Raw genomic sequence first — 57671 nt, forward strand, 5'->3', positions numbered from 1 at the left:
GCGTGGTTGTGATGTCTTATCTGTCTCACTCATCCCGTAGGAGTCGCCGTCTGGCACTCCAATCAATAAATGGAACAGCTTTATCATCGATTAATCGCTAAAAATTTACTAGCATAAACAAAGCTTCAAAATGGTCACCAACCCCAATTTCATCATCTATTTATATTTAACAGACATTTGAAAGTACCTTTGTTTATGTTTACAGTCACTATAAAAAAGAATGGTTAGTCAAAATAAACCCATATCTTTAACAAAGCTAAATAAATTATAATGAAAAGAACTAACAAAAGGAGGAGGTTATGGAATGGAAATTCAAACGATTTACGGGGACTTGCCACAATTGGAAACAGAAAGACTCCTACTGCGGAAAATTACGTTAGGTGATGCAGAGGATATGTATACATATGGATCCGATCCAGAAGTATCTAAGTATGTTACTTGGGATCAGCACAATACAATAGAGGACACGAAGGTATTCATTCATTTTATCCTAAAGCAGTACGAGAAAAAAGATATTGCACCGTGGGGGATTGAATACAAGGAAACAGGTCAGTTGATCGGAACTATCGACTTCGTCCAATGGCAAATTAAACATGATAGTGCTGAAATCGGATACGTTCTTTCCCCTGAATACTGGGGACAAGGGTTAACTACTGAGGCTGCCGAAGCATTAATCCATTTTGGCTTTAACCACATGGATTTAATACGCATACAGGCTAGATGCTTTGTCGAGAATGTCGGCTCCTCGCGTGTAATGGAAAAAGTGGGGATGTCCTATGAGGGTACTATGAGAAAAGGGATGAAAGTAAAAGGGAAACATGTAGATTTGAAAATTTACTCCATTTTAAAAGAGGATTTCTCTTAAAATATCACATAACTATTTAAGGAGAGGCATGAAATTACGGTGCCTCTCCTTTATTTATTAATTATAGCTATGTTAAAGTGATTGGTTGATTTTGATAAAAGTTGCTCACAAATTAACCATAGCCTTAGTTAAATGCTTTTAAGCTTTCTAGTGTTGCTCCTAGAAATTTAGCAAGCTCTAGCATGCCATATTTTCCAGCCTTTTCCTCAGCGTCCGCATTATAATTCGTATTCGTGTTTACATCATAGGTGTAGACTTCACCATTACTATCCCGTATGAATTCAATACCTGCAACATCTATTTTGTTTTGTTGAAGGAAGGCTTCATATTTTGCAATCCATCCTTCTTCTAAATCTTCTTGGATTTCAAACTTTGGTTTAACAGTTGGCTCCTCTCCCACTGGACAGAAGGCATCACCAATTTGACACGAGTCAGCCGGGCAGAGTTCAAATCCCTCAGAGGTATCGACTCTAACAGCATATAAGTATTTTCCTCCGACAAACTCTGCTCTTGTAATATACGATTCTGGAGATTGAATATACTCTTGAATTAATGTAATGCCATCCACAGGTTCATCAAACATTGGGCCATTAATATATTCCTTTAATGCATCGACTGTTTGGAATAATTGAACCCCTAGTCCTTTCCCTGCTCTATTATGTTTGGTTATAAAAGGGACAACCCCTAATTTCTCGGCAGCAGAAACGATGTGTTCCTTACCAACGGCAGCTATTGTTTTAGGTGTTCGAATACCGCTTGCTTCTAATGCTGCATACTGATTGATTTTACTCAGTTCCAAGCTTAATGCTTTTGTTCCATTAAACACTGTTCTTCCATGATGTTCTAACCATGTAAGCATACCTCCAGCCAATTCTGGTGCATACCTATGCCCCCTAGTATGAGAAGATGCGCTCATGCGGTTATAAAATACACCGTTTGGTGGTTCGACCGTTAAGTCTACAATTCCTTGGTCTAAATGCCAACTTTCATAAGGCAGATTAAGTTCCTCTAATCTTTTAGTTAAATGAATTGTCCACTCATCATTTTCATGAATAATATAAATTTTTGACATATCCTACATCTCCTCATTATTAATCTATTTAAAGTCTAAGAACAACAAAATTATTATATTATCATTAGTATATAGGAACTCTATTCCCTAGTACAACAATAGGTTTTAAAAGTAAGAAAAATAAGAAAAGCTCTCTGAATTTTTAAATCCTTAATCTCCTTAGGCCTTGTCATTTCCCCCGTAGCTCTATAGTTACCAACTGAGAAAAAATAAAAACGTGAAATCAAGGAACGATTTCACGTTTGTTTATATTAGAGTATTAAATTTTTATATCAATAAGGATCAGCTTCATGACTATTTTCTACCGCTTGCTGTGGAGCTTTTTCTCCATTTACGTCCCCAAGTGGATGTTGACTAGAGCCACCTTTAGGTGCATTTTTTAAGCCTTCCTTAAGAAGTCTTCCGTACTCTTCATCCGCTTCCTCTGCTAGAGCAATCATCTTATCCTGAATTCTTGGGTCACACTTAGAGAGATCATTCACTAGGTTAGACAGTAGCTCTGTCTTCTCCCACTGTTCAAAATTACGATAGGTTTCCCCTGCTTGCTTCGTATTACTTTGGCGATCTATCGATTCTCTAACTAAGTTTCCTTTAATCATTGGGGTGTATTCCTTGCCAGTTTGTTCAGCCTCATGTAATCCATCTAAAATAGATGGCTCGTAGTTAATATGAGGGTTTTGGAAAGGGCCTCTATCTAATCGGTATGCCATTTGGCCGCCTGTTTGATTGGTTGCCACACGCTTTTTCGGTGCATTAATAGGCAGCTGTAAATAGTTAGCTCCTACTCGATGACGTTGAGTATCAGAATAGGAGAAGGTCCGTCCCTGAAGCATTTTGTCATCTGAGAAATCTAATCCATCTACTAATACCCCTGTACCAAATGCTGCTTGCTCCACTTCCATGAAATAATCCTGAGGATTACGATTTAACACCATTTTCCCAACTGGCATCCATGGAAATTGATCATTCGGCCATAACTTTGTATCGTCTAACGGATCGAAATCTAACTCAGGGTGTTCACCATCACTCATAATTTGAACGTTTAACTCCCACTCAGGGAAATCTCCCTTTTCAATAGCATCATATAAGTCTTGAGTAGCATGATTGAAATTCTTCGCTTGAATTTCTTCAGCTTCTGATTGAGTTAAATTACGAATTCCTTGTTTAGGCTCCCAATGATACTTGATCAGGACTCCCTCACCGTCTTTATTTACCCATTTATACGTATTTACCCCTGAGCCTTGCATCATGCGATAATTCGCTGGAATTCCCCAAGGCGAATAAATGAATGTAACCATATGAAAGGACTCCGGAGAGCTTGCACAAAAATCAAAAAATCGTTCTGCATCTTGAATATTTGTAACAGGATCTGGCTTAAATGCATGAATCATATCAGGAAATTTCATCGCATCACGAATAAAGAAAATCTTTAAGTTGTTTCCTACTAAATCCCAGTTGCCATCCTCCGTATAAAATTTCACAGCAAATCCTCTAGGATCACGTAGCGTTTCAGGTGAATGTCCTCCATGAATAACGGAAGAAAAACGAGCAAAAACCGGTGTTCTTTTTCCTTTTTCCTGGAATAGCTTAGCTCTAGTATATTTCGATATACTTTCATTACCAACTGCTCCGTACGCTTCAAAATACCCATGTGCTCCAGCCCCGCGTGCATGAACTACACGTTCTGGAATTCGCTCTCTGTCAAAATGACTTATTTTTTCTATGAAGTCATAATTTTCAAGCGTTGCAGGACCACGGTTTCCAACTGTTCTTATATTTTGGTTGTTCGTAATTGGATGTCCCTGTCTATTTGTCAGCGTATCCTCGGTCTCACGATTAGTCTCGTTGTTAGAATGATCTTTTTCCAATTTTTATCCTCCTAGCTTTAACTTTACTTCTATTCCATTCTGTCCAAATGTATAAGTAAATATTCCAGCATAGGAAAAAGGAAGGAGTTATAATACGAACTCTTTTCCTATTAAAATAATCGATTCTTCCACTAAAAAGTGCATTAGCTTACCTTCATAAATTAGTTCGATGTCAGGATATTCAGCAAATTGATGCGGCTGAACAGAAGATGGTTTAGCTATATCTATAGTTGACTCGTTCAATATAGTAGCAACAAACTGCGAACAAAAGAAGGCATTCTCCCTTTGAATATTTAACTGAAGAGCAATTCCAAACAAACCAAGCAAGTTATACTTATACTTCTTTTGCTTTGCTTTAAAAGTAAGCACCTTGTCACGCATCCGATCATATTCATCCAAAGATACTTTGTATTTTAAAATGGAACAATTAGCATGATACAGTAATCCACCACGAGCATCTTCCTGCACAAATCCTCCGTTAATAGGATTGTATCGTTGCTTTCTTCCAAAGCTATACATTTCCTTCAATTGCTCATCAAAGGCAATCGATGCGTGATTTTTGTTTTTGCCTGTATACAATCCTATTACCTTAGAAAACCACGTACCCGAGTCACTCAATATAATATAAACTGCCTTCTCCATCTTCCCACCCCACGAACAATACTTCTTTTTCCTTTATCATCTCTTAACAAGAAAATATTTAGAAGAGACTGCAGATTGAAAAGAACTAAGACCTGAGACGTATTCATTAAAATGATGGTTAGCAATAAAAGGTATACATAACCCCTTATACAATACCTATTAATTACAATAATTGGATAAAGACATTACCAAACACCATTTATTATTGTAATAAATTATGTAATTCACTCTCTTAAATAGACACTTCTAATGATTCTGTTGCGTAGGTAGTCGATTCTCACATTATTAATGATTGAAGATAAAAATTTAAACTGATAAAATTCTTTCGTTACATAGTTCTATATGAAATAGTATCAAAAGAAACTTTTACCTTATAAAGGAGGATAATAATGACTAATTACAATAGAGAAGAACTAGTTCTATTAAATCAAATCCTACTAGCTCTATTTCTAGTAGCAGATTTTGCCCTATTTCTTCATTTCTCCAACAGTTCTTTCCCTTGGTTTGCATTACTTGGTGCGGGCATTGGTTTAGCTATTATTGTTCTTTGCTGGGCAGAGAAAGTACAAATCTATTTTATTGCCAGTTTGCTATTTTTTACAGGCTTCTTTTTACTAATCTACAATTGGCATTCGATATTCCATTAAGCAAATCATAATAGGGGGTTAACAAAAATGTCAGAACAAGATAACAAACAAACTTTTTTAGATAAACGTTCTTCAAGACGGAAGTTCATCAAAAACTCTGGACTTACAGTTGGAGGTTTAGTACTAGGTGGTGCACTTGGTAGTTTAGTCGGCGGCAAGACGGAAGCTACACCTACTGCATCCACCGCGCATAAAACTGTAGATTATAGTGAGACTCGTCAGTTTTTTGTTCGTCAAAAGGACTTTGATGCATTAGCTGCTGCCACTGAGCTAATCTATCCAGAGGATGAACATGGACCTGGAGCAATTGCTTTAGGAGTACCATATTTTATCGACAAGGCATTAGCTAGCCCATGGGGAACTAATGCGGATGATTACCGCAAGGGACCATTTAAGGCTGGTGAGATTCCTTTGGACAACAGTGAAATTATACTTCAAGGTGTCCGTAAGCTAAACGAGGTTTCTGAGAAACAGCATGATGGAACTTTATTTAAAGATTTATCAGAGGAACAACAAATTGCGATTTTAACTGCATTCCAAATGGGTGAGGTAGAAATGCAATTCATGAACTCTGCAGTATTCTTCACTAATTTAAGAACTCTAACACTTCAAGGGTGCTTTGCTGACCCACTATATGGTGGAAACAAAGACATGGCTGGCTGGAAGATGAAAGAATTCCCTGGAGCTCAAATGTCTTACACTGCCTATTTAGATGAAGAAGAATTCGTTTCAATAGCACCTGTTAGTCTAGGTGGACATCAACACTAAGCAATTTAAAAATGGAGGTTACTAAGTTATGGTTACAAAATTACCAAAAGTAGATGTTGTAACAACTGGTATGGGTTGGACTGGCGGAATAGTTGCTGCTGAGCTGACTAAAGCTGGTTATCAAGTAGTTGGTCTTGAACGTGGAGTTGAAAGATCTATTGAAGATTATCTTCATGGACACGATGAACTAAAATACAATGTACGTAAAGAACTAATGCAAAAACTAAATAAAGATACAATTACTTTCAGAAACACATTAAATGATGAGGCAACTCCAGTCCGCAGTGAAAATGCGCTAGTTGTAGGTACAGGTACTGGCGGCGGTGGTGCTCACTGGGGCGGTCAAACGTATCGTTACTTCCCATATGACTTTGAAATTCGCAGTAAGACAATTGAAAAGTACGGCGAAGGTAAAATCGGGAAAGATGTAACTATCCAAGATTGGGGTCTTACTTACGATGAAATAGAGCCATACTACTCTAAGTTTGAACAAATGGCTGGTATTTCTGGGGAAGTGGATCCTATGGCAGGTCCACGATCTATTGATTACCCTACTCCACCTTTAAAGAAACTTAAGCAAATGAAAATGTTCCATGAAGCAGCAGAAAAGCTTGGTTGCCATCCTTTTGTAGTTCCTACAGCAAATGTATCCGAGACATATGTAAATCCAGATGGAGAACAACTAAACGCTTGTCAATATTGCGCATTCTGTGGTAACTATGGTTGTGAATACGGGGCTAAAGCAGATCCGATTGTTACTGTAATCCCTACAGCTAAGAAGACAGGTAACTTTGAATTACGCACTCACTCTTTAGTTACTCGTGTACTATATGAAAATGGAAAAGCAACAGGCGTGTTGTACAAAGATATTAGAACTGGTGAAGTATTTGAGCAACCAGCTGATATCGTTGCTTTAACAAGCTATACATTTAATAACGTTCGTCTACTTCTTTTATCAGGAATAGGACAACCTTATGATCCTAAAACAGGTACTGGCGTAATCGGAAAAAACTACACAGATCATCATACAATTACAGGAGCAATCGGTTACTTTGAAAAAGAAAAATTCAATAGTTTCATTGGAACAGGTTCATTAGGTTCAGCGTTTAACGATTTCAATGCCGATAACTTCGATCATAATGATGTCGATTTTATCCATGGTGGTCAAGTAGAGATGCACTTATTTGGAAACGAACCAATTGCGAACAATCCAGCTCCTTTTGGAACACCAACTTGGGGTAAAGAATTCAAGAAAAACTCATTACATTACTACCATAGAAATGTAAGTGTTGTTTCACAAAGAGCTATCTTACCGCATAAAGAACATTATTTAGATTTAGATCCTGTATATAAAGATGATAATGGAGATCCATTGATCCGTGTTACATTCGACTATACAGCAGAAGACCATAAGCGTAATGAATTCCTTGTAGAAAAATGTGCCGAGGTAGTAAAAGAAATGGGTGCTGACATAATAGACGTAATCCCAATGGCAGAACATTTCGGTGGAAGATTCACATTCCAACATGATGCTGGTGGAGCAATTATGGGTGAGAATCCTGAAACGTCTGCAGTAAATAATTATCTTCAAATGTGGGACGCAGAAAACTTATTTGTATGTGGAGCATCTGCTTTCCCTCACTTTGGACCAACTAATCCAACACCAACAGCTGCTGCCCTTACTTACAGAGCAACAGAAGGTATGATTAAATATCTAAAAAATGGTGGCGGACAATTAGTAGCAGCAAAAAAAGAAAAAGAATTAGTGTAATCTCTATATAGATTAGTCAACGAATCTAAGCTAGGGAAGACCATTTTTCTGTAATGATATGTTATAGTAAACGTGCACGGTCATTCAAATTACAGACAAGGAGGAAACAATATGCCAAATATAGGTATCCCGGGTCTAATACTAGTTTTAATTATTGCTCTAGTAATCTTTGGTCCTTCCAAACTACCTCAACTAGGTAAAGCGGTAGGTCAAACCTTAAAAGAATTTAAAACTTCTACGAGAGATATTATCAATGATGAAGAAAAAGATGATAAAAAACTTGTAGACTCTGAAAAAGAAAAACAAATATAATATATATTTACAAGAAAGTGGGCTAGTAGCTGTAAATACTAGCCCACTCTTTTTGTGAGATTTATTAAGTGTGAGGTTAAAAACCGATAAAAAAAGGCACTTTCTGTTCAAGGAGAACAGAAGTGCTTTTTCTTATAAATTGCCTATGGGAAGTTTTGTTTTCCTAGCATCTCAATTTCTATTAGAAGGTTTATCTAGCTTAAAGGCACTTTCTGAAGTTTTAAAGATTTCTAAAAGTGTATCTGCAATTTCTTCTGGCGATTCTATACAGCCCTCTTGTAGCCATTCTATAATCACTCCGTATGACCCATACATTTTATAAGTATTGAAGTGTTTAATCCCAATGACTTCATTGGACTCATTTAGATAGGTTATTCCGTAGAATATTTCCTTGAATTTATTTAAAAAACACTCTTGAAAGCCAGGGATTGAATCTTTTACATATAAAAGACTATAAACACTTCTATGATCATATAAATGTTTGAAGAAAGCATTTGATGTAGAAATAATTTTGCGATAATCTACAACTTCAGTGCCTAAAAAGGGACTGTGAAAGGCATATTCTAAATCCTTTAAAGTTTCTAGCACTAGCTCCTCCGCAAGATCCTCTTTATCTTTATAATATATATAAAACGTACTTCGATTGTAGTCTGCTCTTTCTACTACATCCGTAACGGTAACGTTTTTATAGCCTTTTTCTTTCACCAATTCTATAAAATGAGACTTGAATATTTTCTTTGTTCTTCTCACTCTTCTATCAACCGTACTATTTTCAGCGTTCACATACATTCTCCTTCGTTAAATTTACCCCTTATTACGGACATTTAATATATCTCTGATTCACGAGGAATATTATATCCTATTAAGCGTAATTAAGGTAGGAATATTTTCTAAACATTTATCGAAACCAATAGTCCTTATAGACTATCTAAGTTCAGAAACTTCTTCTTTTTCTATTCGTCCCCTTTTATATGTATTTGTTTAAATCAAAAAGACCATCAGTTAGGAGGTAAACCATGACGTGAAGAACTTTATTTATTTTGGTTACCTGCAAGCCATTTCATGCATTTTTCCTGTAATTATTTTTGGAGCTTTAGCGCTTTCCAAGATATTTTCTATACCTTATTTGCCTCGCTATGACTTCATCCTCATTATTTGTATTCTTGGCCAGGTCTTTATGCTAGCATCTAAATTAGAAACTTGGGATGAATTTAAGGTTATTTGTTTATTTCATGTGATTGGCTTAGCATTAGAACTATATAAAGTACATATGGGTTCATGGGCTTATCCAGAGGGTGCACACAGTAAAATTTTTGGTGTCCCGCTTTATAGCGGATTTATGTATGCAAGTGTAGCAAGCTACATTTGTCAGGCATGGCGAAGATTTGACCTGCATATTTATCGATGGCCCGCATCCATCTTTGCAGTGCTGATAGGTGCTTTAATATATATGAACTTTTTTACACACCATTACTTTTACGATATACGCTGGATTTTAAAGGCACTCTTATTCCTCATATTCTTCCGGACTATCGTCAGTTTTCGTGTAAATGAAAAGATTTATAAAATGCCTATTATTCTATCCTTCTTATTAATTGGTTTCTTTATTTGCGTTGCTGAGAACATAACTACTTTTTTAGGAGCTTGGCAATATCCTAACCAAGAGCAAGTATGGTCCATCGTTCATATTGGAAAGATTAGTTCTTGGTTTCTTCTAGTAATTATAAGCATAATAATAGTTGTCCAGCTAAAAAGAGTGAAGAGTGGCACAGAAGTTGTACGTTAAATCTATTTTCTCTAAATCAATATTGACCTATGTAAATACGAGGGTGATTATGAAAAATCACAATCATCCTCGTTTTTTAAACTTTTATTTGGGCACTTCAGTTAAGAACAAATGTTTAGAAGATGTAAGAAGATTAGTTTAAATAATTTGGTTTATATCCTATATAATTTTCTTCATATATTCCTCTATTTGATCTACTACATGCTCGTATCGAAAGCTTAATGCAGTTTGCCTTCCATTTTCGGCTAACATTTTCCTTAGTTCCATATCATTCAGAAGTTTCTCCAAATGCCCTGCTAATTGATGAGTATCTCCAGGATCCGCCAATAAGCAATTATAGCCATCAATCACAAACTCCCTTACTCCTCCACAATCTGTTGTTACTACAGGCAACCCACAAGCCATTGCTTCTAAAGGAGGCATTCCAAAGCCTTCGTAAAGCGAGGTAAATAAAAAGAGATCAGCTTCTTGGTAGCTTTGCACTAAAACGTCTTGAGGAGGATGGACAATTAATTCCATAGGAAAATTCGTAGTGTAACCAGGATGCGATTGACATACCCATTTCACCTTAAACTTATAACCTTTATTCCATAACAAATCCAATGTACTTATCGCATCGCCAAATGCTTTAAATCCATGATTTGGGTTGCCGACTAATAGAATAGTTGGTATTTCATTAACTTCTATCTTGCTTATCGGTCTATAAACTTCAGTATCTATCCCATTAGGAATAATCTCGGTATCTAAGCCATATTTAGTTTTCAATATATGAGCAATACAGTTAGATACACTTACAACAGGCAATCCCGTTTTATAGCAATTTTGTAAAGTATTTCTTATTTCTTCATAATTACTACCGGGGATATCGCCAAATAACCACTCATGCCCTTGTTCCCAATAGAAAACTGCAGGCGATACATCCTGTAGCTCCGCCATTTGATATACCCATCCTACGACAACTATGTCGCACTCCTCTACATAGCTATTTGTTGGTACACCATAAGGGATAATAACCTCCTTATCCACCTCAAGATCTGACCAATAAGGGATGACCTTCTCCTGTTCCAAATTACCTCTTAAAAACGCAGTTATGTGGTGCCCTTTTTTGCGAAGCATTTCCATTTGTGATAACAGCATCTTTACTCCTCCAGTTAAGCCCTGGTGAGGTAAAAGATAACCAATCTTTAAATGGTCTTTTAAAGAAGAAGATTTCTTCCGAGGGGACGGATATATTTTAAATAAACTTGCGCCATTATCATGAATTTTTACCAGACTATATCTAAAATCATAATCAATGAAGTCAATGATGTTCCACCGACTTTTATGGGTTTCTAGATCATTCCCTAAGTATTCCCCTTGCACTGCCGGATATAGCGGGGTCGATATAATAATAGATTTATTCGTGATTTTTAATAAATCGTCTATTAGTCGCAACCCGTCTTTTTTATCGAAATGCTCCAGTACATCTATCAATAAGAGAGTGTCATATCTCTTCGTTAAAGTAGGAAGCACCTCGAAAATATTCCCATAATAAATATTATTATATACATAGTCATGTACTGGATTATTATATTCCTTAAAACCTTCTATACCATCCAATTGAAGATGCCAGGAATCCTTTTCATAACGTTCATAAGGGATATCAAAAACTTCCCTTAGTAATAATCCATATTTCCCAAATCCAACACCTATATCTAAAATCGATCCTGGAGCGTCTTTTACTACTAAGTTCACTATTTCAGGGATCGCTTGATACCAGCTTGTAGGCATAATTTGTGCTCCTTACTGTTTTTTTATAACAAACCTAACCTCATACTTTCTATATGTATGATTTAGTTACTCGCTTAGTTACTCGCTTAGTTACTCGCTTGATCCAAACAATAGACCCATTCACTTGAGCAGAAAGACAGAAAAGGACATCCCAAAGATTTTCTTCCTTGGGATGTCCTCTGTAATATTGTCTTGCATTACTTTATATTATCTATAATTCGTTCCGCTGTTTCTTTACCATTTTTGATACAAGGTCCAATCCCTACTCCATAATATGAGCAGCCAGCCAATATGATTTGAGGGAATAGGTCATTCATTTTTTTCTCAAGGGATTTGATCGCTTCTGCATGCTGCAAATGATAATTTGGCATCATATCGTTCCATTTTGTTACCTCAACTACCTGAGGAACGCCATCTAGCTTAAGACTATTTCTTATATCCTTCATCGCAACCTCAATTAGTTCTTCCTCAGTCATATGCTTCATCTGTGTAAATTCTGGGTTTGTACTCTTATAAAACATACGAACCAATAACTTACTGTTTTTTGAAGTATGCGTCCATTTACGGCTAGTCCATGTACAAGCATTACATTTCACATCTGAGTTTTCCGATACAATATAACCCGTACCCTCTGCAGGTAGCTTCTCGTCAGGTATATCAAAACCAAGATAAATACTAATGAGAGACGAATTTTTAAGTTTATTGAAGTCAGTATCTAATTCCTTATGCTTCAGTACTTTTTGTGCTACGTCATGAGGTGTTGCTAAAATAACATAATCTGCTTCTACTACTTGATGATCCGATAATGACACATAATACATACTATCCTTTTGCTCTATATTAGTGACATAAGCGCCTTTAATAATAGTAGAGTCTATAAGCTCTTTTTCTATACCGTCAATTAGTGTAGACAAGCCATCCTTAAAGGAAATAAACTTCTTATTAGCAGATTTTTGAAATTGTTCCTTGTTAGCCCCAAGTCCTTTGATAATACTACCGTATTGATTTTTATAATCGACCAAATAGGGCAACGTTGTTTCCATAGTCAGCTTGTCCAAGTCTCCGGAATATACGCCAGAAAGAACAGGAGCAACCTGTTTCTCCACAAGCTCCTCCCCTAAAAAATGCTTTAAAAAAGAGCCAATAGAGCTTTCCTTCGTAAACCCTTCGTTCGGCATATCTAAATCCTTTAAGGCTTCCTCTTTCCCTTCATCTGACACAAGGGTACTACTTTCAAGCGATTCTACACTTGTAGGAATCCCAAACACAGAATCAGCTGGAATGGCATGCAGTTCATTATTCGTATATAAATAAGAAATTCCTGTTGCATTATATACTAGCTCATCCCCTAATCCTAGCTCCTCCACTAAAGGTAATACTGATTCATGACGCGCGACTATAGAATCTGCGCCTACCTCCATAATAAAGTCATCCTTATGTACGGAATGAATCTTGCCTCCTAAGTATTCATTTGATTCGATCAAGGTCATTTCAAATTGTAAGGATTTTTCATTTTTGAGCTGGTGCAAATAATGCATGACTGAAAGTCCTGTTATTCCCCCACCTACGACAACTACCTTTTTCAAAGTAATCACTCCTCCTGTGCTTCATACATACCATGTTATCTTAAGTATAAACATGTATAAAAGGATATAGTATGATTTCTCTCACTCTCCAGGATGATTTTGAAGGAACGTTTACAGGATTGTCAAATTTAATCTAATAGGAGGCAGCCGCTATAGTAATTTTTGGTGTTATTTTAAAAAGCTTTGTTAAAGTTATAGGTTGATTTTGACTAACAATTCTTTTTATATATAGACTGTAAACATTATATAAGTGACCTTCAAATGACAAATAAATTATGAAATTGGGGTTGGTGACAGTTTTTCGGCTTTGTTTAAGCGAGTAAATTTATAAGCAATTTATCGATGCATCAAAGAGGTTCCTATTTATTGATTGGAGCGCCAGACGGCGACTCCTACGGGATGAGTGAGACAGATAAGACATCACAACCACGCGCGTAAGCGATGGGTGATGGCTTATCGCTCACCCCGAGGAAAGCGTCCGGCTGGGGCGGAAATCAATTCTACTCTCTGATCTAAGATTTAAAGTGCTCTTAGAACAGCTCTGACCGGACTTCCATCTGCTCCAACTATTTTTAAGGGCAACGCGATTAACTCATACTCCCCTTCCGCAACATCTTGCAAGTATAGGTTTTCGATAATATTTACTCCATGCTGATATAAAGTATGGTGTATCGGAAGTTCCTTACTTTCAATATCATCTACAGAAGGAATATCCAAGCCCAATAAAAATATCCCCTTTTCTTGTAAAAACTCACCTATATTCTCTCTTAACAAAGGTATGGAGCTAGGAAACTGTTCAACATTCGTCACTTTTTTCGTTTTCAATAACAATCGTTTTGTACCATCTAAATGAAAGCCTTCTAATTCCTCACGACCAATCAAGTCCAAGCCTGTTACATCAACGACTTTAGCTGTTCCAATATAATTATTAATATTTAACTTTTCTATCGTATCGGCACTATTATTAAAGTGAAATGGTGCATCTGCATGAGTTCCGGTATGCACACTTGCTGTAATCTGTCCTATATTCACGGAACCTGTTTGTTGCTTAGTATGCACCACTTCAAAGCTAAATGGTGTGTCTCCTGGCCAAACCGCAATTTCTTTAGATAATGGTAGCGTAATATCTATCCACCTATTAGACATATTCCCTCACCCCTATAGATTAGTTCGCAAATCCCATAACTCTGGAAAAAAACGATGATCTAGAACCTTTCGTAAATAATTTACTCCAGAGGAGCCCCCTGTCCCTACTTTAAAGCCAATAATTCGTTCCACTGTTTTCATGTGACGGAATCTCCACTGTTGTAGCCAATCCTCAATGTCTATTAACTTTTCTGCCAGCTGATAAAGCTCCCAATGCTGATCAACATTTTTGTATACTGTCTTCCACGCCTCAGCGACACTGTCGTCACCGGAATATGTGATTGAGTAATCCCTTTTCAATAAATCAGGATTAATAGGAAATCCTCTTCTAGCCAAACAGTCAATGGACACATCATAAATACTTGGTGATTCAAACGCCAACTTCAGCTCTTCGTGTAGTGCCGTATCCTTTTCGTAAATTTTTAATATATGGGCTGTTTTGTACCCTAGAGCAAACTCAATTTTACGATATTGATAAGACTGAAAACCGGATGACTTCCCTAAATGATCTCTAAACTCTAAATATTCTGCAGGAGTTAAAGTAGACAATACATCCCAGGCTTGAATTAACTGTGATTGTATTTTTGTTACTCTCGCTAACATTTTAAATGCTGTTTGTAAATGATCCTCTTGAATAGCTTGAATAGCACTAGTCAATTCGTGAAGAATAAGCTTCATCCATAATTCATTCACTTGATGAATAATTATAAAAAGCATCTCATCGTGATGAGTAGATAACGTATTTTGACTAGCTAAAATGGTATCCAGTTTAAGGTAATCTCCATAGGTCATATCCTGTACAAAATTCGTATGAATCCCGTTTTCGTTAGATTCTCTCTCTTCAGAATTAGCAATTGGATTAGACAAAAGCTTTCCCCTTTCTAGGCTATTACTTCTCTTTCATTATCATATTGGGAGTATTCCTTCTTTTCCATAATTTCTTTTAATATATTTACAGTTTTCCAAACCTCTTCAAACGTGTTATATAGAGCTACAGGTGCCAAGCGTATACCATTAGGAGGGCGGTAATCAGGAATTATATTCCTAGATTTTAACGCTTTGCATATTCTTGCTGCCTCCTTATGCATTAGAAACAGATGACCACCTCTTTGTTCTCTTTCACTTGGTGTAATAATTGTAAATTCAAAGTTACTTAGCTCGTTCTCTATTAGAATTCTCATAAATTCTGTTAGTTGCTTTGACTTTGACCTTATTTTGTGTATGCCCACCTCCCCAAACATTTCGAGAGAGCCTAACAAAGGGGCAGCACTTAATATATGAGGGGTTCCTATTTGAAAAGAACCAGCTTGGCCAGCAGGTGTCATGAAGATTTCTAAATCAAATTGCTTCTCTTTTTGAGAGCCAAACCAGCCTGCAAGTCCTGGCCTCTTGCCAAGATGCTTTTGATTTGTATAAAGACCACCTACAGATCCCGGACCTCCATTTAAATGCTTATAAGTACACCAAAACGCAAAATCCACTCCCCATTCATCTAAAGAATGAGGAATTGCACCAATCGAGTGGCAAAGGTCAAAGCCAATTAAAATATCTCTTTTATGTGCTTCATCTGTCAGCTTTTTTATATTTAAAATTTGGCCACTTCTATATAGAACACTAGGTAATACAATCATGGCTACTTCTTCAGTCATTGCTTCTATTATATCTTCCTCGAGTAAAAGCCCATCCTTCCCCTTCACCATTACAATATCCTCTTCTGGTGATTTCGCATGTAAGGATAGCTGACTGCTAACAGCATACAGATCAGATGGGAAGTTCAGTTCATCTACTACAATTTTCGTTTTCTTGCCTTGAGGCTTATAAAAGGTAGCGATTAACTGATGTAGATTAGTTGTCGTGGAACCTGTAATTATTACTTCCTCTGGCATAGCTCCTATCAATGGGGCACACATTTCCCCAAGCTTTTCAGAAAGATGAAACCAGGGATGCTCACCTTTTGTCCAACCATCAATTCCAAAATTTTTCCATGAATCCAATAAATTTAAAACGGCTAATTCAGCTCGTCTAGATAAAAGTCCTAGCGAATTGCCGTCCATGTATATAGTATTTGCTGGGATATAGAACTCTTGACGATAATGATTTATATCATCCTCTTGATCAAGCTTTCTAGCGAATTCGATAGTACATTCCATTCATGCATCATCCTTTTACCGAATTTTCTTTCTATTATACCAAAAACATGCATACATATGTATGCGATATAAAAGAACCGGCGACTTACATTTTACATATAAATATAAGGAGCAAAGGGGGATTGAATATGATTACTATAAGTTTATGTATGATAGTAAAAAATGAAGAAGAAGTTATTGGGAGATGTCTTGCATCAGTTAAAGACATAGTTGATGAAATTAATATAGTCGATACTGGCTCAACTGATCAAACAAAAGAAATAGTTAAACAATATACAAATCGCATATTTGATTTTAAGTGGATAGATGATTTTGCTGCGGCTCGAAATTATTCTTTTGAGCAAGCAACCAAAGAATATATATTGTGGCTAGATGCAGATGATGTTTTTACAGAGGACGATCGAAATAAGCTAAAACAACTAAAAACGTCTCTTGATCATTCCTATGACGCTATTTCTATGAAGTACCATTTAGCCTTCGATGAAAATGGGAATGTAACCTATCTATTACGTAGGTATAGACTTGTTAATAGAAAAAAGCAATTTAAATGGATAGGTCAGGTCCACGAATATTTAGCAGTAGAAGGTAACCTTTTAGATAGTGATGTTGCAGTGAGTCATCTGCCTTTGAGTCATGATTCCAATAGAAATTTAAGTATCTACCAAAAAATGATAGATGACGGCAAACAATTAACTCCACGTGATACGTTTTATTTTGCAAACGAATTAATGGATCATGCTAAGTATGATGATGCAATTACTTACTATGAATTATTTCTACAGTCCAATCAGGGATGGATTGAAGATAATATAAGAGCATGCTTCAAGCTTGCTGACTGCTACTATGAATTAGGCAACCATCATCAAACATTATTATCAACGCTAAGAACTCTTTCCTATGATATACCACGCCCAGAGGCTTGTTGCAGAATAGGATACCATTTTATGGAACAAAATAAAAATCATGAGGCTATTTATTGGTATAAGAAAGCTCTTAACTATAAGAATAAAGAGTTACTCAGTTTCCAAAACACTAATTTCTCTACCTGGTTACCTCACCTGCAACTTTGCGTTCTTTATGATCGAATTCAAGAACATAGAATTGCTCACTCTCATAACGAGGAAGCAAGAAAATATAGACCTACCGATGAACGAATAATAGGTAATAAAAAATACTTTGAGCAAATATTGAAAGATAGTCTAGAAGAATAGAACCTAGTATATTAATCATTTTACCTATTTAAAGCCACTTTCCTCAAAAAAAGTGGCTTTTTTTTGAAATTTAATTAGACAAGTAGTCCTTTGACCTCCTCCAATCTATTTTCAACGAATAGGATGTGACAGAGAGGAGGTGAAACAATGGATTTAAATAATTACTTTAGCAGAAATGATGATTGTAATAAATGTAGAAATTGTCCTACTGGACCTACTGGGCCTACGGGACCTGCAGGAGGACCTGTTGGACCTACTGGGGCTACTGGGGCTACTGGGGCTACCGGGGTATCTGGAGCTACGGGTGTAACTGGGGCTACGGGTGTAACTGGAGCTACTGGAGCTACTGGGGCTACTGGGGCTACCGGGGTATCTGGAGCTACGGGTGTAACTGGAGCTACTGGAGCTACTGGAGCTACTGGGGCTACTGGCGCTACTGGGGCTACTGGGGCTACTGGGGCTACTGGCGCTACTGGGGCTACTGGGGCTACTGGCGCTACTGGGGCTACTGGGGCTACTGGGGCTACTGGCGCTACTGGGGCTACTGGGGCTACTGGAGCCACGGGGGCTACTGGGGCTACCGGGGCTACTGGCGCTACTGGCGCTACTGGAGCTACTGGAGCTACCGGTGTGGCCGGAGCTACTGGGGCTACGGGTGCAGATGGAACACCAGCTATTACTGAATTTGCACATGTATACAATAGATCTACACAAACAGTACCTGTTGGAGGTTCAGTAACTTTCGATACTAATGGACCTATAGTTGGTGACATTACTCATGCACCAGGTACAGCAACTGTGACTATAGGTAATACAGGATATTATCTAATCACCTATTCCGTTACAGGAATCGAGAATAACCAATTTGCAATATTCGTTAATGAAACTCCACTACCGGAAACACTTTACGGTACACGCGCTGGTACTCAACAAAATAATGGGCAAGCAATCGTGTTCTTAAATGCAGGAAATGTTATTACTGTAAGAAACCATTCATCTGATCTTCCAATTTTCCTATCAATCGAAGACGGTGGTAATGAAACAAACGTAAATGCATCGCTTATTTTGCAAAGATTGACTTAGTTTTAAAAAGAGATTCTATTTTTCTACAAAAACCTAGAGAAAGGAGCAATTCCCTATAAAGGGATTGCTCCTTTAATACTTATTTTTTAATTGACTCGGCAGGCAGAGACATACTTTGAGATTAGTGAGAGAAATAAAACACCGCAACCGCACCCAAAAGCGTATGTCAAATCATCCCTAACTTACCCTTATAAAACAATCACTACTTTCTATTCATTTTCACCTGAAAATAGGAATTATGAAACCTTAATACCAAAATGACAACCATCTATAAGAGAGATTGTCATTTTGGTTTTCCTATTTAAATAGTCGCCGAATGATCTGTGGTAATACTTGGATCACTAAAGTAAGCATTATAGGCAATTAAAGTCACACCTAGTTTTTCTTCTAACTCGTGCAATTCCTGCAACTGTTCTTGATCTAACTCTGCAAATTTATAATCTTCCACATTGAATCATCCTTTCTCTCCTTTATAATCTCCGTCCCCCGATATTTTATACATACCATAACTATGAATCAGCTAAAAAAGCACGAGAAATTTTACGGTTGGTAAAATTTCTCGTGCTTTTCGATTCTAAGGTAGATTATAGCCTTAGATAATTTTCTATGTTATTCAGCTTCTGCAGCCATAAAAGCAGCAGATACTTTATCAAATTCTTCATCACTTTCGATATTAGCTAGTTCATCTTCGCCTTCTATACGTAAAAAGAACACATCGAAATCTTCCTCTGTTTCTTTTTGAATTTCATCAGCAAAGCCAACAGCTGCATAGGTTTCACCTTCGACTTCTAGTAAACCTAAAACCTCAATATCCTGTTCTTCATCGTTTTCATCAATTACAGTAAAAATGTCGCCAATTTCTACTTTTCCAGTATTTTCTTCCATTCCAATCTCCTCCTAACAAAGTTCTATTCAAGTACCCTTTTTACTTTCACTTGATATTTCATCATTACACATTTACTAGCAAAAAGAAAGAAGTAAGATCACAGAAGATATTCTTTTACATATTGTGATACTTCTTTGTCGGTAGCCAACGTTAATATGTGCTTAAGGTGTTCGCTTAATTCTTCTTTGTTTAATTTAGTAATTTGAGATCTAGCCCTTAAAATAGCAGAAGGATTCATCGAGAACTCATCTATTCCAAGTCCTAATAAAAGCGGGATAGCTATTTGGTCTCCTGCCATCTCTCCACAAATCCCAACCCATTTGCCATTCTTATGTGCTGCTTCTACCACAATCTGAATTGCTCTTAAAATAGCAGGATGGTAGGGCTGATATAGATAGGAAACCTGCTCGTTCATGCGATCAGCTGCAAACATATACTGTATTAAATCATTTGTGCCAATGGAAAAAAAATCAGCTTCCTGTACAAAAAAGTCGGCAATCATTGCAGCAGCAGGCGTTTCCACCATCATGCCTATCTCAATTTTCTCTGAGACAGGAATTCCTGCATTTAAAAGCTTTTGTTTTTCTTCTAACAGAATAGATTTGGCAAGTCGAAACTCCTCAAGTATTGAAATCATCGGAAACATAATTTTTAAATTACCGTGAATACTAGCCTTTAATAGCGCACGTAGCTGTGTCCGAAAAATGTGCTGTCTATCAAGACTGATACGAATTGCCCGATACCCTAGAAACGGGTTACTCTCTTTAGGAAGACCTAAATATGATAAACCCTTATCTCCACCAATATCCATTGTACGAACAACAGTAGGCTTATTCTGCATTTTTAACAACACTGTTCGGTAGACATCAAATTGTTCCTCTTCAGTTGGCAGCTCACTTCTGTTCATATAGAGAAATTCTGTACGAAATAAACCAATACCCTCTCCTCCATGAGCGAGTACGGCATCTATATCATGAGTATTACCGATATTTCCAACGATATGAACGGTATGACCATCGGCAGTAGTGCTAGGAACAGAAAGGTAATGACTTAAAGACTTGCCTCCTTCTACTAATACCTTTTGTTTATTCAAATAAAACCTTTTTATATCATCTACAGGATCAATAATTACTCTTCCCATTTCTCCATCTACTATGAGAGGGATACCATGCTTTATATCTAATGTTCCCTTTTTTGTACCGACTACCGCTGGAATATCAAGTGAACGCGCCAATATAGCCGAATGAGAGGTTTTTCCACCAATGTTCGTGACAATTCCTTTTATATATTGCTTATTCAATTGGATTGTAAGAGAGGGAACTAAATCATCTGCAACTAGTATTACCTCTGATTGAATTAAACTAAGGTCGGGTAAATTTACGCCTAACAAATTGGACAGCATACGTTTGGCCACATCTCGAATGTCAGCTACCCGCTCTTTCATATAGTCATTTTCCATTTCAGCGAATGTCGTTGCATATACATCGGCAACTTTAGTTAGGGCCATCTCTGCATTGTTGCCTTGTTTGATTTGATCTGAAATTGCAGTTAACCAGGCAGGATCTTCTAACACTAATTCCTGAGCAGCAATAATGGTTGCCTTCTGTTCCCCCATATATTGCTTGGTAGAATCATATATAAGCTTTAACTGTTTCTTAGTATTAGAGATGCTCTGTTTCAATCGTTCCATTTCAATCTCAGTATTCTGGACTTCCTTTGGGTCAAAGATGAGATTGGGCTCAATTAAACAATATGCAGGAGCAATAGCCAATCCACTTGAAGCGCCAATTCCCTCTAGTTCTCGCATCCTTCACCAATTCCTTGTGAAAATATCACTTCAGATAATTTATCCAACAGCTCTTTGGAATCGTCTCCCTCGGCAACAATCGTAATCATTGCGTGTACTGGAACGCAAAGAGTCATCACAGAAAGTATGGATCGTAAGTTTGCAGATTGGCCATTATATTTCAGCTCAACCGCTGAAATAAATGGTTTTATCGCTGAAACTAGTATAGCTGCTGGTCTTGCATGTATACCCTCTGTAGCGGTAACTTTAAAATGTCTTTCCATCGCTTCTCCTCCATAATCCTTAATAGAAAAAAGAGGCAGACTCCTCCCAGAGTCGGCCTATGTTAAGTTAGTTTAATTACTCATATAATCTTTTACTTTCTCAATTTATCTACCTCATCAGCAACAAATTGAACGTTTGTGCCAACAATGACTTGAATACTTTTAGGCCCTACTACATTAATGCCATGAATCCCGGATGATTTGATTTTCATTTGGTCTACTAGATCCATATTTTTAACTTCTACACGTAAACGAGTAGCACAATGCTCTGCAGACGTTACATTTTCCTTGCCACCAAGTCCAGCAAAAATTTTAGTAGCCATTACTGCAAACTTATTATCAGCAGAAGTTGCCTCTGTTACCACCTCTACCTCATCCTCATCTTCTCTTCCAGGTGTTTTTAAATTGAATTTTATAATTAGGAAACGGAATAAGAAATAGTAAATAACTGCAAATACCAATCCTTGCACTATGAGCATATAAGGCTGGTTGGCAATTGGAATACTCAAGCTTAAGAAATAATCTATAAAACCTGCACTAAAACCAAATCCGGCTGTCCACTGAAAGGATGCAGCAATAAATAAGGATAGACCTGTTAGAGCAGCGTGAACCACATATAAAGCAGGTGCTAAGAACATGAAGGCAAATTCAAGAGGCTCTGTTACACCAGTGAAGAAGGATGCAAAACCAGCCGCAAGCATTAAGGATGCCGCTTGTTTTTTCCGCTTCGTTTTAGCTGTATGGTACATAGCTAACGCTGCTGCTGGTAAACCAAACATCATGATTGGGAAAAAACCTGCTTGATACATACCTGTTATCCCTTTTTCCCCTGTGCTTGACCAAAAATTCTTAATATCACTGATCCCGATCGTATCAAACCAAAAAACTGCGTTTAAAGCATGATGAAGACCTGTTGGGATTAAAAGACGGTTGAAGAAGCCATAAAGCCCTGCTCCCGCTGCTCCTAGTCCACTGATTGTTTCTCCAAATGAAACCAACCCTCCGTAAACAATCGGCCAAATGAAGAATAGGGCTACGGAAATAGCCAGCATCACAAAAGAAGTAACAATTGGTACCATTCGTTTTCCACTGAAAAAAGCAAGGAAGTCTGGAAGCTTTACATGACTGAAGCGATTGAACATTGCAGCCGCTATCATTCCTGAAAGGATTCCGACAAAGGCATTATTTACTTTTCCAAATGCTGCATCTACCTCGCCCACATCAATTCCTTGAAGCAAGGAAACGGTAGCTGGAGAAAGCATAGTAGTTACGACTAAAAATGCAACTAGCCCACTAAGTGCTGCCGCACCATCTCTTTCCTTCGAAAGTCCAATCGCCACACCAACCGCAAAAAGGACCGCTAGATTATCTAATATTGCCCCGCCTGCTTTAATAAGAAAAGCGGCAACTACATTGTCAGTTCCCCAGCCTGTCGGGTCGAGCCAATACCCCACTCCCAGCAGTATTGCTGCAGCAGGTAGTACTGCAACCGGAAGCATTAATGAACGACCAAGCCTTTGAATATAGCTCTTCATTGTTTGCATCTCCTATTCTTTTCATAGATTCATGGGATAAAAGATAATGATTGCCTTAACTAATTCCACAAACTCTTATACTACTTTCACCTCTATTCGTTTATTTCGAAGAAACCGTCATAAGAATTGTTTTTCCTTCTTCAGCTTGTGGAGTGTCTATTAAATTGACCTTCTTCTCGTTACTATTAGTCACTACAATAGGAGTTACTAGATTTATGGCTTTTTCACGTAAAAAATCCCAATCTACCTGGATTAGTAATTGTCCTTTTTTTACTATGTCGCCTTGTTCTACACATGCAGTAAAGCCTTGTCCACCCAAGGACACGGTCTCTAAACCGATATGAATGAGTATCTCCGTCCCATCTCCTGCTCGAAGACCGATCGCATGCTTTGTGGTCGCAAGATGAATAATAGAACCATCACAAGGAGCGAAAACATCTCCGCTAACTGGCAGGATAGCTACCCCCTCACCTAGCATCCTTTCACTAAATACTGGATCTGGAACTTGATCTAGAGGGTTTACAATGCCGCTAAACGGTGCGTAGATATTCAGCTTTTGCTTAGAGAAGAATTTAGAAAGCATACTTTTGGTCCCCTTTATCCGTCTTTTAACACGCTTACATATCCCTATACACCAATATATTGTCTAGTCCCACATTAAAGAACAGAAAAAGAAGCAGGCATAAAATTAATGCCTGCTTCTTTAATAAGTTGTTTGATTGAACTATTTTAGGAATCTTCAAAGGGGGTGTATATAAAATATGCTCATTGATTGATTTGCTTCTATCAATGAGCATTTATGAATTATTTTACATTGCTAAAAAACTCTGTCAGCTTAGTAGAATCTGTTATATTTTCATTGCATTTTATGCTATCCATGCAGATCGTATTTCCTTGCTTCGTGAATGTCCCCTCACTACCTTTTTTGGAATTCATCATAAACAAGGTTACTTCTTCTAAGTGGTTACAGATGGCGCAAATGCCTTTTTTCACTTGGTTTCCGTATGTTCCCCGTCTTCCAAAAAGCTCACCAGCATTTTCATAAATAATATATTTACGGTTAGTACCTATGTCAGTTATACAAAAATATACTATGCTGCTTCTTTCTTCAACTGTTAGCTTAGGTGCCTTGAGTTTCTTATCTTTTGGAAAAAACTTTTTAATGGTTTGTCCCGTAATCTCTGGGAAAGGAATAACGTAGTTCTTAGCTTCTGCCAAATACACTTCGAGTTGCTCTTTATTTTCTAGCTCCAACACTCTATCGATTAACATTTGCTGTTCTTCATTTAAACCTATAAAAACCTCAGCACTTTTTTCCTGAACAAGCTCTTTTAATGCTTTTATAACAGATCTATCCCTAGTAACACCGAGACCTTTTACTAACTTTTTGGCTTGTTCCTTTAATATATTATATTGAATTGGTACCATGAACTGCTCCATTGCTCTTACTCCCTACTTTAACTTTGATACTACTTAAATTACCAACCTTTGTAAGTAAGTGCAAGTGAGGTTACAAAAAAATATCCAATAGCTCCTCCAATTTATAAATTACAGAATAAGGTATAGCTTCTCTTGGAATAGTTCTTAAATTAACCTGTGATTCTCTAATCAGTTTAGCTAGGATAATATCCCTGAGCATTTCATGTTGGGTTCTTAACTCTAGCTTGATAGACTTAAGTTGCTCCGGTAAGCTTCTGTTAATCCAGATTGCCTTAGCACCCCAAGTATTTGCAGGTATGATATCGTGATCAATTCGGTCTCCTATATGAGCTACAACTTCGCCTAACTCCATAAATACTCCCTCATCTGGCTTTGCATAGCCAATCATGTCAGGTGTAATTATTCTTTCAAAATACGGGGTCAGTCCTAAAGCATTCATTACTGGCATCTGAAATTTAGAGTAGCCATTTGTTATGACCCCAAGAGTATAGCCCCTTAGCTTTAGCTCCTGCAGTACTTCTAAAATTCCTTCTTCTAAAAGATAGATGGCACCTGGAACACAGTGTTTTTTTACTATCTCTTCCACGTTAATCAACAAATTTAACTCATGTAACTGGGTATAGGAAGTAATGATTTCTTCCCAATCATATGCCTCCACGTATTGTCGTTGATTCAGGCGATTTCTATGCTCTGCAACAAATGATTCTACACAATTTGTTAAGTTTCTATTCTCCTCGCAAATGGCATTGCGTATTTCAGGAAATACATAATCAATAAAAGGATTTTGCATAATCGTTCCATCTAAATCAAAAGTGATCCATCTGTTTACCATTTTACACCCCACTAACCAAATGATAGAAGTAGAAAAGCCCTCGCTTCAACGAGGGCTCCTAGCTTAATGATTAATAATTATTGTATCTTCCCTTTTTAGCAATTTCATGGGCTAAGCGTATAGTAGAAACCGACATTTCCGCATAAGTAACTTCCTGTTGCGGATTAAATTGATTTTTTTCAGTGGCAAATAATCCATACTTATTCGCTAACGCTACATAACCAATATAGTCGGATTTAATTTTATTTGTATCCTCAAAGTTAACCTTGTATATATCATAATGCTTAGCCGCATGCTCTAGCCCTAGCACACGGATATACCAAGCAGAAAGTTCTTCTCTTGTTACTGGTGAATCAACATCAAACTTCTTATCCCCCGCCTTTATAATTTCAGCACTTACAGCACGCTCAATCAACTGAAATAATGGATGTTTTGGATCTATATTATCGAATGTTTGCTCCACCGTTTCATTGCCATAATAATACCTTCCCTCATAGAAGTAGGTTAAGGAATTCATTAATATTTTTAAGGCCTCGCCCTTCGTAATAGCTGCATCTCCATTGAAAGCCTTAGCATCTTTTACATCTAAAATTTTTGTGCTTATTAGATAGTTTAGCTCTTCCTGTGCAGTTGGATGAGAAACAACCACAGAGCTTTGCTCTCCACCAAACAGACTGCTCCATTTACCAGTCGTAGCATCTAGGGTACTATAAGAGCTGTCGTTATATACAGGCACATACAGTAAGTCATAGTGTTTATTATCTTTCTTTTGCATTTGCTTTGAATAATTCAGTTTAACTTTTAAAGAATTATTTAAAAGTGTCTTTGCCTCTTTTGCGGAAATCACTTCCTTAAGAGAAGGCCACTCTTCCACCTTTTGTTCATTTACATATAAGCTGCTCAAGGAACCATCTGCTGAAACTCCAACGTTTATGGAATCTCCACTTACTATTATGCCATTAACAACTCGTGGGAAGGAGAAGTTATATGCGCCCATATTTTCCTCATAATAAGGCTCATCGACAGGCATACTAAAGTTGTGTAAGTAAGAAGGAATCCATTCTTTAATATAGCTTGTTGCTTTCGCTAAAGCATCCTTCTGAGAAATTGGCTTGGCAACTTCCTGTTTCTCTCCAAGTTCATTCATTAAATACCCTAACATATTGTGATATTGAATGACTTCCCCAGTAGCCTTGTTAATTTCAATACTAGCACCGCTACCACCGTTTCTATGGTTATACATATACTGAATACTGTAAACCGTCTGACCATTATAGTTCTCAATCTCATCAATAGATTGAATGCTTAATTTAAGCTTGTCAGATTTATTTTCTAACAGCTTTTCAGCTGCTTTCTTCGCTTGTTCCATAGTGATCCCCTTCTGCTTTGCAGGCAGAGGCTTCTCTACAATCTTTTTAAGCTTTGCTTTGGATGGAAATTGATCCGTATATCCATTTGGAGTTAACCACTTACCTGTAGCAGCACTCAATCCAAGAAAATTACCTGTCGGTTGATAGACTAGCTTAACCGTACGCTCTCCCGATTGATAGTCAATATTTACCTGATATTGAAGCTCTACTCCTAGATTCTCTTTTAATTTGTTTAATATATCTTTTTCAGACTTAATATTTTTTACCTCATCAAATGTATTCTTTTCTTGTGTAGAGGGATATTTATAAAAACTAGTAATTTGACCGTTTCCAAGAACATTTATATCTACACGGTTATCGGATATAGATATATCATTTTTAGTTTTAGTGAATGAAAAAGAGTAGTTAATTGGTTCTGTTAAAATTCTTGTTGGATAATAGTAATTATTATCGCTTTCGAGCTGATAGGAATCCTCCTTCAACAAGCTTTTCACAAAGTCTACGGCTAATTTTCTAGCTTCGTCCTTAGATACCTTTGCCGGGAATAAGGCATCTGATCCAATTGGTGGAGAATATGAAAAATGCTCAATATCTAAATTATCTCCAACAAACCCAACACTTCCATAAACTCGTTTACCTTCTATTGTCTGGGTAAAGCTAAGACTATACCGGGATGTCTCATCCTCTGGAGTATAATAATTGCCACTACTCATCTGAAAATCACTGCTTTTCAATGAATCAAACTGCTTTGGAAAATACGAGCGAAACTTTTTAATTAAATCGTCCTTTGTATAAACAACGTTTGAAGCAGCTACCTGTACAATCGGTTTACTAGTCTGATTCGTCCCATTTGGAGCAGCGCTTACAGTAGTAGAAAATAACCCAACGGTCAATGCCGATGAAGTTAAAATAATCCCAAGCTTATTTAATCTCACCTAAATAGTCCCCCAATTTATTACTATATTTTCATATCTATATCTTCCTATGCTTGTCTATTAACTTATCTATGGAATAGGTTGCTTGAACATAATCTGTTTCCTAACTCTCCTCCCTTTTAAACACAAACTTATTTATATATATGCTCCATAAAATTAGAATATTCCAATTAAAATAAGTTTTTTTGACTTGAGAGGTAAAAGAGTATTTAGAGTGGGTGACAAAGAACTATTTGGGTGAGTGTCGTGAAGTGAAAAAGGGATTGTAGTAAATTATGTGGGCATTGTCGTAATCCATTGCTCGATTGTTGTAAAGTTTGAGTTGATTGTAGTAATCTAGCCGGTCATTATCGTAATCCATTTGGATCGTAGTAATTCGTGGTGGCATTGTCGTAATCCATTGCTCGATTGTCGTAAATTTTTAGTTGATTGTAGTAATCTATCCGGTCATTATCGTAATCCATTTGGATTGTAGTAATTCGTGGTGGCACTGTCGTAATCCATTGCTCGATTGTCGTAAAGTTTGAGTTGATTGTAGTAATCTAGCCAGACATTGTAGGAGTCCGAGCTGACATGATTAAAAACAAAAAATGGCCGCGATTTTCATCGCGACCATTTTATAATTATTATGGATTAGTTGACCATAGTCCTGCAGATTTAAGCAGAATTCTTGGGTTCATTTTCAGCTGAGCTACCATAAAGTCAGCGATGTCTTCTGGTTGCATTACTTTTTCTGGATTTCCGTCTGTCAGGTTTAATTCGATTGCCATGTCTGTAGCAATAGTGCTTGGTGTTAATGTAACAACACGGATATTTTGCTTTCTTACTTCTAGCATTAGAGATTCACTTAGTGCGATTACCGCAGCTTTAGATGCACTATAAGCACTTGTAACTGGAGCTCCCTTTTGTCCTGCAGTAGAAGAGATATTAATAATGTCCCCTGCATTTTTTTCGATCATGTCTGGTAGTACTGCTCTAGTTACGTAGTACACGCCCATCACATTTACTTGAATGATCTTAGCCCAGTCCTCTGGATCTACTTCAAGGAATTTACCGAATTTAGAGATGCCGGCATTGTTTACCAAGATTTCGATTGGGCCAAGCTCCCCACGAATTTTTTCAACTGCACTGTTCACAGATTCCATGTTGGATACATCAGCAGCAGCTATGGAAACTTTTACACCATATGTTTGTAGCTCACTTGCAACTGCCTCTAAGTTTTCGATTGTTCTTCCTAAAAGTCCAAGGTTAATACCCTCTTTAGCAAAGGCTATAGCTGTTGCGCGACCAATGCCTCGACCTGCACCAGTGATTAATGCTGTTTTCCCTGTAATTGCTTGCATGCAAATCTCTCCTTATGTATAAGTTTTTCTCACACATTTAGAGTACCCTCATTTGGAGAAAAAATATATTATTTTGCTTTAAAGGACATTTGCTTAGCTGGAGGTTTTATTTCCTTCACGCTTTCAAGCACGGCAAAAATAATCCCCAGCATTAACTGGACAAATCCGAAGGTTCTTAAATCTTCATTTGGTAATCCCAAAAATGTAGTGATAACCATCACCATTCCAAATGTAATCATATATATGCATATTACTATTGGCTTTACATTTAACTGAACTTCTTCAAGCTTAGTTAGCATAAAAATAACACCAGCTATTAATAGGATAGAGCCAAGGTAGACTAGAGGTATATTCTTCTGAATGTAACTTCCAAATAATAAAATGAGCCCTAAAACAGCTAAGGAAATACCTGTTCGTTTGATGTTCATAGGCTTTCTTACTCGTTTCTTTTTTCTCGAGCCAAGCACCAATGCACCAAGCAAAAATAAACCTATCCCATAGATCAATAAAAATAAGTTACCAATCGAACCTAGCTCATCAACTGTCAATGACATAAAAAGAGAACCAAACAACATAGATAATAATCCTAGAAAAAGTGCCATAGTACCTCCCACGTTTTTCCTAATTATCCCACAACAAGAAACTAAATGGTATTAAATTTCTTTTTTTAATGACTGTGTTTTAAGCACTCCCTATTTAACCTTAATGCGTGTATCGTTCTTCAAATAGTTAGGATATCCCTGCAGTACAAAGGTTACTGGATTATTCTTGGTTCCTTGCTCTAAAGTAAATACTTGAGAATTAGTGGTGTCAGAAAGTCTATGAGATATAGCTAGCGGCACTTTACGGCCATTTCTATCCTCGCCGTTAGTGAAAATGGTTTGATTAAAGCCTAAATTATTGTCAAAATCCACCTTGAAGCTAGACTCATCTATTATTTCTAGCTGCAAAGGATATTGTTTAGATATAGAAGCCACTTCTTTTTTATCAAAGTCTATAACGATCTCTCGTTCATCCCTTGGCATAGCCAAAATATCACCGATAACTAAATATAATTCTTCTGATTCCTGAAAATAATTGCTTTCTAAATAAATCGTTCTTTTCGTAGTATCAGCACTTCCAAAGCTACTAATGGATGTGGATCCACTTCCCCATACGTTTCCTCTTTCATTCTGCAATTTAATAGAAGAAAAATTAAAAATAACCATATCATTTTGTGGATCCGTTTTTATATCAATCGCGACATGCAAAGGAGATATTTTTACTTGTTCTACAGTAAATTTTTGTCCTTCTACTACCACCTCACGATTTAGCTTGTAATGCTTTGGCTTGGCAACTTTATTTTTCAACTCAAATGGTATGACAAATTTTAAATCCTCTTCTCCACGTATTGAAAACTTTAATGTAAAGTCTGGATTATTATAATCAATCACACCACTAGGGTCAGAGATCCTAATGGTGCTCTCCATTTTTTGAATCACATCTTCTTGAGTATGCTCGGAAGTTACGTAAGCAAGACCAAGCTCTTCCTCATTTTGGAGCAGGACTGTGTCTCCTAGATGATAATCATTTACGGGATTAGGAGACTCGAGGGTATACGAGAGTAGCATACCAGTAGCATCCGCTATCACCGCATCTAACGTAAAAGTAACATCATTTTCTTTTACAGAAACACCAATTGCCTCAAAATAGTTGTTTACGACACTATCTTCTACCCCCCTGTCATATTCTACGATCGCTACAATAGCCCCCAAGCCCGGTACATCCTCAAAAATCTGGGCAAAGGCTGGAGAAATGCGTGTCATAAAGGCGAAGCCAAGGAAAAGCACGGCTATAGCTGAGAGGCTAAATCCTATCTTAGACCTGCGCTGTTTTTTTCTTTGTGCTATCTTAATACCGTTTAATATGGCGCCTCCAGTAGCTGAACTAACCTGGATAGCTTCCATTTGTTCATTTACTAAATGCTTAATTTGTTTTACGTTGGTCATTAAACATCGCCCCCTCTCTCTCCCATAAAAACACGAATTTTCTTTAGCGTATGATGTAATCTTGACTTAACTGTCCCCTCTGGAATTTTTAGCCTTCTTGCAATTTCGCTCACCTTTAAATCATTAAAGTATTTTAAATGAATGAGCTCTCGTTGTGCACTCGGCAACTCTCTAAGTGCAAGCATAAGATCCTGGTTAGAGGAATGTTGTTCTTTTTCTACATCTTCATTTAACGAAAATAAATTGCCCTGCTTCTTCAATGTGTCCATACAATAATTCAACAGGATTCTCACTAGCCAAGTTTGAAAGAAGGACGGTTCCTTTACTTGGTGACGCTTGGTATAGGCTCGAAACGTCACTTCCTGAAGAGCCTCCAACACATCATGTTCATTTTTTAAATATATAAAGGCAGTTTTATATAGAACATCACGATGTATTTGCATTAGCTGTAAGAAAGCATCGTCATCTCCTGTGATTGCTTTCCTAACTAGGTGCTCCATTTTTGTTCCCCCTCTTTTGTAACTGTTAGACGTTAATTTACATAAAAACGTTCAATGTAAATGAAAAATATTAAAATGGAAAATGACTACATCTTACGTACTGAATTCTTCTATTTCTCTTTCACTCTCTTTTACTTGTATGTTAAGATAGTGACCGATTGAAAGAGAGAGGTATGAAACATGAAAAAATGGATTATGTATATTTTATCCTTAACCATCTTACTAGGAGCATGCAGCAGTATAGATCAGTTAGTGGTGGAGGACAAAAATCCAATCACTGAGCAGCAAACTTCGGAGACAGCTGAGACTGCTCCAAAAAAAGAATCATCTGAAGCTACGTCGAGCACTACTCATGACGTCTCTAAGCTTGAAGAATTTCCATTGGTCAGCGTGATCGACGGGGATACGATTAAAATAAAATACAATGGTGCAAATGAAAACGTGCGCTTTTTATTGGTAGACACTCCCGAAACTAACCATCCTAAGCTAGGAGAACAGCCTTTTGGACAGGATGCAAAGGATTTTACGAAACAATTACTGAAGGGGCAGGATACTGTCTTTTTAGAGTTCGATGTCTCCTATAGAGATAAATATAATCGACTTCTTGCTTATATCTATACTTCTGATGGAAAGAGTCTGCAAGAAGAACTGTTAAAACAAGGTCTTGCCCGAGTTGCTTACATTTACGCACCTAATACTAAGCATGTAGACTGGTTTGAAGCCATTCAGAAAAAAGCTCAACAGCAAGCAATCGGGATATGGTCAGTGGAGAATTATGTTACGAATCGTGGCTACGATAAAGATGCGGTTGAAGAAGTGAAAGCAGTTAAAAAAGCTAATGAGGAAAAGAAACCGGATAGTATTACTGATTGTACAATAAAAGGTAATATCAATTCTAAGGGTGAGAAAATCTATCATGTCCCTGGTCAGCAATATTATGAAATGACAGTTGCCGAAGAAATGTTTTGCAGTAAGGAAGAAGCTGAAGCAGCAGGGTTCCGAGCAACACAAAGATAATAATATCATCAGCTCCATCACCCGGTGATGGGGCTTTCTTTTATTTCTAACTTATTAAAAAGCCCCCACTCAACCTGCTCCATTTAGAAAAATGTACAAAAACTTCTCAAAAAAATGTTAATAATACACAAAAAGAGGGTATCTAGTTACCACTAATATATTTTCTGAATAATATAACAACATAGTATTAGCTTCAATTCTTGATTTTATATCTAATAAAAGGAGTGATTAAATGGAAAAAACAATAAAAAAACCATCTTTATCCTATTCATTATTCATCCTCATTTTAATGGTTGCGGTTATATCCACTGGATTGATACTATTGGAAGCCCCTATTCAAATTATGCTGTTCACTGCGATCGTTGTTCTCATCCCTTTTGTTTTGCGTCTTGGCTATTCTTATGAAGAAATTGAAAAAGCAATGTTTGCTTCCATGCTTAAAGCCCTCAAGCCTTCCCTAATATTAATGTCAGTAGGAATATTAATCGGTACATGGATAGCATCTGGTACAGTTCCTACTTTAATCTATTATGGAATTCAATCTATTTCTCCTCAATTTTTCTTGGTAACTACTCTTTTATTTTGTTCTGTGGTCTCAATGGCTACAGGCTCTTCTTGGGCAACTTTAGGCACAGCAGGGATTGCTATGATTGGGGTAGGTCAAAGCTTAGATGTTTCTCTGGCGATGACAGCTGGAGCGATCGTAAGTGGGGCTTACTTTGGAGACAAGCTTTCTCCCTTATCCGATACAACAAACCTTGCTGCCGCAGTAGTAGGCATTGATGTCTTTACACATGTGAAGCACATGCTTTGGACAACCGTTCCCGCCTACGTTTTATCAGCAATTATATTTACCCTTATCGGTTTAAATACTGAAGTGGCAGCTGTTAATTCAGCTGAAGTTAATAGCTTGACAGGATATTTAGCAGCAAACTTTAATTTAGGTATTATCTCTATTATTCCAGCACTATTTCTCTTTGTACTACTAATTACAAAACAACCCGCTATTATCTCCGTTTTTTTAGGCGGGGTCGCAGGTGCCCTTGTCGCTATTTTTTACCAAGGTATAGATATGACAAGTATTTTGGGAGTAGCTTATAATGGATTTTTTGTAGAATCAGGTATTGAAGCGATCGATTCCTTGCTACAGCGAGGGGGATTAGTAAGCATGCTGCCAATGGTAGCAATCTTTATTTTCGCCCTTGGCTTAGGGGGTTTATTGAATATCTCGGGAGTGCTAGTAACCATCATTGATTCTATAATTAAAATGATTAAGAGTAGAGCATTACTCGTTTTTGTAACGATGATCATGTCCTATTTTACACTCGGTCTTGGGGGAAGCTTCTCGTTTGCAGGAGTTATGACTGGAACATTCATGAAACCACTGTTTGATAAGTTTAATTTACGGCCTGAAAATCTTTCAAGGGCTATGGAAGATACCGCAACACAGGGCTGTGCTTTGCTACCTTGGACAGCAAGTGGCGTCTTCACTGCAACTACGCTAGGAGTACCGACATTGACTTATCTTCCATTCTGCTTTTTAGCATTGCTAACTCCAATTTTTACGTTTGTTTACGGACTCACTGGTTTTTCAATGAAAGAGAAAAATCTTACTAGTCGCTCGCCAAAAGAAGTTCCAACAACCTGATTAGCTTGTAATTCTTTGCAACATCGTATGAATGCAAAAATCCACTCTTCTTATACAGTAGAGTGGATTTTTGTAATTGTAAGCTATTACGAGGAGCTGCCTCCTCGCATTTTCCCATTTGCCTGTCGGGACAGGGATAGGCGCTTTCGCTTTTCTTGGTGTCTAGCTACTGTGCCTTGCCCCTCGGGTCAAATGGGATAATACTGCTCCTGTGCAAGCTCGTCGAAAACAAGAGCGTTTGCGGTGGCTGAAGAGCTGCCTCCTCGCATTTTCCCATTTGCCTGTCGGGGCAGGGATAGGCGCTTTCGCTTTTCTTGTTACCTAATGGTTTTTAGTGCTGTTGCCCATGGGATGACTTGGTCTAGCATTTGGTTTACTGAGTCTGTTTGAACGGCAGCTGGTTTGAAGTCTGTACCGTTTTCAAAGTCGGTAAATAATGATAGGGCAGGATGTACGCGTACGTCTGCTACTAATAGCTCTCCTAGAATACCTCTTAAGTGCTCGGCTGCACGAGCTCCACCTACTGATCCGTAAGATACGATTCCTGCTGCTTTATTGTTCCACTCCACACGTAGATAATCTAGCGCATTTTTTAATGCACCTGTAATGGAATGGTTGTATTCTTGTACGATAAATACGAATCCATCACAATTAGCAACTCTTGAAGACCAGGCTGCGGCACCAGAAGCATCTACACCAGCTTCTCCAAGTAATGGGAGCTTGAATTCAGCAATATCAATAATTTCATATTGAGCATCTCCACGCTTGTCTGCTATTTCTTTCACCCAGTTACCCACTTGTGGGCTTAATCTACCTTCACGGGTAGACCCTAAAATAATACCTATTTTCAACATATCTTTTCCTCCTACCTTTGCTCTTATTTATTTTGCCCAAACATTTTAAATACAAAACTTGCTCTTTCAGGTAAAGCTATAAACTAACGACTTACCTCAGTTCAATATATCTCTAATTCGAGGTAATAATATCATATTAAAACGTAGAAAGCTAATAATTAGATTCTAAATTTTCCGATTTTTGTATTTTGTGTCTGGTTTAGGTGTTAAAATGTATATAACTAAATTTTCTAATCATAAAGGGCTGTTTAAAATGGTTAACTATTCTATTGTAGAAAAAATACTCTTCCCTTCTATTCATTTGGATGAAAGAAAGCTAGAAGATAAACTTGATGCTAAAACAGTTCTTATTACTGGAGCTAGCTCTGGAATAGGTAGAGAACTTGCGTTTGTTTTAAAGAATATAAACGTACACCTTGTATTGGTAGCAAGACGCGAAAAAGAACTATTGCTAATAAAAGAAGATATAGAATCCTACAAAGCTAAGGTAAGCATTATTTCGGCAGATATGAGAGAAGATAAAGATCTGGAAAGATTACTACGCTTTTTGCATCAGCTCCCCAATGGACTGGATATTATCGTTAGTAATGCAGGCTTGTCCATTAATCGTTCGATTGACAAGTCATTAAATCGTTATCATGATTTCACTAGGACGATGGCCATTAATTACTTCGCTCCCGTGCAACTGCTATTGTCCACCATACCTTTAATAGAAAAAAATAAAGGGCATATTGTAAATGTGTCGACAGTTAATGCCTTGCTTCTTCCTATACCTTTTTGGGCCGCTTATCAGGCGTCTAAATCTGCATTTGATACATGGTTCCGCTCCGTGTCTCCCGAAATAAATGGAAAGGGTATTTTAACTACCACGGTATACCTACCATTAGTTAGGACTCCAATGATTGAGCCTACCCTTGCCTATCGTAATACACCTGCCATGAGTCCTTTACATGTTGCAAAGATTATAGCAAATTTCCTTTATACAAAAAGAAAAACTTTTCAACCTTGGTGGCTGATTTTCGGTCAAATAGGTTCATTAGTCGGCCGAAGAGGATGGGATTATGTATTGCCTAAACTCCTTCAGAAAAGAGGGCTTAACAAATGATTATTTCCTTACTGCAAGTAATATGGAAGATAGGGCTCCTCTCTCCTTCTGGCTTGTTTCGTTTAATCTTTACGATTTATAAAGAAGGTATTAACTTAATGGTTTTAGTACGGCTTGCGGAAAAAAGATTTGGCAATCAGATAGCCATAGTAACCGACACCGAAAGTATTACATATAACCAATTAGCAAGGAACTGTGAGGTTGCTTCTATTTACTTGAAAGACAACCGGCATTTAAGTTCAGGTAAAAATGTAGCTATTTTAAGCAAAAATCATCATCATTTTGTTCATTCTATTTTTGCTGCTTCCCGCTTAGGAACTAATGTTTATTTGATGAATCCAACGATGAGTACCATTCAATTTAAGCAATTAGTAGACACCTATCATTTCGATTTATACATATATGATGAAGAAGCCAGATCAATATTAAAAGATCTTCAACTACTCCACTTGGCAATTGAAAGTAGTTACATTAACCATTTCATTCATGAAGATATCAGACTAAAAGCTACATCGATGAAAAGATCGTCAAAAGGTAGGCTCATATTGCTAACAGGCGGGACAACTGGGACACCTAAAAAAGCAGTCCATAAACCTTCTTTAATCAACTACTTACATCCCTTTTTAACTGTGTTAGAACGATTGAGGCTAATGCAATATCGTACGGCATATATTGCAACGCCTCTCTATCATGGGTATGGTATCGCAATTTTGCTTACCTTTATCGCTCTAGGGAAAAAAGTAATCCTTTCAGAGTACTTTCAAGCAGAAAAGGCTAGTCAAATCATTAGAAGACATAAAGTCGAAATAATAACAGTTGTACCTCTTATGATTCATAAATTGGTTAAGCATAAACCTGATTATTTAACCTCTCTACAATGTATTGCTTCAGGGGGAGCACACCTTAATGCCAAGCTAGTAGAAGAGGTCAACAATAAGCTAGGACCCATTCTCTACAACCTTTATGGCACTTCCGAAGCTGGTCTAAATACGATTGCTACACCGAAAGACTTGCAATACTCTCCTGACACAATTGGCCGATTAGTTAAAGGGGGGAAACTAGAAGTGATTGGAAATGGGAATCAACTAAAAGAAGGACAGATTGGACAGCTATGTACAAAGAACAGATGGTCTATAAAAAACAAAGAAGCTTCCTGGATGGAGACTGGAGATATGGGATATAGGGATACAAACGGATATTACTACTTGTGTGGGAGAACAGACGATCTTATAGTTTCTGCAGGGGTCAACATATACCCTAAAGAAGTAGAACAAGTATTAATACATCATCCTTTGATAAAAGAAGTGGCCATTTTAGGCATAGCTGACGAACAATATGGTCAAAGGCTAATAGCATACGTCGAACTGAACAACGAAGGCGAACAATTAACAGAGATAACTTTATTAGAGTGGCTTAGCTTAAGGATTCCACGTATTCATCTTCCAAAGGATATAATCTTTGTTGACCAATTACCTTATACCACTTTAGGAAAGCTAGATCGAAAACAATTAGCAGCTTGCCGTTGAAGTAACTCTTTAGACACCCGAACACTTCTTCTTGAATAGAATAACAAACCATAACAAAAACCCCCTTAGAAAAGAGGGTTTTTTGTTAATCTCCATAATCGGCAGCGACATCTGCTGTTGTACGTTTATTTTTGTAAAATACATTTCCATCCAAATATTTATGGAAGAACCATTCGCCTCCACCAATAACTAATGCAGCAATAAGTGTTCCAAGCGCTAGATTTCCGTCAGCATCTACTAATGCAATTTGCATAAACCAAATGGTTAAGAATGCTAATATAATATCTCCACCTGTGGCAATCATATTTCGAACATTTTGGCTTGAACGATTAGCAGCTAGGCGGAACAATAGGAAGTCTCCTAAAATGTAAGCTAAAACAGTTAAGACTAAGCTAGTCCATATAGAATCCAGGAATGGGACATCAAAAATTAAAGTCAAAACAACTAAAAGGACTACTGCTATCATCAGAAATTTAATAAGAAGTGCTTTTAAATGCTTCATTTGCTTGTCCTCCTTTGTAAATTTATTCTATTTAAAATGTTCCCTTAATCTTTCCGATTAAACACATTGTTTTTAAAAATAGGTCTGTCGAGCCTCATTAATTAAGCCTCAACTTTGAAGCTGAGGCCTTTCTTATTGCTCGATTAAACTTACAGATACTTTCACATCTAGCGAATGACTTCCACCTCTATATACTCCTTGGACAGGGCTAACATCATTATAATCCCGTCCAACACCTACACGTATATGGTTTTCTAACGCCTCCACGTTATTCGTTGGATCAAGTCCTACCCAGCCGATTCCAGGTACCATAACCTCCACCCATGCATGACTAGCAGCATCACCAACTAAAGCAGAGTTTTCTCCAACATACAAATAACCACTAACATACCGAGCTGGTATATTCTTTGTCCTTAACACTCCGAGCATCACATGCGATATATCCTGACAAACACCTTTTTTAAGGTCGAAGGATTCAATCGCCTTAGTGGTAACTGTAGTAGATGAGCCATCGTATGTGAAATGATTGAACAAATATCCCATTAAATCAATTGAGTATTTAACCGGATTTACCATTTCTCCTATTTCATTATCCACCTTTTCTATTTGCTCTGGAGTCAAATAAGTGTAAGCAGTGTTACTTAAATAAGCTAAATAATGACTTCTAAAAAGATTCGAATGAAAAATTGCGTACATTTCAGGCGAATAATCAATACGATGAACCCACGGACTTCTTTGAATACTTACAATAGAGGTTGTCTTAACCTCTAAATGCCGATGATGGTCTGCTATAAAAAATGATTCTACTGTGTTTCCCCATATATCCACGTGTTCCTTAGTTAAGGCAACAGGATTAATTTCTGCGCGGTAGGAAAGCAATCGTTGACATTCGTCTGTTCTCGGCTTTAAACGAATTGAATTCATACTTTGATCGACCATCGTTTCATAATCGAAAATATTAGTATGCTCAATTTTGTACTTTAAAGAGGAAGCTTTTTCATTATTTGAAACCTGAGATCCACTCATCCAATGATTGTCACTCTGTGTCTGTACTTGAATATGGAGTGTAGAAGATGTAGAAACTGGTTCTATTAAGTAATAGGTTTCAGAGAAAGTTTGCCCAATTTCATTACATTGGTTTTGAAAACGATTCAGAAATTCCATCATTTCTTCGGAGTCTAACTCCTGAATAGTCATTTCATCAAAGTCTTGATGAAGCCTTTGTAAAAGATAATGGAGCTTTTCTGAGTGTTTAGCCTTCTGTCCTCCCAAATTATCAATTGCATTTTGCACACTATTCATATTGTAATGAATGGATCTAGGAAAGGTTTCATCGACAATAAGAAAAGCAAGAATTGTTCGTGGATCCATTTTTGGTCTATTCACCTTCAAATAGGCCTCATAGCCATTCAGCATTCTAAGTGCTGATAGCCACGCATAATATTCATCTCTTTTATAAGAAAGCTCCGCTTCACTTGTATGTTCACACACTACATTTAAAATTCTGGCAGTTTTTTCAGCCCGTTCTAACCAATTTCCTATTTTCATCATATGGTAAGCTATACCACGAGACATGTTTGACTCAATAATTCCTTGAATAGTGAAAGAAGCCTTTTTAATCTGGCTTAGAAATAACCTCATGTTCTGAAGAGAATAAGGGATATTTTGAGCATCTTTTGTATATAGAAAGACGTCATTCCACACTTCAAACAGTTCATTAGGTATGTGATCACGACAAACCCTTGCATTCTCTCTAGCAATACGTACGCAATTGAAAACCGAATTTGGATTTTCATGACTTAATGCCAAGTAGAATATTAGGTCTTCCTCTTTGCTATTCTTTTTATTTTTCAATGCCTCTAATTCATCTAGAGTAGAACACGCTTCATATAATAGCTTCCACTGTGTCTCTTTAAATGATTCATCACTAGAGGTTTCAACCATTTGAGTTAAATGAACATCTAAAATTCTTGCATTTTGTTCCGCTCGCTCAAAATTTCGAGACATCCAGTATAAAGAATCTGCTACACGACTTAACATGAACTAAAACCCCCTGATTTCATGACCCATGTATCTTTACCTCCACCACCTTGTGAGGAGTTTACTACTAGCGAGCCTTTCTTTAATGCTACACGTGAAAGACCACCTGGAAATACATGTGTATCCTCTCCTCTAATGACAAACACTCGTAAATCTACATGACATGGATAAAACGCTTCTCCTTGATACGCAGGTGCTCTTGACAGCTGAATAGTCGGCTGCGCAATATACTGCTCCGGTGTCTTTAAAATTTTTTCCCTAAATCTCTCTATTTCTTTTTTAGTAGCATGTGGGCCTATTAACATATCATAGCCACCTGAGGCACCAACATTTTTTACGACCAGTTCTGATAAATGCTGAAGTACCCATTCCCTCTGTTCTATATTATCCAGACGATAGGTTTTCACGTTATCAATAATCGGCTCTTCCTCTAAATAATATCTAATCATATCAGGAACATAGGTATACACTGCTTTATCATCAGCAACACCATTTCCTATACCATTTAATATTGCCACATTGCCTAATTTATATGCATCTATTAAACCAGGAACTCCAAGAGTAGAATCCTCACGAAACTCTAAAGGATCCAAAAAGTCATCATCAATTCTACGATAAATAATATCTACTTTTTCAAGTCCACGGATTGTTTTCATATATACAATGTTATCAACTACTGTTAGGTCACGGCCTTCGACCAACTGCAATCCCATTTGTTGAGCTAAAAATACATGATCGTAATACGCAGAGTTATATATTCCTGGAGTAAGCAGTACTGCCTTAGGGTTAGTTACTCCTTCTGGAGCATGTTCTACGATTGCTTCATAGATATAGGTTATTTGCTGTTCCAAAGCATGAATGGAGTGGTTAGCAAAAAATTCGGGATAGACCTGACGCATAACGTATCGATTTTGGAATACATAAGATAGACCAGATGGGTTTCTTAAATTATCCTCAAGCACCAAATACTTACCCGTTTCATCACGAATTAAATCTATACCTGCTAAAAATATGTTGTTATTTAATGGTATTTTAATATTTTTAATTTGCTTGTGATAGTAATATTTATTATTCTCTATCAAATCTCGAGGGATAATTCCATCTTTTATAATTTTCTGTTTGTGGTAAATGTCTTGTAAAAAACAGTTTAAAGCCTCTGTGCGTTGTATCATTCCCTTTTGAATTGTCTCCCAATCTTCAGGAGGAATGATAATTGGAATGAAATCAAAAGGCATAGTACGTTCCGCTCCCGTATTATTGTTATAAACTGTAAAGGTTATGCCTTGTCTTAAAAAGGAAAGTTGGGCTGTTTCATGTTTTTCTTTTAGTTCTTCTACAGAAAACCGGTTAAGTATATTGTAAAAGTTTTGATAATGTAGTTTTGGTTCTCCACATGATTTTAGCATCTCATCAAAATAGGGTTTAACCTCATACGTATTAAACATTTTCCAACTCTCACTCTCTCTTTAGTAATTTTATGGGAATATTCTATTATTTTTTTCACAACACCTTTTAATCTATTACCCACTTTTATTTTTAATTAGACATTTTATTAAATATTTATTTTTTATTTTTTTTCAAAACACGCATAAAAGAAAAAATGAAAGATATTAGGATAAATCTACTTCCAAAATAAAAAACCCGAAGTTTTACGATGAGTAAAATTTCGGGTTTTCTATCTATATTTGGTTGGAGTGTTTTTCCGTTACAGAGGGTGGGCTTTCGACTCGCAATTTACCCTGGCCCCCTCCTCTTCAAGCAACTAAAAGAAAAAACGTAAAACCGAGTTCGATTTTACGTTTTTAATGGGCATTTGTTTTAGCCCTTTTTAAATAAAATTAATTAGAAGCTTTTGGTTCTTGGTGTTCTTCTTCTATTTTACGTAATGATTCAGGGCTTACATCTACTCGTTTCAAGAAGAAGGCTAAGACTAACGCGATTATATTCATAACCAAAGCAACTAGGAAGGAGTATTGAATCCCTGCTAATAGAGCTTGTTGACCTAGTAAGCCCATGGTTTGCTCTGTCAGTGTAGCAGGGTCAACGTTGGCCATTAGGCTTTCCCCTTCTTTGGTGGTTACATAGTTCATTATAGAAACTAGCACTGCCGTACCAATGGAACCAGCAACCTGCTGAGCTGTGTTGTTAACAGCTGTACCATGCGGGTTTAAACGTGTTGGTAACTGATTTAAACCATTTGTCATGATTGGCATCATAACCATAGACATCCCTAGCATCCGTATCGTGTAGATTATAACAATAAATAAATAGGTAGAATCTATTTGTAGTCTAGATAATTCGAAAGTAGAAATTGCTGTAATAACCAATCCTATTAATGCTAAAGTACGGGGACCAAACTTATCGAAAAGTTTCCCTGTTATCGGAGACATAATTCCCATAACAATTGCCCCAGGTAGCATTAGTAGTCCAGAGTCTAAGGGAGATATACCGCGTACACTTTGCACATAGGCTGGTGTTAAAATCATACCCGAGAACATAGCAACTGCATTAACAATTGAAATAATGGATGCTAAAGCAAACATCGGATACTTATATACGCGTAAATCTAACAATGGCTGTTCTAACTTTAACTGGCGAATTACAAAAATAACTATTGCTACTAATCCCACTATTAGTGTGGTTACTACAATTGGATCATCCCAGCCAGCTGTGCTTGCTGTGCTGACTCCATATAACAGACCACCAAAACCGAATGTCGAAAGGATTATTGAGGCAAAGTCAATTGTTGCAGTTTTGTCAGTTGTCATAACATTCCCTAGCTTCCAAACAGCTAGTAACAAGCTAATAACGGCTAACGGTAAAATCATGATGAAAAGAACTCGCCAGTCATAGTATTGTACTATGAACCCCGATAATGTCGGCCCAATTGCAGGGGCTGTGATCATAACTAATCCAAAAATCCCCATAGCCGCTCCTCGTTTTTCACGTGGGAAGGCAACAAGCATTACGTTCATCAGTAAAGGCCCCATTACAGAGGAACCAGCTGCTTGAACCATACGCCCTGTTAAAAGGAAGCCAAAATTTGGAGCAACTGCTGCCATAGCAGTACCTAACGTAAATATTGCCATGGAGGTAAGAAATAATGTTCTATTCGAAAACCTTCTTATTAAAAAGGCTGATGCAGGTATTAGCACTCCGCTCACTAACATATAACCAGTTGCCAACCATTGGACAGTAGAATATTCCACGTCTAAGTCCACCATAATGGAAGGTAATGCTACATTTAAAAGGGAGTTATTTAAAAACGATACAAATGCTCCAACAAAGAGTACTGCGAGCATTAAATACGTAGCTTTTTTATTTTCAGTGTCACTCATCTTTCGTTTTCCCCTATTCTATTTTTCTATATTTACTTCATTACTCGAATTATATTAAACCATTAGTTCATTTTTTTCAATATATTTGTACACCTAGTTTAAATATAGTTGAACTTTGTGTTCACAATATATATACTAAAGCCATCAGATTACTATCGGAGGATTTATGAATAAACGTAAAAGACATGTTGCAGATGTAGCTTTAAAGCTATTTGTAGAAAAAGGAATACAACAAACCTCTATCCAGGACATCATTGATAGAGCAGCTATTTCAAAAGGAACCTTTTATAATTATTTTAGTTCAAAAAATGATTGTATCGCAGAAATACTAGAAGGATTACGATATGATGCTAGTCAGCTCCGTATGCAAATCCAAGTTGGGAAAAAAGAAAAGGACCAACAGATTTTAGCTCAACAAATATATAGTATTATTCAGTTAAATGAAGAAAGAAGCCTATATGCTCTCTTTGATGCAATCCTTAGCTCCAATGAAATAGATCTAAAAAAACTTGTGATGCAGCATCGTATATTCGAGCTAGAGTGGTTAGCGATTCGGTTTATTTCCGTATTTGGAGAAGAAATTTCTGAAAATGCCTTTGAAAGTGCTATACTATTTCACGGCATGCTCCAGCACTTACTATTTACAAAACGTGTAACAAATGCAACGTTTTCACTTCACCGAATTGTAGCAGTCCTACTCCAATATATCGGTCTTATCATTCCCTATATGCTTCAACATAATACTTCTTTAATTGAACCTGCTTCCGTCCATTTAATGAGGATGAATATAGATCGAAAGCCAGTAGAGTTAAGCGAGCTCATGAAAATGGCTAAGAACATTGAAGAGGAAGAGAATTTTACGATGGAGCAAGAGGATCTCTATGAGGCCATTATTTCTGAGCTCAACAAAGAACGAGTTCGCAAAAGCGTGCTTCAGCCATTGCTCAATCCTTTCTTAACATCCTTTGATGACACCTCTAGTAAAGGTCAGGTACAAACCTTCATCAATGCCATTTGGTTTTATTTAAAACTGAAGTAATACAAAAACTCACCAAGCTAAATATTGGTGAGTTTTTTCTAATTTAATGATTTATTACTAAGCAGGTGCAGATATAAGCGTCTTCGCCTAGTTTTAGGGTTTGCGCAAGATTCAACCTGGTTTCTACAAGGTTCTAGCCTTTTTCCGCAAGGTTCAACCTCGTTTGTGCAAGGTTCTCCTCCGTCTCCGCAAGGTTTCTCTCCCCCTCTGCAAGGTTCAGTATCATTCGCTTCAAATCCATCCTACTAACATTAGATTAATAGCCGTATCTATAATCTCTTCCCTTTTTAGACATCTCATGGCCCAAACGAATTGTAGAAACAGCTAGCTCCGCATAGGTCACTTGCTTGGTAGGGTTAAACTGATTTTTCTCTGCCTTTAATAGTCCTAGAGAATCCGCCAACACAATATAGCCGATATATTCATCTTTAATTTTCTTGCTATCCGCGAAATCATTTTTGTATATCTTGGTTTGCTTAGCTGCTTCCTCTAAGCCTAATGCACGAATATACCATATAGATAGCTCCTCTTTAGTAATAGGACTATCCACATCAAAGGTTGATTTGTCTGCAGCTATTACACCAAGTTCTACTGCTCTTTCAACAGCCTGATAGGAAGTATGCTTCGAATCGATATTAGTAAAGGTTTGTTTAGCATTTTCGGAGTCATCCATAGGATAGCCATGGTACATATATGTTAAGGAATTCATCATTATCCTAATAGCTTCCCCTTTAGATACTGCGGCATCTCCATTAAAAGACTTTGCATCTTTTACCGTTAACACTTTAGATTGGATTAAGTAATTTAATTCGGCGGCTGCAGTTGGATGAGAAACCTCTGGTAGTACCTCTCTGTTGTATTGGTTAAACCATTTACCAGTGCTTGCCTCTAAAACCTGAAATTCTTCTTCATTAAACAATGGAGAAGAAATTAAATAGTAGTGATTATTTTCTCGCTTCATATATTCTTTCATATAGCTTGTCTTTAGCATCACGGATTTTTTAAAAGTCTCTGTTGCTTCTTTCTCAGAAATAACTTTGTCTTTTGATGGCCACTCGTCAATCAGAGGTCTATCTATGCTTATGCTACTTAATGAACCGTCCTTATGAATATTTACATTTATCTGATCACCCACTACCAATACTCCATCAACAATGCGAGGGAAAATGAAGTAATAACCACTCATTGGATCGGCATAGCTGGTCTCAGAAGGAAGCGCATACTCATGAAGATAAGAAGGCAAATACTCTTTTGCATACTCCACAGCCTTAGCTAATGCTTCCTCATATGATAGGGACTTCTGATCTTTATTCTCGTCTAACATTTCCTTAATTTCTTGCTGCATACTATGAAAACGAACTAACTCTCCTGTTTTCTTATCGAATTCTATACTAGACCCAGATCCTGAGCCATTAGAAAAATGATACATGTAGTGAACACTGATCACTTCTTGTCCATTATAATTTTTCATTTCCTCTACCGATTGAATCGTTAATTTTATCTTACTTGAATCGACCTTCAATAAGTTCTCTGCTGTTTTCTTAGCCGCTTCTTTTGTAATGCCATTGTGTTTGACAGGCAATGCCTTTTCTACAATCATTTCAGATCCTTTATGAGCAGGATACTCCTTTAAAAACTCATAGGAATTAAACCAATCCCCAGTAATAGCATTTACACTTAGTATTTCAGGCTTATAAACTAACTTCACATCAGGCTTATTACCTTCGTTTGGATAGGTAATTTGATATTGCAGCTTAGCCGTCAAATTATCCTTTATCTGATTTAGAATAACTTCAGCATCTTTACCCTTTTTTACATCATCGAAGGTAGAAGACTTGCTTGGAATAGCCCGATTAAATCCTACTACCTCTCCATTTCCTAGCACAGTCACATTAACTTGTTGATCCCCAACAGCGACACCATCCTGCATTCGGTTAAAAGAGAAAGTATAGCGAATTGGTCGAGTTAAAATTTGTGAACTATAATAAAAATCTTCAAGTCCTTCTTCTAACTGGTAGCTACCGTCCTTCATATACTTTTTCATAAAATCATGGGCAATTTGTTTAGCTCCATCTTTAGATACTTTGCCTGGAAATAAAGAATCTGCAGTGGCAACTGGTTCATATTGAAAAGACTCTATCTCATAATTATCCCCATAAAAACCTATGCTGCCCGAGATCTCCTTCCCTTTTTCCTGCTTATGAAAAGACATACTATGCCTAGTTGTATTTTCATATGGATTATCGTAGGAATGCATGTAGAATTCGCTAGGCTTGATTGAGTCGAAAACACCTGGAAAGCTAGCCTTAAACTTTTTAAGTAATTCCTCTTTAGACACCAAAACGTCTGTAGCAGCAACTTGCGCCACAACATTATAAGGCTGTGTTCCTGTCGTATTTGATGCATTTGCAGTAGCTGATAACATTCCCAGTGATAACGCGGAAGCAGTTAAAATAATTCCCATCTTCTTCAAAAATAGTCCCCCTTTTAAGGTAATAATTATATTTTAAACTAATATATGGAAATTAGAAACATATATTTTCCTAAAATTTTAACTATTCATTTAAATCGATTAGTATAAGTGCTGGTATATGTAGTAAAAACCGCCACTCAAACGAGAGGCGGTTTACTTACTTCATGTATTTATTTACTAGCTCATAGCATCTTTCTTTAGTGAGATCGGCTAGAGCACTCGCATACAGGAATGGTTCAAGTGTTCCACCTTCAGCTTCCTGTGATTTTTCTTCTGCTATTTGATCACGTTGCACAATCCAGTCTTCTTGTTCCTTCTTTAAATCCTCGAAGTCACTTTCAGTAAGCTGTTCTTTAAGAACATCATAAATTTCATTTAATGCCTCGTCCCATCTTTTGAATGTCTCTGACTTAGCTTGATTCATATCCGCTTGAGTTCCAGATTCATACACCTTATCAAATTCTTTCAAACTATCTTCAATCTCGTCTAATTTGCTTAAATAGGCTTCCTTTGTTCCATCAAGCTCGCTAGCTTGTTCTTCAGGGACTGGAACATCAACAGCTAAATCCTTTTCTGTGCTAGAATCGCATCCTGCTAGCCAAATAAACGGGAGCATTAATATGAGAAGTTTCTTCAATATAATCCCTCCTATAATCTATCAGACAGAAACTTCACAGAAAAGTTTCACTTTTTCTAACGATTTATATATTTCCCACTAATTATCTCCTATTCCTTATATGTTCTTCCCCAGTATAAAGAGGATAGGCAGATCTAACCCTTATTCAACCAAAGTCCTCATTTTGTTTGTTAACCATAGACCCTTTCGCCCATTTTCTCAAAATTCAAATAAAATATGAAGCTATCATTTTCATATCTTCTAAGGTTTGATTACAATGAATAAAAACCGATAGTTTGAGCATTAAAGCGGGAGGATTAAAATGAAGAATAACAAAATGGCCGTAGCAATTGTTAGCACAACACTTTTATTAGGAGGCTGCAATATGGAAGTAGAAAGCAAAAAGGAATCCGAAATAATTGGTAAAGGAGATGTGGCTTTAGATTCTTCAAGCTTTGTTAGTGTTCAAGATTACACTGGGGAGGAATATGCCCTACAGGACGGGGAGGAAACAGATAAAATAGCTGAAGCAAATCGAGAGGAAATTGAACAAGCGGTAAAGGACTTCTTTTTAAACAACTATAAAACAGAAGTGAAAATCCATAACATTGTGGGAGCTGTGGATGGTGCCTCTGTATTCGTGGAATCTATAAGGGAACCTCATTTTTATACATTTGCTATTGTACCTATTGATGTTGAGAATGAAAAAGTAGAAGTAGATAAAGTATGGTCTCAAGAGGGACAGATAGAAGATGCCATTACTACTGGGCTTTATGCGATGATCCATGATCAGGAATTTTCTACACTTGATAACTACTTAGAGAAACTCACTGAAGAAAATCCTTTAGTAGGTACCCGTATGGAGGCAGTTGAAAAGGTAGGAGCTAATGGATATGCAACTCCCTATTATTATACAAGCGCTGCTGGTGAATACTTTACCGAGCTTTACAACAAATATATAGAAAATCCTACCATTAGCAAAGAAGAGTTAAAGAGCTCAATGAAAAAGTATGATTTAAATTCAAATCTAATGCTTATTACGATTACTTTATATATGAAAGAATCAGATACTGACCCAGATGAAGTGCTTTATGACAAAATAGTTTCTGATATCGAGCAAATGGAAGGCCTACCACGAGGCTCTTATTCCGTCATTTTACATGATAACTTGATAAACGCAGAATATGCTGACGGCTCCAAAAAAAGCTCATTAAACAAAACTGCCTTGAATGAAATTAGAAAAGAATAGGAGTGAAAATCTAGGTGACTACTATTAATCCTGTTTCTAACGTCCAGACAACTGACCAAGATTTAGTAGAATTAGCTGGTTTTCATGCTTACCGACATTATCAAACCGGTAAAATTATAACCGTAAACGATAAAATTTTTAAAGTAGTAGATACCCAATATGGGATGTCCTCTGGGCTAGATGCTGTTACTGTACAAAACCATGAAACGAAGGAATTGACGGTAGTTTATATTGGGAGCGAGGACAATAAGGATTGGATTGATACGAATGCAAAGCTACTCGCTGACACTCCCCCTGCACAAGTAGGTGATGCACAAGACTACTTTGACTGGGTAAATACTAACCTTGGTAAAGTAGATTCCGTAACAGGTAACTCCCTAGGTGGAGGATTAACTAATGCTGTCGCTATTGAAAATCCTCAGGTGAAGGCTGTCACTTTAAATCCAGCCATCCTTCCTGCTGGTTTAGTAGATCCTACAATGATGTACGATAATATAACCAATTACTATAGCCGCTTTGACTTTCTTACAAGTACAGAGGAATCGCTAGGATTAGGTAATAGAATACCTGGGAAAAAGTATAGCATCAATAATGGGGTTCCCCTCCTTTCCATGATTGCCCCGAATCATACGGGCTACGTAGATCCAGATAAAGATGGGAACTTTGTCATTGAAGTTGGCATAAAGGGACAGCCTGGACATGGATTTATCCATATTGGGGCCGACGATCATATTGTAACGAGTATTTGGACAGGGCAGCCTATTTATGGAGGCTATAGCGAAAAAATTGAGATTAACCAAGAAAACATGATTTTACTCTCCAATGGTATTAGAGACCAAGTAAAGGGTCGAATTACCAATGTTCAAGAGTATATAAGTAACTCAGTCAGTATTGTGGAAGATGAGAATGCAAAATTTAGTCAGCGTGTCACCACACTTCAAGAGACATTCCAACAAAAGTTGGAGGAAATAGCTGTAGACCCACTTTTTAAGGGAATAGCGGAGACAGGGGCCATTATCAAAGCGGCAATCGATGACTTAATCGACCTTCTGAATAAGGCTGAGGAACGTTGTCTCATCTTAAACAGCATTCTAAACTCAAAGCCTGCAGAACTTATTGAGTTTATTACCTCCACTAACATAAGTGTAGAAACGCTCTTTGCTCCGGCTAGAGACTATTTAAACCAACTCAAGCAAGATGTAGATTACCTAGTCGCTAGTGCCCACAATATCCTTTATAACGAAATCCCTGAACTATTTAGAGGAGGCACAGACAATTTCGTTGATGCTGTTGTAGGGGAGCTTGCGGCACATTATAACGTCCTAAAGATAAACAAAGAAGAGGTGTACACTCAGTTAACAGAATATGAAGCGCAGGTTAACGACATTGCCAATTCTTTTATTAATCGAGATGTGAGCCTAGCTGATGCTATCCACTCGGGAGCCACACCAGGAGAACGTGTAGATGCTGTTCAAAAAACAGAAATTAAAACAATTCAGGAATCTTCTTATTTAGTAATCGGAATGAAAATGAAGGAAGTCCAAGTAGAATTAGCTCATAATACAATTGTGACTGTAGGAACAACGATATTAAGACCTATCCTTTCTAGACTGGAACGTATTGTACTTTTAATAGAAGCTGCATTGACTGCCATTATTGTCGCAGTAAAGGCCGCTCAAAATATCGCGATATATGGAAATCCAATCAGCTTGTTGATGAGTATATTCACAGATTATGAGCAAAGAGTTAAAAGTGCCGTTGCCAGTGCTCTAGAGCCTCTAGTAGAAATGGAGGTCCTAATGGAAAGTTTGCGTGTTGGATTTAATCGGATGCATACAAACTTACCAGAGATGCTTGATAACTTTAAACCCTACCTGGATACCGCCATCTTTGAACCAGCTAAGTTTGAAAATGTGCGATTATACAATGTGGCGACCTTAGCCATTTTAGATGAAATGGAGCTACTGTTTAATGAAATCATTTACCAGCTTGCGGACGAAAAAGCTAATGCCATCGAAGAGACATTAGAGGTTTCCAAAAACGTATTAGGAAACCTACAGATCCTGAAGGAGCAAGTAGACAGAGGTACATTATAATATAAAACTTTGGGACTCCGGTGCAGCGATGCTACATTAGAGTTCTTTTATTTTGCTTACATATGATATCTAGTTCTTCTGTTCTTTTAATCTTGCATTGTCTTTCAATAGCCTATATACTAGTCTTTGTGCAAAAAACAAACCGACCGTTCTGTTTTAGAAAGGAGTAAATAAGATGCCCCCAGGGATGGAAACTAAACAGCACCTTATCAAGACTGCAGGCCACTTATTTAGTTGTTATGGTTTTGAAGCGGTAAAAATCTCCACTATTATCAACGAAAGCAACACAACTAAAGGCGCCCTTTATCATCACTTTCCGAACGGTAAGGAAGAGCTACTCCTTGCTGCTATCCAATATACAGGAGATTTGTTACTAAGTGATACAAAAAATCTATTGAACAAATCTGCTGATCCTATTGAAATGTTATTAAATCAATTGAATATGATTGCTACTCAAATTGAGCAAAAGCATGAATTATATGGTGTTCCTATTGGTAATATTGCAGGAGAAATGGCTCTTAAAAACAATGAGATTCGTCTAGCCTGTGATCACGTTTTTAAAAGTTGGCAAAAATTAGTGAAAGAGAAGTTTATCGATTATGGTATGTCGGAAGAATGTGCAACTAATCTTGCCATAACATTAAACGCATTATTTGAAGGTGGGATATTGTTGAGCGTCACAAGTGCTTCTGGTGATCCATTAAGAGCTATCGCCAAACAAATACCCAATTTAGTACCACCAAAACAGTAATTTATAATAGAGAGTAGGATTTACATGTCACAACCAATTAAAAAATTACCTATACTTTCTGCATTCTTAATAGCGGGCTTTGTAGGTCTCTTCAGTGAAACAGCACTAAACATGGCATTAGGACAACTAACTGTCGAGCTAGGCGTTGAACATACAACGATTCAATGGCTGACAACTGGCTTCCTGCTGACCCTAGGTATACTTGTACCGATTTCTGGATTGTTAATCCAAAAATTTACGACTCGTCAGCTATTCTTAACCTCCTTAACATTTTCTATCGTAGGGACAATAATTGCAGGACTTGCGCCAACCTTTGCCTTCTTATTAATGGCACGTATTGTACAAGCAGTTGGTACTGCTATTCTATTACCTTTGATGTTTAATACGGTTCTATTAATCTTCCCAGTCGAAAAACGTGGATCCGCAATGGGTATCATGGGACTTGTTATTATGTTTGCACCAGCAATCTCCCCTACCGTATCTGGAATAATTTTAGAATACTTAACTTGGCACTGGATTTTCTGGACGACACTGCCATTCCTTGTATTTGCTTTAGTTTTCGGCTATTTCTATATGCAAAATGTGAATGAACTAACTCATCCAAAGATTGATGTACTATCTGTTCTCTTCTCCAGTATTGGATTCGGAGGAATTGTGTATGGCTTCAGTGTGGCAGGAGAAAATGGCTGGGGGAGTACTATTGTAATTGTTGCATTAGCTGCAGGTATAATCGGTCTAGCTCTATTCACTTGGCGCCAGCTGAACATGGAAAAACCAATGATCAATCTAGCAGTACTAAAATATCCTATGTTTGTACTTGGCCTAATCGCGGTATTTATCGCCTTTATGTGTATTCTTTCTACCATGATCTTGCTTCCGCTTTACCTACAAACAGGCTTAGCTTTAGCAACATTCACAGCAGGACTTGTTCTATTGCCTGGTGGTGTTATTAACGGTATTTTCTCACCTATTGTCGGAAAGCTATTTGACGACTATGGTGCAAAGGTTCTTGTAATGCCAGGATTTATTTTAATCGGTATTGCGTTCGTATTCTTTATGCAAATTGACCAACAAACTTCTCAACTTACGATAATCGTGCTTCATAGTGTTATGATGATTGGTGTATCGCTTGTTATGGCTCCGGCTCAAACAAATGGCTTAAACCAATTACCACGTCATTTATATCCAGATGGCACTGCATTAATGAACACGCTTCAGCAGGTATCTGGTGCAATCGGTACAGCAGTCGCAATTACAATCATGTCCACTGCTCAAACTTCATTCATGAAGGAAGAAGGTACTACTATTCCTTCCATCGATTCATTTATCTATGGCGTGCAAACGTCTTTCAAATATGCTATTGCATTAGCAGTAGTTGGTTTGATTTTATCGTTCTTTATCAAAGGGAAAAAACAGACGATCAACTCAAAAAATTAATCATGTCAACAGCCTTCAAGCTTTCTTTGCTTGAAGGCTTTTTAATTGATTTTGTCTCTATCTCACACTTTTCGTAGGATAAGGATAAGTCATCCCCCCCTCCCAAAAGAGTATTTACTATTTCTGAAGCGTCTTAGGGATGCTACACTAATGTTAAACAAACAGCTTTATTCAAATGAACTTAAAGGAGAGATATATATAAATGACTTTAACTCTTAAAAAATGTACCTTTGAAGATTTGCATACGCTTCAAGAAATTAGTTATGAAACATTTGATGAGACATTTAAGCATCAAAATTCACCTGAAAATATGAATACTTATTTAGAACGAGCATTTAATTTAACACAATTAGAAAAAGAATTATCCAATATTTCCTCGCAATTCTTTTTTGTTTATCATAACAATGAAGTTGCCGGTTACTTAAAGGTCAATGTTGATGAGGCACAGTCTGAAAAGATGGATGAGGAATCACTTGAAATAGAGAGGATATATGTAAAGAATAAGTTTCAAAAGCTAGGACTTGGAAAACTTCTCCTCAACAAGGCGATAGAAATCGCAATGGAAAGCGATAAAAAGAAAATTTGGTTAGGTGTATGGGAGAAGAATGAAAATGCAATTGTTTTCTATAAGAACATGGGGTTTGTTCAAACCAGCGATCACTCCTTTTATATGGGTGATGAAGAACAGATAGATTTAATAATGACTAAAACGCTCTCCTAAAATACCGAAGAAAAAAATGAGCTAGGAATTTCACTTCCCAGCTCATCACTTTATACATACTCCTTATTTCCTTCACCTAATAAATATACTTCTCCCAGATGAAAAATATCCGTGTTGTTTTGTTCCCCTTCCCACGTGCAATTCACTTCGCTAAAATGACTCTCTGATTATTATTTCTTATTTCGGGTAAATACTTTATAGAGTCTAGTAATCTAGAAAAATTCAAAGACTAGACTATAAGCAGTTGCCAGGAGGAAGAAAGAAATCATGCAAAAACTTTTACTGACCTTAGTCATTTGGGCACTATGGGTTGTCTTTCCTACAGGTCCTATTGAAGCTAAGGCAGAAACATATACGATTACCCCATCCAGCGATACATACAATCATAAGTTCGAGAGCTATTCTACATACAATTCTCATACGAAACATTATTATTTACTACGTTCCTATCTGGAACAGCTTGAAAAAATAAACGGTGGGACACTCATCATAGAAAAAGGCACTTACACAGTATCCAATGTACTTTTTGTCCCTTCTAATGTAACGGTTAAATTAGAAGATGGCGCAAAGCTTGTTAATAGTGATAAAACTGGCACCTCTGAGCTCGATGCCGATAAATCACTTTTCCATCTTATCCGACCTTCATTAGGAAAAGAGGAAGGTGTCTATGGTAAGCACGAAGGTGAAAAAAATATCTCGTTCATTGGAGCAGGAACAGCGACCATGGATTTAAATTTTGATAAGGATGCAATTGCTATTATTGCAGGACATAATAAAAACATTAAAATTGAGAATATCCATTTTACTAACATGTATTCTGGTCATTTCATCGAAATTGATGCCACAAGGAACGCTGTTATATCCAACAACAAGTTTATGAATTCAAAAGCCTCTCCAACTGAAATAAAAGAAGCCATTAATATCGATACCCCTGACAAGCTGACGAATGGCTGGAGCTCTAAATGGAGTAAATTCGACAAGACACCAAACACCAATATGCTAATAGAGGACAATGTCTTCTATGACTTAGACCGGGCAATCGGTACTCATAAATATTCGGGTGGTAAATATCACGATAATATTGTTATTAGAAATAATAAAATAGAAAAAATGCGTCAGGATGCCATACGCGTCATGAACTGGAGCAACTCAACAATAGAATATAATATCATCAAAAATGTTGACCCAGGTGAATACAACTCGAATAGAGGAATTATGGCTAGTGGCGCCCTTAACCCTACCTTTCAAAACAATGTATTTATAGACCTACCGCGAGCAGTCCAATTTATCGCGTGGAAAAACGATGATTCCGGATCTGAGTACGATATAACATATAATAAATTAATGGAGAATAATAAAGAGGTACTTAAAACAAACATCGTTTTTAACTCGGAGGAGGACTTTATACGCATTAACCCTAAATTTAAGAAATATGATGCTGCCCATACGGAATTTATCCCTTTAAAAACAACACTATCTCCTGCATTACCTAAAGTATCTTCTCTCTCTCCAAAAATATGGGGTCTTATAGAAAAAAACAACGACGATAATGGATCAAATAATCCCTCTACCTTTTATGAAGATCTATTTACGGCAGAGTCCCTACCTTTATCTTTTCAGAGCTATAGGAGCATATATGAACGAAAAATGACAAATAAGCTAGAAATATTTAAATAGACATCCAGATTTGTATCACGTAATTTGAGAATTCCTTATATTTCAATACTCATAAAACCTTAAGATTTATCCTAATATCCCCTTAAGATTTATTGGTTACCATAAACTTACCAATTAATTTTAGGAGGTTACGTTCTCATGGATTTAATAAGTATAGTGTCTGGTCTTTTGCCGTATGTAAAATATTCTATTTTTATTTTCATTGCCTTAATCATTGGGTTTTTCCTTTTTAAAAAGGTTTATCTGGGGAAAAAACTAATACGTCTGTCCAAATTTATTTTAATCCCTTTACTGATTTGCTGGGGAACCGTCGTATTAGGGATCACTACTTTAAGTAGGCCTGCAATGTTTACTGGCCAATTTAATCCTAGTCTGTTCAGTAGCTATGTGAATGCCTGGAACAAATGGTCCATGCCTGAATTACAGTTAATCCTCTTTAATATGTTAATGTTTGTTCCATTAGGTGTTTTATTGCCGTTGATCCATCCAAAAATGAAACGGTTCTGGAGAGTATTCATTATTTCGATTGTATTTACTCTTTGTATAGAAATATTCCAGTACATTTCTGGTAAAGGGATCTTTGAATTTGACGACCTTCTGCATAATACAATCGGAAGTCTAGCAGGTTACTTTTTAGTAATGGCCATCATGACAAGCATCGAGCAACGAAAGTTAAAACTAGCTCCAATTGTAAAAGCATTTGCTATTCCACTAATTTTTGTTCTGTTATTCGGTATAGCAAGTGTTGTATATAATGCACAAGAGTTTGGAAACCTGGCATTTAAGCCTGTACAAAAACAAAGTATGGAGCAAATTGATGTGCAACTAGAGACACAGCTATCTAACAAATCGACTAATGCTTGTATGTACCACAATTCAGATGTTAGAGATATTAATAATTTTAAAACAGTCTCACAATCCATCTCCGATCAATTTGCTTTACAACAGCACGGTGGTATACGAATGGAAGGGGAAAATCGCCAGCTACAGCTGATAGATGAGGAAGGTGAATTCTATTACTTAACTTATTTCATGTCCAATGGTTCATGGTCCTTTTCATCTGATGCTTATAGCGAAGAGGTTCCAAAAGTAGACATAGAACAGCAAAAACGGTCTATGGAAGATTGGTTAGAAAATGAAGGTTTATTCCCTAGTAATGCTACCTATCAGAAGCAAGATGAACGTACCATTCGTTGGGATTTAGAAAAGCGAGAGAATGTACAATCTACATGTGAGGATTTTTCTCAAGGATTTATCGTAGTTAACCTTTCTGATAAACAAACTCCTGATAGCATCATTTATGACGTGAGTGATAATAAATTGGTTAGGGAGAAGGAAGTTATATCCCAACAGGAAGCATATAAGGCATTACTAAATGGGGAGTTTAGCTTATTCAATCCTCTACAAAAAGGAGATAAGTTAACGATAACGGATGTTCGCATAGACTATACTTATGATACTAAAGGTTATTATCAGCCTGTATATGTATTCAATGGTAATGTGAATGATCCAGATTCTACTGTTGAAATTCTGATACCAGCTATTAATTAATAAAACAGCACTTACTCTAGCAGAATAAAGTAAGTGCTGTTTTAGTTTAGATATTAAATTTTAGTGTGATTGTTTCCATTACTGCCATCTACCACTTCTTCTCCCGCTTCTTTCACTTTTCCACTTATTTCTTTTATATCAGACGTGATCTCTTTAGCACTTGAAATAATCCCACTTGAATCTTCCTTTACTTGACTAACTGGTGCAAGAATGTTCTCGTTCACTTTTTCATATAGAGATTGTGCGTCGTTTATTGCGTCTTTCAGAACCGTAGAGGCAGATTTCAGTCGCTCTTGTAGATCGTTTTTCACTTCTCCTGGATTGTTTCTAACTTGGCTATACATATCCAATGTTGAGTCTTTCACGTTTTTGGTTGTGGATGTTACTTTGTTTCGTGTATTGGAATCAAGCATTGCAATAGCCGCGCCGATAACAGCCCCCACTACCAAGCCCTT

Annotated in this window: 51 protein-coding genes (1 of these 51 running past the window's edge); 20 read left to right on the top strand and 31 right to left on the bottom strand. The window is 37.1% G+C overall.

The genetic code is table 11. From position 1 onward, the window contains the following. The first annotated feature begins 304 nt into the window (after positions 1-304). Positions 305-865 (top strand): GNAT family protein, encoded by a 561-nt coding sequence (locus Q0371_RS07860; protein ID WP_298470088.1) that lies wholly within the window; start codon positions 305-307, stop codon positions 863-865. 124 nt (positions 866-989) lie between these two features. Here Q0371_RS07860 and Q0371_RS07865 read toward each other — a convergent pair whose 3' ends face one another. The 3 genes from Q0371_RS07865 to Q0371_RS07875 all read right to left on the bottom strand — a co-directional run bounded on the left by Q0371_RS07865 (position 990) and on the right by Q0371_RS07875 (position 4447). Then, the gene (locus Q0371_RS07865) at positions 990-1937 is read right to left on the bottom strand and encodes an alpha-L-glutamate ligase (protein WP_298470090.1); all 948 of its coding nucleotides are present in this window, start codon (positions 1935-1937) and stop codon (positions 990-992) included. 272 nt (positions 1938-2209) lie between these two features. Then, a complete protein-coding gene (locus tag Q0371_RS07870; RefSeq protein ID WP_169360505.1) occupies positions 2210-3805 on the bottom strand; it encodes a catalase in 1596 nt (531 codons plus the stop codon). Positions 3806-3892: 87 nt separating this feature from the next. Beyond that, a complete protein-coding gene (locus tag Q0371_RS07875; RefSeq protein WP_298470092.1) occupies positions 3893-4447 on the bottom strand; it encodes a hypothetical protein in 555 nt (184 codons plus the stop codon). Positions 4448-4836: 389 nt separating this feature from the next. Between Q0371_RS07875 and Q0371_RS07880 the strand changes: the two genes are divergently transcribed. From Q0371_RS07880 to Q0371_RS07895, 4 genes are all read left to right on the top strand, one after another. Next, positions 4837-5094, top strand: coding sequence for a hypothetical protein (locus Q0371_RS07880; RefSeq protein ID WP_298470094.1), 258 nt, complete (start codon positions 4837-4839; stop codon positions 5092-5094). 27 nt (positions 5095-5121) lie between these two features. Further along, complete coding sequence (locus tag Q0371_RS07885; RefSeq protein ID WP_298470096.1) at positions 5122-5862, top strand: gluconate 2-dehydrogenase subunit 3 family protein; 741 nt, start codon at positions 5122-5124, stop codon at positions 5860-5862. A 28-nt stretch (positions 5863-5890) separates the two neighbouring features. Then, positions 5891-7633: a GMC family oxidoreductase gene (locus Q0371_RS07890; RefSeq protein ID WP_298470099.1), complete on the top strand. Its 1743-nt coding sequence runs from the start codon at positions 5891-5893 to the stop codon at positions 7631-7633. A 111-nt stretch (positions 7634-7744) separates the two neighbouring features. Next, positions 7745-7945 carry a twin-arginine translocase TatA/TatE family subunit gene (locus tag Q0371_RS07895; RefSeq protein WP_169360510.1) on the top strand — a complete coding sequence of 67 codons (201 nt, stop codon included), beginning with the start codon at positions 7745-7747 and terminating at the stop codon, positions 7943-7945. 171 nt (positions 7946-8116) lie between these two features. Here Q0371_RS07895 and Q0371_RS07900 read toward each other — a convergent pair whose 3' ends face one another. Then, positions 8117-8728: a TetR/AcrR family transcriptional regulator gene (locus Q0371_RS07900; RefSeq protein WP_298470102.1), complete on the bottom strand. Its 612-nt coding sequence runs from the start codon at positions 8726-8728 to the stop codon at positions 8117-8119. Between the two features lie 238 nt (positions 8729-8966). Here Q0371_RS07900 and Q0371_RS07905 point away from each other — a divergent pair, with 238 nt between their 5' ends. Then, entirely contained in the window at positions 8967-9731 is a 765-nt protein-coding gene (locus tag Q0371_RS07905) for a DUF817 domain-containing protein (RefSeq protein WP_298470104.1), read from the top strand. 159 nt (positions 9732-9890) lie between these two features. On the opposite strand, the gene Q0371_RS07910 is transcribed toward Q0371_RS07905, so the two are convergent. The 5 genes from Q0371_RS07910 to kynU form a co-directional block, all read right to left on the bottom strand. Further along, complete coding sequence (locus Q0371_RS07910) at positions 9891-11501, bottom strand: glycosyltransferase (protein ID WP_298470106.1); 1611 nt, start codon at positions 11499-11501, stop codon at positions 9891-9893. A gap of 197 nt (positions 11502-11698) precedes the next feature. Beyond that, positions 11699-13087, bottom strand: coding sequence for a protoporphyrinogen oxidase (locus tag Q0371_RS07915; protein WP_298470108.1), 1389 nt, complete (start codon positions 13085-13087; stop codon positions 11699-11701). A 519-nt stretch (positions 13088-13606) separates the two neighbouring features. Then, positions 13607-14233: an arylformamidase gene (kynB, locus tag Q0371_RS07920; RefSeq protein WP_298470110.1), complete on the bottom strand. Its 627-nt coding sequence runs from the start codon at positions 14231-14233 to the stop codon at positions 13607-13609. Between the two features lie 12 nt (positions 14234-14245). After that, positions 14246-15100 carry a tryptophan 2,3-dioxygenase gene (gene kynA / locus Q0371_RS07925; RefSeq protein ID WP_298470112.1) on the bottom strand — a complete coding sequence of 285 codons (855 nt, stop codon included), beginning with the start codon at positions 15098-15100 and terminating at the stop codon, positions 14246-14248. Positions 15101-15114: 14 nt separating this feature from the next. Next, entirely contained in the window at positions 15115-16383 is a 1269-nt protein-coding gene (gene kynU, locus Q0371_RS07930) for a kynureninase (protein ID WP_298470114.1), read from the bottom strand. Between the two features lie 128 nt (positions 16384-16511). Here kynU and Q0371_RS07935 point away from each other — a divergent pair, with 128 nt between their 5' ends. Both Q0371_RS07935 and Q0371_RS07940 read left to right on the top strand, forming a co-directional pair. Continuing rightward, positions 16512-17594: a glycosyltransferase family 2 protein gene (locus Q0371_RS07935; protein ID WP_298470116.1), complete on the top strand. Its 1083-nt coding sequence runs from the start codon at positions 16512-16514 to the stop codon at positions 17592-17594. 147 nt (positions 17595-17741) lie between these two features. Next, positions 17742-18677 (top strand): collagen-like protein, encoded by a 936-nt coding sequence (locus Q0371_RS07940; protein WP_298470118.1) that lies wholly within the window; start codon positions 17742-17744, stop codon positions 18675-18677. Between the two features lie 301 nt (positions 18678-18978). On the opposite strand, the gene Q0371_RS07945 is transcribed toward Q0371_RS07940, so the two are convergent. From Q0371_RS07945 to Q0371_RS08010, 14 genes are all read right to left on the bottom strand, one after another. Continuing rightward, positions 18979-19125 carry a hypothetical protein gene (locus Q0371_RS07945; RefSeq protein ID WP_298470120.1) on the bottom strand — a complete coding sequence of 49 codons (147 nt, stop codon included), beginning with the start codon at positions 19123-19125 and terminating at the stop codon, positions 18979-18981. A gap of 161 nt (positions 19126-19286) precedes the next feature. After that, positions 19287-19562, bottom strand: a complete 276-nt coding sequence (locus Q0371_RS07950; protein ID WP_298470122.1) for a DUF1292 domain-containing protein — start codon at positions 19560-19562, stop codon at positions 19287-19289. A gap of 98 nt (positions 19563-19660) precedes the next feature. Further along, entirely contained in the window at positions 19661-21370 is a 1710-nt protein-coding gene (ptsP, locus tag Q0371_RS07955) for a phosphoenolpyruvate--protein phosphotransferase (RefSeq protein WP_298470124.1), read from the bottom strand. Beyond that, on the bottom strand, positions 21358-21633 hold the full coding sequence (locus Q0371_RS07960; protein ID WP_169360521.1) for an HPr family phosphocarrier protein: 276 nt from the start codon (positions 21631-21633) through the stop codon (positions 21358-21360). The genes ptsP and Q0371_RS07960 overlap by 13 nt, the downstream gene beginning before the upstream one ends. Before the next feature lie 92 nt (positions 21634-21725). Then, on the bottom strand, positions 21726-23168 hold the full coding sequence (gene nagE / locus Q0371_RS07965; RefSeq protein WP_298470126.1) for an N-acetylglucosamine-specific PTS transporter subunit IIBC: 1443 nt from the start codon (positions 23166-23168) through the stop codon (positions 21726-21728). Positions 23169-23268: 100 nt separating this feature from the next. After that, positions 23269-23751, bottom strand: coding sequence for a PTS glucose transporter subunit IIA (locus tag Q0371_RS07970; protein ID WP_298470128.1), 483 nt, complete (start codon positions 23749-23751; stop codon positions 23269-23271). A gap of 221 nt (positions 23752-23972) precedes the next feature. Beyond that, positions 23973-24608 carry a FusB/FusC family EF-G-binding protein gene (locus Q0371_RS07975; RefSeq protein ID WP_169360524.1) on the bottom strand — a complete coding sequence of 212 codons (636 nt, stop codon included), beginning with the start codon at positions 24606-24608 and terminating at the stop codon, positions 23973-23975. 70 nt (positions 24609-24678) lie between these two features. Continuing rightward, positions 24679-25440, bottom strand: coding sequence for an HAD family hydrolase (locus Q0371_RS07980; RefSeq protein ID WP_298470130.1), 762 nt, complete (start codon positions 25438-25440; stop codon positions 24679-24681). 70 nt (positions 25441-25510) lie between these two features. After that, entirely contained in the window at positions 25511-27745 is a 2235-nt protein-coding gene (locus Q0371_RS07985; protein WP_298470132.1) for a YcdB/YcdC domain-containing protein, read from the bottom strand. A 347-nt stretch (positions 27746-28092) separates the two neighbouring features. Then, a complete protein-coding gene (locus tag Q0371_RS07990) occupies positions 28093-28236 on the bottom strand; it encodes a hypothetical protein (protein ID WP_298470134.1) in 144 nt (47 codons plus the stop codon). Between the two features lie 135 nt (positions 28237-28371). Beyond that, positions 28372-29088 (bottom strand): 3-ketoacyl-ACP reductase, encoded by a 717-nt coding sequence (locus tag Q0371_RS07995; protein ID WP_169360527.1) that lies wholly within the window; start codon positions 29086-29088, stop codon positions 28372-28374. Between the two features lie 68 nt (positions 29089-29156). Further along, entirely contained in the window at positions 29157-29690 is a 534-nt protein-coding gene (locus tag Q0371_RS08000; RefSeq protein ID WP_298470136.1) for a hypothetical protein, read from the bottom strand. Between the two features lie 90 nt (positions 29691-29780). Next, on the bottom strand, positions 29781-31076 hold the full coding sequence (locus Q0371_RS08005) for a DUF4179 domain-containing protein (protein ID WP_298470138.1): 1296 nt from the start codon (positions 31074-31076) through the stop codon (positions 29781-29783). Beyond that, positions 31076-31576: a sigma-70 family RNA polymerase sigma factor gene (locus Q0371_RS08010; RefSeq protein WP_298470140.1), complete on the bottom strand. Its 501-nt coding sequence runs from the start codon at positions 31574-31576 to the stop codon at positions 31076-31078. Before Q0371_RS08010 ends, Q0371_RS08005 begins: the two co-directional genes overlap by 1 nt. A 180-nt stretch (positions 31577-31756) precedes the next feature. On the opposite strand from Q0371_RS08010, the gene Q0371_RS08015 reads away from it, so the two are divergent. Together Q0371_RS08015 and nhaC are read left to right on the top strand one after the other, a co-directional pair. After that, on the top strand, positions 31757-32593 hold the full coding sequence (locus tag Q0371_RS08015; protein WP_298470141.1) for a thermonuclease family protein: 837 nt from the start codon (positions 31757-31759) through the stop codon (positions 32591-32593). 232 nt (positions 32594-32825) lie between these two features. Then, the gene (gene nhaC / locus Q0371_RS08020) at positions 32826-34241 is read left to right on the top strand and encodes a Na+/H+ antiporter NhaC (RefSeq protein WP_298470142.1); all 1416 of its coding nucleotides are present in this window, start codon (positions 32826-32828) and stop codon (positions 34239-34241) included. A gap of 317 nt (positions 34242-34558) precedes the next feature. Here the strand turns inward: nhaC and Q0371_RS08025 are convergent, their stop codons facing one another. Further along, positions 34559-35095 carry an NADPH-dependent FMN reductase gene (locus Q0371_RS08025; RefSeq protein WP_298470143.1) on the bottom strand — a complete coding sequence of 179 codons (537 nt, stop codon included), beginning with the start codon at positions 35093-35095 and terminating at the stop codon, positions 34559-34561. Between the two features lie 253 nt (positions 35096-35348). Between Q0371_RS08025 and Q0371_RS08030 the strand changes: the two genes are divergently transcribed. After that, entirely contained in the window at positions 35349-36200 is an 852-nt protein-coding gene (locus Q0371_RS08030; RefSeq protein WP_298470145.1) for an SDR family NAD(P)-dependent oxidoreductase, read from the top strand. Continuing rightward, the gene (locus Q0371_RS08035) at positions 36197-37726 is read left to right on the top strand and encodes an AMP-binding protein (RefSeq protein ID WP_298470147.1); all 1530 of its coding nucleotides are present in this window, start codon (positions 36197-36199) and stop codon (positions 37724-37726) included. The genes Q0371_RS08030 and Q0371_RS08035 overlap by 4 nt, the downstream gene beginning before the upstream one ends. An 85-nt stretch (positions 37727-37811) precedes the next feature. On the opposite strand, the gene Q0371_RS08040 is transcribed toward Q0371_RS08035, so the two are convergent. The 4 genes from Q0371_RS08040 to Q0371_RS08055 form a co-directional block, all read right to left on the bottom strand. Continuing rightward, positions 37812-38228: a DUF2512 family protein gene (locus Q0371_RS08040; protein WP_298470149.1), complete on the bottom strand. Its 417-nt coding sequence runs from the start codon at positions 38226-38228 to the stop codon at positions 37812-37814. A gap of 132 nt (positions 38229-38360) precedes the next feature. Next, the gene (locus Q0371_RS08045) at positions 38361-40268 is read right to left on the bottom strand and encodes an alpha-E domain-containing protein (protein WP_298470151.1); all 1908 of its coding nucleotides are present in this window, start codon (positions 40266-40268) and stop codon (positions 38361-38363) included. Beyond that, positions 40262-41713, bottom strand: coding sequence for a circularly permuted type 2 ATP-grasp protein (locus Q0371_RS08050; protein ID WP_169360444.1), 1452 nt, complete (start codon positions 41711-41713; stop codon positions 40262-40264). Before Q0371_RS08050 ends, Q0371_RS08045 begins: the two co-directional genes overlap by 7 nt. 393 nt (positions 41714-42106) lie before the next feature. Beyond that, positions 42107-43606, bottom strand: coding sequence for a DHA2 family efflux MFS transporter permease subunit (locus Q0371_RS08055; protein ID WP_298470153.1), 1500 nt, complete (start codon positions 43604-43606; stop codon positions 42107-42109). Between the two features lie 166 nt (positions 43607-43772). Here Q0371_RS08055 and Q0371_RS08060 point away from each other — a divergent pair, with 166 nt between their 5' ends. Further along, the gene (locus tag Q0371_RS08060) at positions 43773-44645 is read left to right on the top strand and encodes a TetR/AcrR family transcriptional regulator (protein WP_298470156.1); all 873 of its coding nucleotides are present in this window, start codon (positions 43773-43775) and stop codon (positions 44643-44645) included. A gap of 256 nt (positions 44646-44901) precedes the next feature. Here Q0371_RS08060 and Q0371_RS08065 read toward each other — a convergent pair whose 3' ends face one another. Beyond that, positions 44902-47109, bottom strand: a complete 2208-nt coding sequence (locus tag Q0371_RS08065; RefSeq protein ID WP_298470201.1) for a YcdB/YcdC domain-containing protein — start codon at positions 47107-47109, stop codon at positions 44902-44904. Positions 47110-47275: 166 nt separating this feature from the next. Further along, on the bottom strand, positions 47276-47755 hold the full coding sequence (locus Q0371_RS08070) for a lysozyme inhibitor LprI family protein (protein WP_298470158.1): 480 nt from the start codon (positions 47753-47755) through the stop codon (positions 47276-47278). Between the two features lie 301 nt (positions 47756-48056). Between Q0371_RS08070 and Q0371_RS08075 the strand changes: the two genes are divergently transcribed. The 7 genes from Q0371_RS08075 to Q0371_RS08105 all read left to right on the top strand — a co-directional run bounded on the left by Q0371_RS08075 (position 48057) and on the right by Q0371_RS08105 (position 57216). Further along, entirely contained in the window at positions 48057-48983 is a 927-nt protein-coding gene (locus Q0371_RS08075; protein ID WP_169360449.1) for a DUF1672 family protein, read from the top strand. Positions 48984-48997: 14 nt separating this feature from the next. After that, complete coding sequence (locus Q0371_RS08080) at positions 48998-51079, top strand: hypothetical protein (RefSeq protein ID WP_169360450.1); 2082 nt, start codon at positions 48998-49000, stop codon at positions 51077-51079. Between the two features lie 175 nt (positions 51080-51254). Beyond that, positions 51255-51830, top strand: a complete 576-nt coding sequence (locus Q0371_RS08085) for a TetR/AcrR family transcriptional regulator (protein WP_169360451.1) — start codon at positions 51255-51257, stop codon at positions 51828-51830. A 24-nt stretch (positions 51831-51854) separates the two neighbouring features. Further along, complete coding sequence (locus Q0371_RS08090) at positions 51855-53267, top strand: DHA2 family efflux MFS transporter permease subunit (protein WP_169360452.1); 1413 nt, start codon at positions 51855-51857, stop codon at positions 53265-53267. A gap of 202 nt (positions 53268-53469) precedes the next feature. Then, positions 53470-53988: a GNAT family N-acetyltransferase gene (locus Q0371_RS08095; protein WP_169360453.1), complete on the top strand. Its 519-nt coding sequence runs from the start codon at positions 53470-53472 to the stop codon at positions 53986-53988. 267 nt (positions 53989-54255) lie between these two features. Next, complete coding sequence (locus Q0371_RS08100) at positions 54256-55665, top strand: right-handed parallel beta-helix repeat-containing protein (protein WP_169360454.1); 1410 nt, start codon at positions 54256-54258, stop codon at positions 55663-55665. Between the two features lie 138 nt (positions 55666-55803). Next, positions 55804-57216: a VanZ family protein gene (locus tag Q0371_RS08105; protein WP_169360455.1), complete on the top strand. Its 1413-nt coding sequence runs from the start codon at positions 55804-55806 to the stop codon at positions 57214-57216. Positions 57217-57269: 53 nt separating this feature from the next. Here the strand turns inward: Q0371_RS08105 and Q0371_RS08110 are convergent, their stop codons facing one another. Next, positions 57270-57671, bottom strand: the 3' portion of a protein-coding gene (locus tag Q0371_RS08110) for a YtxH domain-containing protein (protein WP_251556122.1). The gene runs 69 nt beyond the window's last position; only the last 402 of its 471 coding nucleotides appear in the window; its start codon lies off the right edge, out of view — the gene reads right to left on this strand; it ends in the stop codon at positions 57270-57272.

The organism is uncultured Psychrobacillus sp., from assembly GCF_938022135.1.
GTDB lineage: Bacteria > Bacillota > Bacilli > Bacillales_A > Planococcaceae > Psychrobacillus.

Bases quoted from the DNA above. Each gene is read 5' to 3' on its own strand.
- Q0371_RS08090 (WP_169360452.1), top strand. From the start codon at position 51,855: ATGTCACAACCAATTAAAAAATTACCTATACTTTCTGCATTCTTAATA.
- Q0371_RS08015 (WP_298470141.1), top strand. From the start codon at position 31,757: ATGAAAAAATGGATTATGTATATTTTATCCTTAACCATCTTACTAGGA.
- Q0371_RS07995 (WP_169360527.1), bottom strand. From the start codon at position 29,088: ATGCAAGCAATTACAGGGAAAACAGCATTAATCACTGGTGCAGGTCGA.
- Q0371_RS07895 (WP_169360510.1), top strand. From the start codon at position 7,745: ATGCCAAATATAGGTATCCCGGGTCTAATACTAGTTTTAATTATTGCT.
- Q0371_RS07865 (WP_298470090.1), bottom strand. From the start codon at position 1,937: ATGTCAAAAATTTATATTATTCATGAAAATGATGAGTGGACAATTCAT.
- Q0371_RS07910 (WP_298470106.1), bottom strand. From the start codon at position 11,501: ATGCCTACAAGCTGGTATCAAGCGATCCCTGAAATAGTGAACTTAGTA.
- nhaC (WP_298470142.1), top strand. From the start codon at position 32,826: ATGGAAAAAACAATAAAAAAACCATCTTTATCCTATTCATTATTCATC.
- Q0371_RS08050 (WP_169360444.1), bottom strand. From the start codon at position 41,713: ATGTTTAATACGTATGAGGTTAAACCCTATTTTGATGAGATGCTAAAA.
- Q0371_RS08035 (WP_298470147.1), top strand. From the start codon at position 36,197: ATGATTATTTCCTTACTGCAAGTAATATGGAAGATAGGGCTCCTCTCT.
- Q0371_RS08010 (WP_298470140.1), bottom strand. From the start codon at position 31,576: ATGGAGCACCTAGTTAGGAAAGCAATCACAGGAGATGACGATGCTTTC.
- Q0371_RS07880 (WP_298470094.1), top strand. From the start codon at position 4,837: ATGACTAATTACAATAGAGAAGAACTAGTTCTATTAAATCAAATCCTA.
- kynU (WP_298470114.1), bottom strand. From the start codon at position 16,383: ATGGAATGTACTATCGAATTCGCTAGAAAGCTTGATCAAGAGGATGAT.
- Q0371_RS07950 (WP_298470122.1), bottom strand. From the start codon at position 19,562: ATGGAAGAAAATACTGGAAAAGTAGAAATTGGCGACATTTTTACTGTA.
- Q0371_RS08000 (WP_298470136.1), bottom strand. From the start codon at position 29,690: ATGGCACTTTTTCTAGGATTATTATCTATGTTGTTTGGTTCTCTTTTT.
- Q0371_RS07875 (WP_298470092.1), bottom strand. From the start codon at position 4,447: ATGGAGAAGGCAGTTTATATTATATTGAGTGACTCGGGTACGTGGTTT.
- Q0371_RS08075 (WP_169360449.1), top strand. From the start codon at position 48,057: ATGAAGAATAACAAAATGGCCGTAGCAATTGTTAGCACAACACTTTTA.
- Q0371_RS08105 (WP_169360455.1), top strand. From the start codon at position 55,804: ATGGATTTAATAAGTATAGTGTCTGGTCTTTTGCCGTATGTAAAATAT.
- Q0371_RS08065 (WP_298470201.1), bottom strand. From the start codon at position 47,109: ATGGGAATTATTTTAACTGCTTCCGCGTTATCACTGGGAATGTTATCA.
- Q0371_RS08085 (WP_169360451.1), top strand. From the start codon at position 51,255: ATGCCCCCAGGGATGGAAACTAAACAGCACCTTATCAAGACTGCAGGC.
- Q0371_RS08030 (WP_298470145.1), top strand. From the start codon at position 35,349: ATGGTTAACTATTCTATTGTAGAAAAAATACTCTTCCCTTCTATTCAT.
- Q0371_RS07960 (WP_169360521.1), bottom strand. From the start codon at position 21,633: ATGGAAAGACATTTTAAAGTTACCGCTACAGAGGGTATACATGCAAGA.
- Q0371_RS08005 (WP_298470138.1), bottom strand. From the start codon at position 31,076: ATGACCAACGTAAAACAAATTAAGCATTTAGTAAATGAACAAATGGAA.
- Q0371_RS07940 (WP_298470118.1), top strand. From the start codon at position 17,742: ATGGATTTAAATAATTACTTTAGCAGAAATGATGATTGTAATAAATGT.
- Q0371_RS07975 (WP_169360524.1), bottom strand. From the start codon at position 24,608: ATGGAGCAGTTCATGGTACCAATTCAATATAATATATTAAAGGAACAA.
- Q0371_RS07970 (WP_298470128.1), bottom strand. From the start codon at position 23,751: ATGCTTTCTAAATTCTTCTCTAAGCAAAAGCTGAATATCTACGCACCG.
- ptsP (WP_298470124.1), bottom strand. From the start codon at position 21,370: ATGCGAGAACTAGAGGGAATTGGCGCTTCAAGTGGATTGGCTATTGCT.
- Q0371_RS07860 (WP_298470088.1), top strand. From the start codon at position 305: ATGGAAATTCAAACGATTTACGGGGACTTGCCACAATTGGAAACAGAA.
- Q0371_RS08040 (WP_298470149.1), bottom strand. From the start codon at position 38,228: ATGAAGCATTTAAAAGCACTTCTTATTAAATTTCTGATGATAGCAGTA.
- Q0371_RS08100 (WP_169360454.1), top strand. From the start codon at position 54,256: ATGCAAAAACTTTTACTGACCTTAGTCATTTGGGCACTATGGGTTGTC.
- Q0371_RS08095 (WP_169360453.1), top strand. From the start codon at position 53,470: ATGACTTTAACTCTTAAAAAATGTACCTTTGAAGATTTGCATACGCTT.
- Q0371_RS08045 (WP_298470151.1), bottom strand. From the start codon at position 40,268: ATGTTAAGTCGTGTAGCAGATTCTTTATACTGGATGTCTCGAAATTTT.
- Q0371_RS07980 (WP_298470130.1), bottom strand. From the start codon at position 25,440: ATGGTAAACAGATGGATCACTTTTGATTTAGATGGAACGATTATGCAA.
- Q0371_RS07935 (WP_298470116.1), top strand. From the start codon at position 16,512: ATGATTACTATAAGTTTATGTATGATAGTAAAAAATGAAGAAGAAGTT.
- Q0371_RS07890 (WP_298470099.1), top strand. From the start codon at position 5,891: ATGGTTACAAAATTACCAAAAGTAGATGTTGTAACAACTGGTATGGGT.
- Q0371_RS08055 (WP_298470153.1), bottom strand. From the start codon at position 43,606: ATGAGTGACACTGAAAATAAAAAAGCTACGTATTTAATGCTCGCAGTA.
- Q0371_RS08025 (WP_298470143.1), bottom strand. From the start codon at position 35,095: ATGTTGAAAATAGGTATTATTTTAGGGTCTACCCGTGAAGGTAGATTA.
- Q0371_RS08060 (WP_298470156.1), top strand. From the start codon at position 43,773: ATGAATAAACGTAAAAGACATGTTGCAGATGTAGCTTTAAAGCTATTT.
- nagE (WP_298470126.1), bottom strand. From the start codon at position 23,168: ATGAAGAGCTATATTCAAAGGCTTGGTCGTTCATTAATGCTTCCGGTT.
- Q0371_RS07885 (WP_298470096.1), top strand. From the start codon at position 5,122: ATGTCAGAACAAGATAACAAACAAACTTTTTTAGATAAACGTTCTTCA.
- kynB (WP_298470110.1), bottom strand. From the start codon at position 14,233: ATGTCTAATAGGTGGATAGATATTACGCTACCATTATCTAAAGAAATT.